The organism is Pseudomonas nitroreducens TX1 (genome assembly GCF_000313755.1).
Lineage (GTDB): Bacteria > Pseudomonadota > Gammaproteobacteria > Pseudomonadales > Pseudomonadaceae > Pseudomonas > Pseudomonas nitroreducens_A.
Genome location: NZ_AMZB01000128.1, coordinates 1 through 54,537, shown reverse-complemented (window position 1 = coordinate 54,537; position 54,537 = coordinate 1). Strand labels below are relative to the sequence as shown.

The 54,537-nt window shown below is 65.6% G+C and carries 55 protein-coding genes and 1 pseudogene (1 of these 56 only partly in view); 26 read left to right on the top strand and 30 right to left on the bottom strand.

Features of this window, described 5'->3' with window-relative positions; all coding sequences use genetic code 11:
• From C167_RS0123695 to desA, 14 genes are all read right to left on the bottom strand, one after another.
• Positions 1 to 979, bottom strand: partial view of a glycosyltransferase family 4 protein gene (locus C167_RS0123695; protein WP_017520793.1) — the 5' portion only. The gene continues 140 nt to the left of window position 1, outside the view; the window shows 979 of its 1,119 coding nt (coding positions 1-979); its start codon is at positions 977 to 979; the stop codon falls past the left edge of the window.
• 21 nt (positions 980 to 1,000) lie between these two features.
• The gene (locus tag C167_RS0123690) at positions 1,001 to 3,616 is read right to left on the bottom strand and encodes a GH39 family glycosyl hydrolase (RefSeq protein ID WP_017520792.1); all 2,616 of its coding nucleotides are present in this window, start codon (positions 3,614 to 3,616) and stop codon (positions 1,001 to 1,003) included.
• Positions 3,585 to 4,817, bottom strand: a complete 1,233-nt coding sequence (locus tag C167_RS0123685; protein ID WP_017520791.1) for a glycosyltransferase family 4 protein — start codon at positions 4,815 to 4,817, stop codon at positions 3,585 to 3,587. The genes C167_RS0123690 and C167_RS0123685 overlap by 32 nt, the downstream gene beginning before the upstream one ends.
• Entirely contained in the window at positions 4,814 to 5,812 is a 999-nt protein-coding gene (locus C167_RS0123680; RefSeq protein ID WP_017520790.1) for a glycosyltransferase, read from the bottom strand. Before C167_RS0123680 ends, C167_RS0123685 begins: the two co-directional genes overlap by 4 nt.
• A gap of 44 nt (positions 5,813 to 5,856) precedes the next feature.
• Positions 5,857 to 6,378, bottom strand: a complete 522-nt coding sequence (rfaH, locus tag C167_RS0123675) for a transcription/translation regulatory transformer protein RfaH (protein ID WP_017520789.1) — start codon at positions 6,376 to 6,378, stop codon at positions 5,857 to 5,859.
• Positions 6,375 to 7,124, bottom strand: a complete 750-nt coding sequence (locus C167_RS0123670; RefSeq protein WP_017520788.1) for a WbqC family protein — start codon at positions 7,122 to 7,124, stop codon at positions 6,375 to 6,377. Before C167_RS0123670 ends, rfaH begins: the two co-directional genes overlap by 4 nt.
• A 28-nt stretch (positions 7,125 to 7,152) precedes the next feature.
• Positions 7,153 to 9,366, bottom strand: a complete 2,214-nt coding sequence (locus C167_RS0123665; protein WP_017520787.1) for a polysaccharide biosynthesis tyrosine autokinase — start codon at positions 9,364 to 9,366, stop codon at positions 7,153 to 7,155.
• Between the two features lie 31 nt (positions 9,367 to 9,397).
• Positions 9,398 to 10,327, bottom strand: a complete 930-nt coding sequence (locus tag C167_RS0123660) for a glycosyltransferase family 2 protein (protein WP_017520786.1) — start codon at positions 10,325 to 10,327, stop codon at positions 9,398 to 9,400.
• Between the two features lie 2 nt (positions 10,328 to 10,329).
• Positions 10,330 to 11,850, bottom strand: a complete 1,521-nt coding sequence (locus C167_RS0123655) for a lipopolysaccharide biosynthesis protein (protein ID WP_017520785.1) — start codon at positions 11,848 to 11,850, stop codon at positions 10,330 to 10,332.
• A 10-nt stretch (positions 11,851 to 11,860) separates the two neighbouring features.
• Positions 11,861 to 12,955, bottom strand: a complete 1,095-nt coding sequence (locus C167_RS0123650) for a DegT/DnrJ/EryC1/StrS family aminotransferase (RefSeq protein ID WP_017520784.1) — start codon at positions 12,953 to 12,955, stop codon at positions 11,861 to 11,863.
• Between the two features lie 61 nt (positions 12,956 to 13,016).
• Positions 13,017 to 14,426: a hypothetical protein gene (locus C167_RS0123645; RefSeq protein ID WP_017520783.1), complete on the bottom strand. Its 1,410-nt coding sequence runs from the start codon at positions 14,424 to 14,426 to the stop codon at positions 13,017 to 13,019.
• Positions 14,426 to 14,905, bottom strand: coding sequence for a hypothetical protein (locus C167_RS34630; RefSeq protein ID WP_157791870.1), 480 nt, complete (start codon positions 14,903 to 14,905; stop codon positions 14,426 to 14,428). Before C167_RS34630 ends, C167_RS0123645 begins: the two co-directional genes overlap by 1 nt.
• A gap of 574 nt (positions 14,906 to 15,479) precedes the next feature.
• The gene (locus C167_RS0123640; protein ID WP_017520782.1) at positions 15,480 to 16,448 is read right to left on the bottom strand and encodes a GGDEF domain-containing protein; all 969 of its coding nucleotides are present in this window, start codon (positions 16,446 to 16,448) and stop codon (positions 15,480 to 15,482) included.
• Between the two features lie 137 nt (positions 16,449 to 16,585).
• Positions 16,586 to 17,767 (bottom strand): delta-9 fatty acid desaturase DesA, encoded by a 1,182-nt coding sequence (desA, locus tag C167_RS0123635; protein WP_017520781.1) that lies wholly within the window; start codon positions 17,765 to 17,767, stop codon positions 16,586 to 16,588.
• 179 nt (positions 17,768 to 17,946) lie between these two features.
• Here desA and C167_RS0123630 point away from each other — a divergent pair, with 179 nt between their 5' ends.
• The 7 genes from C167_RS0123630 (at position 17,947) to C167_RS0123600 (ending at position 25,489) form a co-directional block, all read left to right on the top strand.
• Positions 17,947 to 20,220: a putative bifunctional diguanylate cyclase/phosphodiesterase gene (locus C167_RS0123630; protein WP_026079238.1), complete on the top strand. Its 2,274-nt coding sequence runs from the start codon at positions 17,947 to 17,949 to the stop codon at positions 20,218 to 20,220.
• Between the two features lie 140 nt (positions 20,221 to 20,360).
• Positions 20,361 to 20,543, top strand: a complete 183-nt coding sequence (gene oscA / locus C167_RS0123625) for a sulfur starvation response protein OscA (RefSeq protein ID WP_017520779.1) — start codon at positions 20,361 to 20,363, stop codon at positions 20,541 to 20,543.
• 155 nt (positions 20,544 to 20,698) lie between these two features.
• Positions 20,699 to 21,697, top strand: a complete 999-nt coding sequence (locus C167_RS0123620; protein ID WP_017520778.1) for a sulfate ABC transporter substrate-binding protein — start codon at positions 20,699 to 20,701, stop codon at positions 21,695 to 21,697.
• A gap of 119 nt (positions 21,698 to 21,816) precedes the next feature.
• Complete coding sequence (gene cysT / locus C167_RS0123615) at positions 21,817 to 22,635, top strand: sulfate ABC transporter permease subunit CysT (RefSeq protein WP_017520777.1); 819 nt, start codon at positions 21,817 to 21,819, stop codon at positions 22,633 to 22,635.
• Positions 22,636 to 22,645: 10 nt separating this feature from the next.
• Positions 22,646 to 23,518 (top strand): sulfate ABC transporter permease subunit CysW, encoded by an 873-nt coding sequence (cysW, locus tag C167_RS0123610; RefSeq protein WP_017520776.1) that lies wholly within the window; start codon positions 22,646 to 22,648, stop codon positions 23,516 to 23,518.
• A gap of 10 nt (positions 23,519 to 23,528) precedes the next feature.
• A complete protein-coding gene (locus C167_RS0123605; protein WP_017520775.1) occupies positions 23,529 to 24,518 on the top strand; it encodes a sulfate/molybdate ABC transporter ATP-binding protein in 990 nt (329 codons plus the stop codon).
• A 221-nt stretch (positions 24,519 to 24,739) separates the two neighbouring features.
• The gene (locus C167_RS0123600) at positions 24,740 to 25,489 is read left to right on the top strand and encodes a sulfite exporter TauE/SafE family protein (RefSeq protein WP_017520774.1); all 750 of its coding nucleotides are present in this window, start codon (positions 24,740 to 24,742) and stop codon (positions 25,487 to 25,489) included.
• 94 nt (positions 25,490 to 25,583) lie between these two features.
• On the opposite strand, the gene C167_RS0123595 is transcribed toward C167_RS0123600, so the two are convergent.
• Positions 25,584 to 26,147, bottom strand: a complete 564-nt coding sequence (locus C167_RS0123595) for a TetR/AcrR family transcriptional regulator (RefSeq protein WP_017520773.1) — start codon at positions 26,145 to 26,147, stop codon at positions 25,584 to 25,586.
• Between the two features lie 106 nt (positions 26,148 to 26,253).
• Here C167_RS0123595 and C167_RS0123590 point away from each other — a divergent pair, with 106 nt between their 5' ends.
• Positions 26,254 to 26,982: an SDR family oxidoreductase gene (locus C167_RS0123590; RefSeq protein ID WP_017520772.1), complete on the top strand. Its 729-nt coding sequence runs from the start codon at positions 26,254 to 26,256 to the stop codon at positions 26,980 to 26,982.
• A gap of 35 nt (positions 26,983 to 27,017) precedes the next feature.
• A complete protein-coding gene (locus tag C167_RS0123585; RefSeq protein ID WP_017520771.1) occupies positions 27,018 to 27,608 on the top strand; it encodes a 2-hydroxychromene-2-carboxylate isomerase in 591 nt (196 codons plus the stop codon).
• 135 nt (positions 27,609 to 27,743) lie between these two features.
• Here C167_RS0123585 and C167_RS0123580 read toward each other — a convergent pair whose 3' ends face one another.
• Positions 27,744 to 28,145 carry a hypothetical protein gene (locus C167_RS0123580; RefSeq protein ID WP_017520770.1) on the bottom strand — a complete coding sequence of 134 codons (402 nt, stop codon included), beginning with the start codon at positions 28,143 to 28,145 and terminating at the stop codon, positions 27,744 to 27,746.
• Between the two features lie 128 nt (positions 28,146 to 28,273).
• Between C167_RS0123580 and C167_RS0123575 the strand changes: the two genes are divergently transcribed.
• Complete coding sequence (locus tag C167_RS0123575) at positions 28,274 to 29,077, top strand: helix-turn-helix domain-containing protein (protein WP_017520769.1); 804 nt, start codon at positions 28,274 to 28,276, stop codon at positions 29,075 to 29,077.
• Between the two features lie 6 nt (positions 29,078 to 29,083).
• Here C167_RS0123575 and C167_RS0123570 read toward each other — a convergent pair whose 3' ends face one another.
• Positions 29,084 to 29,608 (bottom strand): DUF962 domain-containing protein, encoded by a 525-nt coding sequence (locus C167_RS0123570; RefSeq protein WP_017520768.1) that lies wholly within the window; start codon positions 29,606 to 29,608, stop codon positions 29,084 to 29,086.
• A gap of 74 nt (positions 29,609 to 29,682) precedes the next feature.
• On the opposite strand from C167_RS0123570, the gene C167_RS0123565 reads away from it, so the two are divergent.
• From C167_RS0123565 to C167_RS0123555, 3 genes are all read left to right on the top strand, one after another.
• Positions 29,683 to 30,372, top strand: coding sequence for a Crp/Fnr family transcriptional regulator (locus C167_RS0123565; RefSeq protein WP_017520767.1), 690 nt, complete (start codon positions 29,683 to 29,685; stop codon positions 30,370 to 30,372).
• 190 nt (positions 30,373 to 30,562) lie between these two features.
• Positions 30,563 to 31,060 carry an outer membrane beta-barrel protein gene (locus C167_RS0123560; protein ID WP_017520766.1) on the top strand — a complete coding sequence of 166 codons (498 nt, stop codon included), beginning with the start codon at positions 30,563 to 30,565 and terminating at the stop codon, positions 31,058 to 31,060.
• A gap of 236 nt (positions 31,061 to 31,296) precedes the next feature.
• The gene (locus C167_RS0123555) at positions 31,297 to 32,055 is read left to right on the top strand and encodes a hypothetical protein (RefSeq protein ID WP_017520765.1); all 759 of its coding nucleotides are present in this window, start codon (positions 31,297 to 31,299) and stop codon (positions 32,053 to 32,055) included.
• Between the two features lie 4 nt (positions 32,056 to 32,059).
• Here C167_RS0123555 and ppk2 read toward each other — a convergent pair whose 3' ends face one another.
• The gene (gene ppk2 / locus C167_RS32905) at positions 32,060 to 32,947 is read right to left on the bottom strand and encodes a polyphosphate kinase 2 (protein WP_235154354.1); all 888 of its coding nucleotides are present in this window, start codon (positions 32,945 to 32,947) and stop codon (positions 32,060 to 32,062) included.
• 197 nt (positions 32,948 to 33,144) lie between these two features.
• Entirely contained in the window at positions 33,145 to 34,110 is a 966-nt protein-coding gene (locus C167_RS0123545) for a magnesium transporter CorA family protein (protein WP_017520763.1), read from the bottom strand.
• 89 nt (positions 34,111 to 34,199) lie between these two features.
• Here C167_RS0123545 and C167_RS0123540 point away from each other — a divergent pair, with 89 nt between their 5' ends.
• The 3 genes from C167_RS0123540 (at position 34,200) to C167_RS0123530 (ending at position 37,738) form a co-directional block, all read left to right on the top strand.
• A complete protein-coding gene (locus C167_RS0123540) occupies positions 34,200 to 34,481 on the top strand; it encodes a hypothetical protein (protein ID WP_017520762.1) in 282 nt (93 codons plus the stop codon).
• Between the two features lie 81 nt (positions 34,482 to 34,562).
• On the top strand, positions 34,563 to 34,796 hold the full coding sequence (locus C167_RS0123535; RefSeq protein ID WP_017520761.1) for a TIGR02647 family protein: 234 nt from the start codon (positions 34,563 to 34,565) through the stop codon (positions 34,794 to 34,796).
• A gap of 92 nt (positions 34,797 to 34,888) precedes the next feature.
• Entirely contained in the window at positions 34,889 to 37,738 is a 2,850-nt protein-coding gene (locus tag C167_RS0123530) for a class I adenylate cyclase (protein ID WP_017520760.1), read from the top strand.
• 47 nt (positions 37,739 to 37,785) lie between these two features.
• On the opposite strand, the gene rnk is transcribed toward C167_RS0123530, so the two are convergent.
• The 4 genes from rnk to C167_RS0123515 form a co-directional block, all read right to left on the bottom strand.
• Positions 37,786 to 38,190 carry a nucleoside diphosphate kinase regulator gene (gene rnk, locus C167_RS0123525; protein ID WP_017520759.1) on the bottom strand — a complete coding sequence of 135 codons (405 nt, stop codon included), beginning with the start codon at positions 38,188 to 38,190 and terminating at the stop codon, positions 37,786 to 37,788.
• Positions 38,191 to 38,373: 183 nt separating this feature from the next.
• A complete protein-coding gene (locus C167_RS33940; RefSeq protein WP_081596713.1) occupies positions 38,374 to 38,580 on the bottom strand; it encodes a DUF1289 domain-containing protein in 207 nt (68 codons plus the stop codon).
• Entirely contained in the window at positions 38,558 to 38,893 is a 336-nt protein-coding gene (gene cyaY, locus C167_RS0123520) for an iron donor protein CyaY (RefSeq protein ID WP_015479506.1), read from the bottom strand. The genes C167_RS33940 and cyaY overlap by 23 nt, the downstream gene beginning before the upstream one ends.
• Complete coding sequence (locus tag C167_RS0123515; protein ID WP_017520758.1) at positions 38,890 to 39,951, bottom strand: AraC family transcriptional regulator; 1,062 nt, start codon at positions 39,949 to 39,951, stop codon at positions 38,890 to 38,892. The genes cyaY and C167_RS0123515 overlap by 4 nt, the downstream gene beginning before the upstream one ends.
• 152 nt (positions 39,952 to 40,103) lie before the next feature.
• Here C167_RS0123515 and lptM point away from each other — a divergent pair, with 152 nt between their 5' ends.
• From lptM to C167_RS0123485, 6 genes and pseudogenes are all read left to right on the top strand, one after another.
• The gene (gene lptM / locus C167_RS0123510; RefSeq protein WP_017520757.1) at positions 40,104 to 40,244 is read left to right on the top strand and encodes an LPS translocon maturation chaperone LptM; all 141 of its coding nucleotides are present in this window, start codon (positions 40,104 to 40,106) and stop codon (positions 40,242 to 40,244) included.
• A 92-nt stretch (positions 40,245 to 40,336) separates the two neighbouring features.
• A pseudogene (locus C167_RS34790) lies at positions 40,337 to 40,567 on the top strand (diaminopimelate decarboxylase); the annotation flags it as partial.
• A gap of 13 nt (positions 40,568 to 40,580) precedes the next feature.
• Complete coding sequence (gene dapF / locus C167_RS0123500) at positions 40,581 to 41,411, top strand: diaminopimelate epimerase (protein WP_017520755.1); 831 nt, start codon at positions 40,581 to 40,583, stop codon at positions 41,409 to 41,411.
• A gap of 156 nt (positions 41,412 to 41,567) precedes the next feature.
• Complete coding sequence (locus C167_RS0123495) at positions 41,568 to 42,269, top strand: DUF484 family protein (RefSeq protein WP_017520754.1); 702 nt, start codon at positions 41,568 to 41,570, stop codon at positions 42,267 to 42,269.
• Positions 42,270 to 42,303: 34 nt separating this feature from the next.
• A complete protein-coding gene (gene xerC, locus C167_RS0123490) occupies positions 42,304 to 43,209 on the top strand; it encodes a tyrosine recombinase XerC (protein ID WP_017520753.1) in 906 nt (301 codons plus the stop codon).
• Positions 43,206 to 43,898 (top strand): HAD family hydrolase, encoded by a 693-nt coding sequence (locus C167_RS0123485; RefSeq protein WP_017520752.1) that lies wholly within the window; start codon positions 43,206 to 43,208, stop codon positions 43,896 to 43,898. The genes xerC and C167_RS0123485 overlap by 4 nt, the downstream gene beginning before the upstream one ends.
• Before the next feature lie 186 nt (positions 43,899 to 44,084).
• Here C167_RS0123485 and sutA read toward each other — a convergent pair whose 3' ends face one another.
• The 4 genes from sutA to glnK form a co-directional block, all read right to left on the bottom strand.
• Positions 44,085 to 44,417: a transcriptional regulator SutA gene (sutA, locus tag C167_RS0123480; RefSeq protein ID WP_017520751.1), complete on the bottom strand. Its 333-nt coding sequence runs from the start codon at positions 44,415 to 44,417 to the stop codon at positions 44,085 to 44,087.
• A 78-nt stretch (positions 44,418 to 44,495) separates the two neighbouring features.
• Positions 44,496 to 44,921 (bottom strand): secondary thiamine-phosphate synthase enzyme YjbQ, encoded by a 426-nt coding sequence (locus tag C167_RS0123475; protein ID WP_017520750.1) that lies wholly within the window; start codon positions 44,919 to 44,921, stop codon positions 44,496 to 44,498.
• 105 nt (positions 44,922 to 45,026) lie between these two features.
• On the bottom strand, positions 45,027 to 46,361 hold the full coding sequence (locus C167_RS0123470) for an ammonium transporter (protein WP_026079237.1): 1,335 nt from the start codon (positions 46,359 to 46,361) through the stop codon (positions 45,027 to 45,029).
• A gap of 41 nt (positions 46,362 to 46,402) precedes the next feature.
• Complete coding sequence (glnK, locus tag C167_RS0123465; RefSeq protein ID WP_003457590.1) at positions 46,403 to 46,741, bottom strand: P-II family nitrogen regulator; 339 nt, start codon at positions 46,739 to 46,741, stop codon at positions 46,403 to 46,405.
• A gap of 403 nt (positions 46,742 to 47,144) precedes the next feature.
• Between glnK and C167_RS0123460 the strand changes: the two genes are divergently transcribed.
• Positions 47,145 to 47,426: an accessory factor UbiK family protein gene (locus C167_RS0123460; RefSeq protein WP_017520748.1), complete on the top strand. Its 282-nt coding sequence runs from the start codon at positions 47,145 to 47,147 to the stop codon at positions 47,424 to 47,426.
• 39 nt (positions 47,427 to 47,465) lie between these two features.
• Positions 47,466 to 48,956, top strand: coding sequence for a YifB family Mg chelatase-like AAA ATPase (locus C167_RS0123455; protein ID WP_017520747.1), 1,491 nt, complete (start codon positions 47,466 to 47,468; stop codon positions 48,954 to 48,956).
• Here C167_RS0123455 and C167_RS0123450 read toward each other — a convergent pair.
• Complete coding sequence (locus C167_RS0123450) at positions 48,953 to 49,441, bottom strand: RidA family protein (RefSeq protein WP_017520746.1); 489 nt, start codon at positions 49,439 to 49,441, stop codon at positions 48,953 to 48,955. The genes C167_RS0123455 and C167_RS0123450 overlap by 4 nt on opposite strands.
• 29 nt (positions 49,442 to 49,470) lie before the next feature.
• Positions 49,471 to 49,701, bottom strand: coding sequence for a DUF1127 domain-containing protein (locus tag C167_RS0123445; protein ID WP_017520745.1), 231 nt, complete (start codon positions 49,699 to 49,701; stop codon positions 49,471 to 49,473).
• Positions 49,702 to 49,885: 184 nt separating this feature from the next.
• On the opposite strand from C167_RS0123445, the gene C167_RS0123440 reads away from it, so the two are divergent.
• Positions 49,886 to 51,334 (top strand): PLP-dependent aminotransferase family protein, encoded by a 1,449-nt coding sequence (locus C167_RS0123440; protein WP_017520744.1) that lies wholly within the window; start codon positions 49,886 to 49,888, stop codon positions 51,332 to 51,334.
• Positions 51,335 to 51,416: 82 nt separating this feature from the next.
• Positions 51,417 to 52,220, top strand: coding sequence for a TlpA disulfide reductase family protein (locus C167_RS0123435; protein ID WP_017520743.1), 804 nt, complete (start codon positions 51,417 to 51,419; stop codon positions 52,218 to 52,220).
• A gap of 13 nt (positions 52,221 to 52,233) precedes the next feature.
• Here the strand turns inward: C167_RS0123435 and C167_RS0123430 are convergent, their stop codons facing one another.
• The gene (locus tag C167_RS0123430; RefSeq protein WP_017520742.1) at positions 52,234 to 54,210 is read right to left on the bottom strand and encodes a methyl-accepting chemotaxis protein; all 1,977 of its coding nucleotides are present in this window, start codon (positions 54,208 to 54,210) and stop codon (positions 52,234 to 52,236) included.
• Between the last annotated feature and the right edge of the window lie 327 nt (positions 54,211 to 54,537).

The window sequence follows — 54,537 nt, the reverse complement described above, 5'->3', positions numbered from 1 at the left end:
GCCCCAGCCGGCGCAGGTCGGCGCGCAACTTGTGGTCGAGCAGCACGCGGCGCAGGGCCTTGGCCATGCCCGGCGGATCCAGCGGGTCGAAATACAGCACCGAGTTGCCCAGCACCTCGGGGATAGAGGCGCTGCTGGCGGCCACCACCGGGCAGCCACAGGCCTGCGCTTCCAGCGGCGGAATGCCGAAGCCTTCGTACAGTGACGGGAAGGCAAAAACGGCGGCGTTGCGGTACTGCTCGATCAGTTGGTCATCGTCCAGCCGGCCCAGCCAGCGCACGCGGTCGCCCTGCCCGCTCTGCTGCAATTGCGCGTCGACGAAGCTGCGGTTGGCGGCGCCAACGATGCGCAGTTCCACATCGAGGTCGTCGAGCAGGCGGAAGGCTTCGATCAGCCGGGCGAAGTTCTTGTGCGCGGCTGGCGAGGACACCGCCAGCACGTAGGGACGCTCGAGCAACGTCGGCTCCAGGCCGGTGCAGAACTCGGCGGACACCGCATTGGCGATCACGTGGATGCCCTGGGGGTCGATGCCATAGTGCGTGGCGATCTCCTGGCGGGAGAACTCGCTGACCGTGACCTGCGCCAGCGAGCGGCGCAGCATCAGCGGGATCATCACGCGGTACAGCGCGCGGAACTTCCAGGAGAAACTTTGCGGATGGCGCACGTAGGTGATGTCGTGGTGCGTCACCAGTTGTTTCGAATAGGCCAGCGGCGCCGTGCTGCACAGCGAAACCAGCAGCGGCCGGCCGTGACGGGCCAGCCACAGCGGCAGGTCGACCTGCTCCCAGAGGTGCCCGCGGCGCTGGCCGACCTGCTCGACGTTCAGCTGGTGGGCGATGTCCGGGCGGAGGATTTCACCGGGCGGTGCGACGAAACGCAGGTCGCTGCGCAGCCGTGCCAGCGACAGCGAGATCTGCTCGGCGAAGCGCTGGACACCGCTCACCTGCTGGGTGAGGAAACGCGCATTGATGATGATCATGACGGGTTCTCCGCGCAGGGGTCAGCGCAACGACAGTTGCGGGGCCGACGCACTACGCACCAGGGTGGGCGAGGCGTCGATGCGGATATCGGCCTGGCAGTCACCACCGCCTGCGGGGCACTGCCAGGGCACCGGCCGGCCGTCGCGGCGGGCTATTCCCTCGACGGCGTCCAGGCGCCAGAGGGTGTCGCTGCTGCCGGGCTTGCTGGTGATGTTCAGGGTCTGCTCGTGGCCCAGGGTCCAGGCCACCAGGATTTCCTCGCTGGCCTTGGCGAAGCGCAGCAGGTAGACGTTCGGGTCCTCGTTCGGCACGCGGCCGACGAAGCGGTAGCGACCGATGATGTCGGCGATGCTGGCCATGGCGTGGTAAGCGGGCTTGGGCTGGCCACTGGCGGTGAGCAGGCCGAAGTTGTGCTCCATGTCCGTGCGGTCGATGCCGTCATCCACCAGGTCGTACCACCAGGCACCCTTCACGTTCGGCAGGCTGCGCACCAGCACATAGGCGCGAGCCAGGTAGGCGGCCTGGCGTTCGCGGCTGATGCCGCAATCGCCTTCGTGGGCCGGCCAGCTGAACTCGGTGAAGTACAGCGGGACCGGTTTGCCGGCAGCGGTTTCCAGCTTCCGGTTCACGCCCTGGAACCAGTTCAGCCAGCCTTCGGGAGTGGACATCTCGCCCTCGCAGTACACCGAGGGGTGTAGCGAGATACCGTCGACGACATCCAGCGCGCCACCGGCGACGATGCGCTCGGCGAAGCCCTGGCGAATGCCCTTGAGGGTGACGGCTCCAGCGAGCACCTTGGCCTGCGGGTCTTCCTCGCGGATCACCTTGGCGGCCGCGCGCACCAGGGTCAGGTAGTCGTCGCTGAAGTCCTTGTCGGTGGCGTTTTCCGAGTCCCACTCGTTCCACACTTCGTAGAAGGCGACCTGCCCCTTGAAGCTGCGCACCACGTAGCGCACGTAACGCAGGTAGCCCTCGCGGGAGGCGTCGTCGCGCGGCTTGGCGTTGCCGTAGAACTGGTTCTCGTTGCCCAGGATCAGCAGCGTATCGATCCCCAGGCTGCGGGTGCTGCGCAGTTGTGCACGCCAGGCGGCGTCGATGGACAGGACGCCGCGCTCGCGTTCGACGCTGGACCAGTAGGCATCGTCGCGGAACGACAGGATGCCGGCCTCGCGGGCCAGGCGATTGATGCCGTCGCGGTTGCCCGCGCGGATATTCTGGTGGGTGCTGGCGCCGACGATGAATTCCGCCGGGCCGAGGCTTTCCACCGGCGCTTCCTTGGCCATGCCGGGCGGCGATTGCAACACGCCGCCGAGCAGTAGCGCACAGGCCAGCAGGCTGAGCATGCCGCCTTGCAGGCGCAGGGTGCGCGGCGCCGGTTGCGGCGCGGTCTCGCCCGGCAGGCGCAGGGCGCGGCCGATGGCCAGGCCGAGGAACAGGCTGGGGATCGGCGACTCGAGCACGTCGCTGGTCCAGCCGATGAGCAGGATGCAGTAGGCGATGCCGAGCAGCGCGCGGGCTTCGCGGCCAGGTTGGCGCTGCAGGCGCATCAGCATCGGCACCGCCAGCAGGTAGAGCGCGATCCCGGCCACGCCGAACAGGCACCAGAGGTAGAGCAGCGAGTTGTCCGCCACCGCCAGTTGCTCGACGCCGAAGATCGGGAAGGCTGCGTAGGCGCTGCCGGTCATGCCCAGCCCGGCGCCGGTGTAGATCCAGCCGTTGTAGTCCATCACCTTGATCAGGTTCGGCCAGGTGTTGACCAGGCGATCCACCATCGAACCCATCAAATTATCCCCGGTGGCGCTGGCCAGGTATGGGTCGACATGCGAATACAGGCCGTACAGCGGCAGCAGCAACGCACCGAGCACCACCAGCAGCGAGGCGATCAGGAACAGCAGGCGCTGGCGGCTGATGCTCATCACCATCAGGGCGAAGAAGAAGGCGCCGGCGGAGGACTTGTTGGTGGTGAGCACTATGCCCACCAGCGCGATCAGGTAGATCAGCCCGCGCACCGGCAACGCCAGGCGGAACGAGCCCAGGTACAGGCTGAAGATCGCCAGCATCATCGCCAGGCTCGAGGACATCCGCGAGAAACCGGCGATGCGGTCCAGGCCGTAGGCGCTCCAGGAGCGGTTGCCGCTGATCTCGACGCCGCCCATGGAGTAGGTGTAGCCCTTCCACGGCACGTTGATGGTCAGGTCCAGGGCGATGCCCAGCAGGGATGCGATCAGGCAGAAGAAGATGAACCAGCCCAGCGCCTTGCGGTGCATTTCCAGGTAGGGGCCGCAGAGCAGGCCGAACAGCAGTGGCGCGTAGATGAAAACCGAGAAGAAGCCACTCTTGAACTCGGCGCCATGCAGCCGGCCGAGCAGCAGCGAGGCCGCTGCGAGGATCAGCAGCAACCACAGGCCACGTTGCTGCGGGCGGGTGAACAATTCCCAGGCCACCGCGACGACGCAGGCCACCTTGGGCAGGTAGACGATGGCCGACAGGCCGGCCTGGTCGGTATAGAAGCGCAACGCGCCGTTGAAGGTTTCCACCAACAGCAACGCCACCAGCACCCCGAGCGCCAGCAGGGAGCGATCGAAGGTCACCCGGCGGTCGAGCTCAAAGCGTGGATACGGGGATTGCATTTCCATGCTGGACTCCGCGGCTAAGCAGGGTGTGGCGAAGGATGGTTTCGTACTCGTCGAGCATCCGTTGCACGCTGAGCATCGGCGCCACGACGTCATGGGCGCGCCCGGCCAGGCGCAGGCGCAGCGCCGGGTCCTGCACCAGGCGGGCAATGGCATCGCCCAGCGAGGCGCTCTGCTCCGGCGAGCAGAGCAGGCCATTGATTTCGTCCTGGACGATTTCGCTCAGGCCGCCCATGCCCGAAGCGATTACCGGCAGGTGATGCGCGCAGGCTTCCAGCGCCACCAGGCCAAAGGATTCCGGCGACAGGCTGGGCACCACCGCGACGTCGATCTCGCCGAAGAACTCGGCCGCCTGGCGGTAGCCGACAAAGTGCACGCGCTGCGGGTCGGCAAGGCTCTTGAGCTGGTTCACGTAGTCCGGGTCGCCACGGCCGGCGATCAGTAGCGAGGCATCCTCGCCGCGCGCCTGGAACTGCTCGATCAACCATTCCACGCCCTTGTTCGGCGTCAGCGCGCCGATGAAGCCGAAGCGCAGCGGACGATGCCCGGCGGCTGACGGTGCAACGGGCGCATCCACCATCGGAGTGCCGTTGTAGACGACATGGGCTTGGCTGCCGGCGAAATACCCGGCTTCGAGCAGCGCATTGAGCTGGTAGCGACTGACACCGACTACTGCATCGACCTCGCGCGAGGCCGCCGCATGGGATCGCCGCAGCAGCGCGCAGGGGGCGCATTGCTGCTCGCAGTGGCGGCCTTTGTGGAAGCGCACGCCGCGCGGGCAGGTCAGGTACTGGTCATGGAGGATCTGCACGATAGGCAGGCCGGCGGCGCGGATCGCATCCCACGCGGAGATCGACCAGCCCGACAAGTTGTGGCAGACCACCACGTCCGGCTCGACCTCACGCAGCACCTTGGCCAGCACGTTGCGCATGCCGGCGTTGTAGCGGTCCAGCGCATGCCAGGCGAGGCGCTTCAGCGCGCCGTAGCGCTTGCCGTCGAATGGCCAATAAAGGTTGCGCACGCCAGCGCGCAGCACCGCAATACCGTCCAGCGTCTCACATTGCAAACCGGCCTCCGGCCCGGTGCAGAGCACCCGGACCTCATGGCCGCGAGCGCGCAGGCCCTCGGCCATGTGCTGCAGCATGACTTCCGTCCCGCCCCCGATGTGCGGGGCGTAGAGGGTGTTGAGCAGCAGCACTCTCATAGTGGGTAGGTCCGGTTCATGCCCAGTGCGCCGGCCTCGCCATCGCGGATCGCCTGCAGCAGCAGGGCCAGGCGGCTTTCGCGCTGATGGCGGCGGGCGAAGAAGTGCAGCAGGCGGAGGAAAACCCAGCGGTTGAAGCGGTACATCAGCGGCGAGGTAACCCACAGGTTCTTGTCGAACCAGGCCTGGTTGCGCGCGGCGTAGTAGGCACGCAGGTCGGAACTGCCGAGCAGGTAGGTCTCGTAGATGTTGGAAGTGCGCGCCTTGATGTTCCAGGAGTTCTCCAGGTCGTCCAGTCCCGCCTCGGGCACCAGGTAGAGGTGGCCACCCAGGGCGCCGATGCGGAAGGTGTACTCGGTGTCGTCGGCGTAGAGCACCAGGTCGCGGCGTGGCAGGCCGATGCGGCGGAACAGGTCGGCATGCCCGAGCAGGCCGCCGTAATAGGCGAACGGCAGTTCCAGCAGCGGCTGCACGGGGCGCGGCTTCGGTCTGCCCCAGGGCGTGCGTCGCCAGAGCTTGTAGGGCAGTTGGCGGACGTGGAATCCGAAATAGCTGGAGCGCGGCGGCGCGATGAAACGGGTCGGCACGCCGGAGGCGACATCGGCCTGGTGGGTGGGGCGAAAGCCCAGCACGGCAGTGTTGTCGGAGCCGTGGCGCAAGGCGCAATCGATCAGGCGCTGCTTGAGCAGCGGGAACGATCCCGGCGTCGGCGCGTTGTCGTCATCCATCAGCCAGATGAAGTCGCAGCCGGTATTCAGCGCAGCTTCGATGCCCACCGCATAGCCATTGGCCGAGCCGGTGTTGCTGTCCAGTTCGATGACCTGCACGCGGTTGGGCCAGAGTCGGAACAACTGGTCCAGCTCCGCCACCGAGGCATTGCTGACGACGATGGCGCGGGTGATCTCCGGCTCGCGGAAGGCGCGGGCCAGCAGTTCTTCCAGGTATTGCAGGCGATCGCCATAGGTCAGCGTCACCAGCACGGTCGATCCAGTCATCTCGCCACTCCTCCTTGTACTTGGCCCTGTGAACGCCTGGTGCCTCAGGCGCGCCAGCCTTCATTGCCGCCCACCGCCGAGAGCTGGCTGAGCGGGACCCGGATGCGTTGTTCGCGTTGCAGCAGGTTGAGCAGGATCAGCGCGCGCTCGGCGCCGTCGTCGCAGAGGAAGATGGCCTCCACCTCGCATTCGCCGGCGCACTTCACGCGCACCACCTGGCCCTGGTGGAAGCCACTGGATGGCCGTTCGGGCATCGCCGCCAGGCGCAGGCGGATGCCCTCCACCAGCTCGTCACCCACCGCCAGCGGCTGCGCGCCGAAGCTGACGATGCGCGCCACGCCGCGGGTGGAGCGGATCGGGAACCAGTTGTCGTGCTGCTGATCGAGGCGGATGAACAGGTAGCCGGGGAACAGCGGTTGCGACCGGCTGCCTTGCTTGACCATCGGGCGATAGCAGGAGAAGCCCTGGCGGCCGAGGTTCTGCTCGGCACGCAGTTCCTGGTGCGGCTTGGTCTGGATCAGGTACCAGCGGTACTGCGCGGCATTGACGGCGGAAACGGCACTCATGACTCGTACTCCCCAAGCAGATCCGACGAGGGAGCGGGCCGCTCCAGCGTGTAGCGGCCCAGCAGCCGCTGCATCTCGTCCGGTGGGTTGAACATCAGCACGTCGATGATCGACAGGCGGGGGACGAAATCCGGGCTGAACTGCGGGTAGCTCAGCTCGTCCATGCGCAGGAACTGCAGGTCCAGCCCGTGGGCCTGGAACACCGCGGGCGAGTACAGGTGACGGCCGCCTTCGGGATTGAGATAGACGTCTCCGCCCGCCTGCTTCACCGCTTCGATCAGGCGCTGGTCGCGGCCGATATCCTCGGCCAGGTCCAGCTCGGAGACCCGCGCCATGGGCGTGTCGATGCCCAGGTAGTGGCAGATGCGGCGGATCGAATGCTCGGCGAAGTGCGACAGGTTGCGCTCGGGGTGTTCGAGAATCTCCTCCAGCAGCGGCATCACCTGCCCGTAGCAGGGGGCGCGGTGGTACGCATGGCGGATGGTGTGCAGCAGGCGCTGGTTGCTCCGGCGCAACTCCGCGCTCAGCCTTCGCTCGTTGATCGCCTGGGTCTGCGAACCCTGTTCCAGCGGAAAGCTGAATTGCCAGATCTTCCCGCCGACCAGCAGGCGATTGCGATTGATCCAGCCACGCCGGGTGTACTGCAGGCTGTCGCCGAGAATGAACAGACTGCTCGCGGCGATCAGCTGGAAGTACCCCAGGTAGGGGAACAAGTACGGCTGCATGAGGCTGACGATATGAACCATGGCGGCATCCCTTCCCTAGATTCCCTGCTCAGTCCTTGGCGTCGTAGCGGTAGGCGTACGCGCCGTAGTCGTACGCCGCGGTCGAGGCCTTGCGCTTCACGCCATTGAGGATCGCGCCCTGCAGGTGGATGCCGCTCTGCCCCAGACGGCGGCGGGCGGTGTCGATCTCGCTCGCCGGGCTCTGGCCGAAACGCGTCACCAGCAGGCTGATGCCGCACAGCCGGCCGACCAGGGCGGCGTCGGTCACCGCCAGCACCGGCGGGGTGTCGACTATCACCAGGTCGTACATCGCTGAGGCATCGCGCAGCAGCTGGGCGAAGTTGTCGTGCATCAGCAGCTCGGACGGGTTGGGCGCGGCGAAGCCGCAGGAGATGAAGTCCAGCTCCGGCACCTCGGTGGGCAGGATCACTTCGCTGAGCGGGCGGTGCGAACTCAGCGCATCGGACAGGCCATGGCGCGGCGTCAGCCCGAACACGCGGTGCAGGTAGCCCTTGCGCATGTCGGCGTCGATCAGCAGGGTCCGCAGGCCCGTTTGCGCGACGATGGCTGCCAGGTTGCTGGAGATGAACGACTTGCCGGCGCCCGGCGCCGGGCTGGTGAGCATCACCACGTTGTTGCGCGCTTCGAGCAGGGCGAAATGCAGGTTGGTGCGCAGGCTGCGGATCGCCTCGTTGGCCAGGTCGCCCGGGGCGGACGCGGCCAGCAACTTGGGCGTGTGGCCGAGGATGTCGCCCTTGCGCTCCTTCTCCAGGCGCTCCTGTTGCCGTGAATAGGGAACCGCGGCAAGCACCGAGAGGCCGAGCTGTTCGATCGCCTCGGGGTTCTCCACGCCACGGTAGAAGGCCTGGCGCAGGAACAGGATGCCCAGCGCGACGCAGAAGCCGAGCAGGGTGGCGAGCAGCACGATGACCTTGCGCATGGGCTTGGCCGGTTGCTCGACGTTGGCCTGGGCGGTGTCGATCACCCGCACGTTGCCGATGGTGCCGGCGCGGATGATGTCCTGCTCCTGGGCCTTGTTCAGCAGGCTGGTGTAGGTCTGCCGGGTGACCTGCATGTCACGGGACAGGCGCAGCAGCTCCTGCTGGGTGGCCGGCAGGGTCTGGATGCGTTTCTGCAGTTGCGCCTTGCGGTCCTCCAGGCTGCCCATCTGCTTGTTCAGCGCCTGGTACAGCGGGTGCGAGGGCGTGTAGAGGCGGTCGTACTCGGCGCGCTTGAGCCTGAGTTCGGAGAGCTGGTTGTCGATCCCCACCACCTGGTCCAGCACGCCGCGCGTCTCGACGCTGATGTCGGCGGACTTGGCGGTGGTCTGGTAGGCGTTGTAGGCGGCCTCGGCCTTCTCCAGGTCCATGCGCACCACCGGCAGTTGCGAGCGGAGGAACTGCAGGCGCTGCGAAGCTTCGGCGGAACTGCGCTCGACGTTCTGCAGCACATAGAGATGGCTGATCTTGTCGAGAATGCGGTCGGCCTGTTGCGGGTTGGGGTCCTCCAGGGTCATGTAGATAATCCCCGAGTCCTTGCCGGCCTCGGCCACCTTGAGCAGCTTCTGGTAGTTCAGGGTGGTGGTCAGCAGGCGGTTCTTCGCCACGATGAACTCGGTGCCAGGGCGCGCCACCAGCTCGTCGACCTCGATGCTGAAGCCTTTTTCCATCACCGGCTTCTTCAGCTCGCCACGCAGGATCAACTGGTCGTCGGCGTTGAGCAGGTGATAGGCGTCACCGCCATCGGCCACCAGGGTCAGCGGCTCGCCCAGGTATTCCTCCGGCACGTCGAGGGAAAACACCTTGATCTGCTCGCCACCCCAGCCGTAGGCGCCCATGCCCAGCCAGGGCGCGGCCAACGTCTGCCCGGCCTCGGGCTTGTAGTGCCGCGCCAGGTAGTCACCGATCAGCGGCATGCGCCTGGGCTTGGCGATGATGTCGAGCTTCAGCAGCTCGACCGCCCTGCCCAGCACGGCGCGGGATTTCAGCAGCTCGATCTCGGTGGCGGCGATCGACACTGAGTCGGGGCGATTGATCACCTCCGGCGTGCCGTTCAGGCCGTTCTTCTTCTGCTCGATCTGGATCATCGCGCCGGAGACGTAGATCGGCGTGGCGACCACCGCGTAGAAGAGCCCGAGCGCCGCGAACAGGCCGGTGACGGCGATGATCATCTTCTTGTGATCGAACAGCAGGCGCAGCAGGCCGGCAACGTCGATGCGGGTGTCCTGGAGCGTTTCCAGGGACGAGCGGGGCATGACACTCATGGACTTCCATCCTCCATTGAGGTGGCGCGGCTCAGCGCGCCTGAATCGGGTTCAGCCGCTTGAGCAGGTTGGCGCCGTGGTTGCCGATCAACAGCAGGAAGGCCTGCACCTTGCGCATGGGCGAGACGGCCGCCATGGACAGCCGGCAGACCTGCATCAGGAAGTACTCGTTGAGCTCCTGGTTACCCAGGCGCTGGTAGTAGCGCGACAGGCAGTAGTAGGTGTGCAGGGTCATCTGCTGCTGCACGCGATCGGCCTGCATGGAGAAGATCCCGCCCTGGTGCACGCGGTAGGCGGCGGGGCGGATTTCCTCGATGAACTTGCCCTTGCCGAAGGCACCGAGCAGCGACCACCAGCACAGGTCGACCATGCGCGTGGTGCGCAGCTCCTCGGGCATTTCGGTGAGGACGTTGCGGAAGCAGGTGGTCAGCGTGGAGATCGGCCGGGCCTTCTGCAGGTCCAGGCGGCTGGCGTCGCGGCGATACTTGCCGGTGAGCTGCCGGGGCCTGATCACGCCGTCCTCGTTATAGGTGTAGGCGTCGTGGTAGGTGATCACGTAGTCCGGGTTGTTCTCCAGGAAGTCGACCTGGATCTGCAGCTTGCGCGGGTCGGTCCAGAAGTCGTCGCCCTCGCAGTAGGCGATGTAGCGTCCCCGGCACTTGCGGAACACCGGCAGGCCATGGGAGACGCCCTTGGAGTACTGGTTTTCCTTGTGGAAGATCGGCTTGATGATGTGCGGGTAGCGCGCGGCGTAGTCGGCGATCAGCTCGCTGGTGCCGTCGTTGGAGGCGTCGTCGTTGACCAGCACTTCGAAGCGGAAATCGGTGACCTGCTCGAGGAAGCTGTCCAGCGTGCGGCCGATGTAGTTCACCTGGTTGTAGGCCAGGCAGACGATGCTCAGCAGGGGCTTCGGGTCTTCCGGCCAGTTGGAAAGGATCTGCAGCTCGGAGCGGATATCCATGTCTAGACACTCGGCTTGTGGGACGGTTTGAACAGGCGCAGCAAAGCCGGGGCAGAGCCCGCGCCCACGAGGGACAGGGTGATCAGGCCGCAGACGGCCAGCGCGGCCAGCAGCCACAGGCGCTCGCCGGAGCGGGCCAGCAGCGCATAGAAGGGTTCGCTGAGCAGCAGTCCGGCGGCGCTGAGCGCGGCGATCTGCAGGGTGTCGCGCAACCAGATAGCGTGCAGGCCGGGAGCGAACGCGTGGTGCACGATCGCCGGCCAGACCAGGAACGACAGCAGGCGCAGGCCGAACCAGCACAGCGCCACGCCGAGCACGCCATGGAGGTAGGCGCTGGCGATCACCAGCGGCACGGTCACCAGCGTGGAGACGACGCTGTACCAGACGTGCATGCGCAACTGGCCATGGGCGTACTGCAGGTAGAACTGGAAGCTGGCCACCGCCAGCAGGCCGGAGCCGAGTACGTACCAGGCCAGGATCGGCCGGCACCAACTGGCGGCCACGGTATCGCCGCTCCAGGCCAGGACCAGGTCGTGACCATGAGCGGCGATCACCGCGACCATCGGGAACAGCAGCACACAGACGAAACGGTTCGCCTTGAGGTAGAGCTGCTGCATGTCTTCGTGGCGTTGTTCGGCGACCAGCACGGTCATGCGCGGCAGCAGCGATTGCGCCAGCGGATTGACCAGCGTGAGGATGCCGCCGGAAATCAGCGCCACCAGGGAGAAGTAGCCGTACTGCTCAAGCGGCAGCAGGTTCGACAGCAGGACCTTGTCCAGCTGGGTGAGCACGATCCACAGGCAGGAGGTGAAGGACATGCCCAGGGCGAAGGGCAGCACCGGGCGCACCGTGTTCCAGCAGAAGCGCGTCAGCAGGCGTACGTCCATCCACAGGTAGGCCTTGCCGCCCAGCAGCAGCGCCTCGATCAGTGACACCGCGACCTGGAACTGGAAGAACACCAGAGGGTCCTGGCTGACCTGCGCCACCAGCAGCAGGCCGCCGAAGTAGCGCAGGGTGGTGATGAACACGTTCACCGCGTTGATGAAGCCGTGCAGCTCCTGGCCCTGCAGCGCACTGCGGTACAGGGTGGCGTACAGCCGCAGCGCCACCAGCAGGCCCATCAGGCTGATGCAGTGCGCCACCAGCTGGGGCGAGAGTTGCTGCACGTTGAGCCACTGCCCGGCGATCCAGGTGCTGGCACCCCACACCGCGACGCTGCTGAGTAGGGTCAGCGGCAGCATGATCAGTTCGAAGGAGCGCAGCAGGCGCGCCTGGCCCTGAGCTTCACCGTCGGCGCCACGGCCATGGGCGACCTGGCGCACCAGCGCGGGCGACAGGCCGACATCCAGCAGCAGCAACCAGCTCTGCAGCACCGCGAAGAAGCCGATCAGGCCGTAGGCCTCGGCCCCGAGGTGACCGAGGTAGAACGGCTGGATCAGGATGCCGATGACGATGGCGTACGCCTGCCCTGCGTAATTGAGCAGGGTATTGCGGACCATCGACAGCGAGCGTGCGGTGCGCATGGTCGTCCCCTTACACCGCGACGGCGACGCGGCCGCTTTCCAGCAGCAGCACTTCGATCACCGCGCGCTGGATCTCCTGGGGCAGGCCCGGATACAGCGGCAGGCAGAGGATGCGCTGGCTCAGCTCGCGGGACAGCACTTGAGGCACCTGGGGAGCGAGGTAATCCAGGGTGTCCAGCGACGGGTAGAAGTATCGCCGCGGGTTGACCCCGATCTCGTTCAGCGCGGTGCGCACGCGCAACACCTGGGCTTCGTCGCGCAGGCCGATGGGGTAGTAGCTGTAGTTCAGCCGCGCGTAGCTTTCGCTGGCCTGCAGGTCGTAGTAGCCGCTGAGCGCGGCGGTATAGCGGGCGGCGATCTCCTCGCGCTGGGCGAGGATGCTGTCGATATCGTCGAGCACGCACAGCCCCATGGCCGCGGAGAACTCGTTGAGCTTGGCGTTGATCCCCAGGCCGACGATCTGGTCGACGCCGGCGATGCCGAAGTTGCACATCAGGCGGATCTGCCTGGCCAGCTCGTCATCGGAGGTGACGATGGCGCCGCCCTCGATGGTGTGGAACAGCTTGGTGGCGTGGAAGCTCAGGGTGGTGGCGTCTCCCCAGGCCAGCACCGAACGGTCGCGGTAGCGCGAACCGAAGGCGTGCGCGCCGTCGTAGATCACTTTCAACCGGTTGCGCTGGGCCACCGCCTGAATCTCCTCCACCGCACAGGGATTACCAAACACGTGGGTGGCGACGATGGCGGTGGTATCCGGCGCAAGGCTGGCTTCGATGCGCGCAGGGTCGAGGTTCCAGGTCCGCGCATCGATGTCGGCGAAGCGCGGGCGGATGCTCTCCCACTGCAGCGTGCTGCTGGTGGCAACGAAGCTGAAGGGGGTGGTGACGGCACTGCCGGTGACGCCCAGGGCCCGGTAGGCCACCTGCAGGGCAATGGTGCCGTTGTTGGTGAGAATCACATGGCGAACGCCGAAGTAGTCCTGCAGGCGCTCTTCCAACTCCGTGACGAAAGGGCCGTGGTTGGTGATCCAGCCGGAGGCATAGATCTGTTCCACGTAGGCCTTGAACTTGTCCAGGTTGCCCAGGTAGGTCTTGGTCACATTGATCACGGTCGCATCCCTCTGTTGGATGGAAAGTCCGTCTATGGATTCAGGTCCGGCGCGGCGCCGCTCAGCCCAGCGCCGATAGCGCGAAGGGCGCGTCGTCGGTGCCGATGTCCAGGGGTTGAGCGGGCTGCGCCGCACGGTTCGCCAGGTGCTCCTGGAGGGCCTCGATGACCCGGCCGCTGGCGTCGTGGTGGAACTGCCAGACGCCATAGATGCGGCTGTCGAACGAGCGCTCGCTGCCCAGCATCGGGTTGGCCGCAAGGCCGGAGCCCAGGCCGAAGCTGTAGAGGCCGGGGATCGGCCGGCCGATGTGGTCGCGCAGGCAGCCGGCTGCATCGGAATCCAGCCCGCCCTTGCTCTCGCGCACCTGCAGCGGCTCCCCATTGGAGCGACGCAGGGCCGGCAGGCACGGCTGGTAACCGATGGCCTGGACCATCACGCCGTCCTCGCTGCAACACTGCTCCAGACGCTCGCGCACAGCGGGCGAGCGGTCTTCCAGGCAGAGCAACTCGACCTTCACCCGCGTGCCGCTGACGAGCCCTTTGGACAGCACGTCGGTGCCGACCTGGTGGGCGCGGTAGCGCAGGCCGCCGGAGCGGTTCACCCGGCCGGAAACCGGGCAGACGTCCATGCCTTCGTCCACCCCATAACCGGCCGCGCGGGCTTCCTCGACGCTTTCGAAGAACAGCCGGATCGGCGCGCGGTGCAGCAGGGTGATCTGTTCCAGGCCCAGGCAATCCAGGGCGCAGGCGAGGTTGTCGAGGATCGAGAAGGCACTGTGGGAACCGCCGACCACGGTGAAGCGGCAGCCCGGCGTGACCCGGTCGCCGAACAGCTCCACCAACTCGGCGGGGTTCAGGCTCAGCAGCGCGTCGGAGGAGTAGACCGTGGGGCCGTCGTGGGAGAGGTGCAGGTCCTGTTCGGCCAGGCTCCAGTTGAGGTATTCGCGGTTCTGCCGGCCACCCAGGTTCATCACCAGAGTCCCCGCATCGATCTGCACGCCATGGGAACCGCTGCGCAACGCCAGCTGGAAGCTGCCGTCGTCCTGTGCGGTGATCTTCTCGATGCGCGTCCCCAGCGCCACTTCGACACCCAGGTGCTCGGTGACGTAGCGCATGAACAGCGTCGAAGCGTGCGCCAGCAGTTCACCCACCTGGGTCAGCATCGGCGCGCCGTGAGGGTCGTTCTGCAGGGCGCGGAACGCCGAGGAGTGCGCCAGGGGCGCGAAGATCGGAAGCAACGCCGGATCGCGCAGGCAATCGAGGAACACATCGCCCACCGAATTGGCCGTGATGTGATAGTCCCCCAGCCGGCCACGACCGACCGCCAGTGCCGCGTCCACGACCAACAGGCCGTCGCGCGCGAGGCTCGCCAGAGCACCGGTCTTGTAGGCGTTGAACAGGAAGCCCATGCCTGCGGGGCCGGCGCCGCCGACCACACAGGCATAGTTCGAACGAAGTGATTGCTCGGCCATCAGCCTTGACTCCCAGCGCGGCGCGGCGCGCGGCTCTCGTGATACCGGCGCAGTCGACCGGCAGGGCGGCAGCGTTCGCGCCGGGATTCCGTCACTCGCGGGGACGCCGCGCTCGCACGGTCCTTCCTTGGGAAGATCGTGAGAGTCAGTTCGGAAGGGAGCGCGAACGCCTGCAGATGAACTTCCGCAGCAGGTGGAAGTTGCTGTTTCAGCGATGAAACAAACAGCGTCTGACACAGGTTAAATTCGTTGAAAAGTTCAGTTTTGTTACACATTGCTCTATAGCTTGAAGCACTGGCATAACAAATTTTCGAACTAACAGCGGCAATTAAACTAAGCTTTTTATTAACACCTCGGGGATTAGCGTCACGCTTCCACAGTCTCACCGGCGAAACACTTCCCAGCCGGGAAGCGCTGCTCTTTTGGCTTCTTTCGACGGCATGCGAAGTTCCGTCGTTTTCCATCAATCCAGCGGCCATCGTCACTCACTCCAGTCCAGGAGATGCTCTGCACCGGGCCGTTGGCGATTTTCGAAGACAAGGCTACCGCCCGAGTTCGAACTGACCCGATTCAATTAACGACAATCAACTGTTCGTCCCTGGAGTGGCCGTTACTTTTCGCTGGGCAAAGCTACCGCCCTTCGGCCAAGTTCCGAAAATCTGGAAAAACAAAAAGCAAAAATCCATCGCGCTCCCGCAGCGAGATGCTGACGGAAGTTGTCAGGCAGCGATAGGAAAGTGACAGGAAGAAGAGGTGGCAGAATCTTCCGTGACACACTGCTCGTGCGACTGCTCCCTGAGGTGTCTCATCCAGACACCACACGATATTGCTATGTGAATAGTAATAGTGGGGGGGACAAAGGCATGTCAACGTAGGAAGCGCTCCTACGTCAGGATTCCGACAGAAGGCAATTCAAGGAATTTAAGTCATTGATTTACAACGCGTCATAATCCCGACACGAGCCTTTTGACAGCAGAACAGACCGCCACGCGTCTGTGCCAAAGGTATTAATCAGAAAGGATTAATGATGCCGCTGACGTCCAGCCGAGTGTTTCATCCCTGGACAATGCGGTCCTTGCCGGTGCGCTTTGCCTGATACAGCGCGGCGTCGGCCCGGCTGTAGAGTGCGGAGAGATTCTGGTCATCCGGCTGTAGCAACGTCAGCCCCTGGCTGATGGTGACGCTGAAGAAATGCTCGGCCTCGTTGAAGCGCAGACGTTGCACTTCCCGCTGCAGACGCTCGCCGATCTGCCGCGCCATGTTCTCGTCGCAGCCGGGCAACAGCACGGCAAATTCCTCGCCGCCGATACGGCCGAACAGATCGCCGCGACGCAGCGCACCGGCGCCGCTCTGGGCGATGCGCTGCAGCACCACGTCACCGACCTGGTGGCCGTAGAGGTCGTTGATCTTCTTGAAGTCGTCGACGTCCAGCAGCAGGAAGGCCAGCGGCGTGGAGGTGGCCTTGCAGTCGCGGAAGGCCTGCTCAGCGCTGTCAAAGAAGTAGCGGCGGTTGCTGCTCTGGGTCAGCACGTCGGTGGTGGCCAGGCGATGCAGCTCGGTTTCCAGATGCTTCTTGTCGGTGATGTCCTCGGCGATGCCAACGACCATCAGCGGCAGGCCGGCGTCGCTGTGCTGGCTGACGAAGCACTTGTCGCTGAGCCAGCGCACTTCTCCGTCGGCCCGCAGGATGCGGTATTCGCGCTGCTCGATGGCGCCGCGCTCGAGCACTTCCTGCAGGGTGCTCTGGGCGTAGTCCAGATCATCGGGGTAGATGCAGTTGCGCCACTCGTTGTAGTCCGCCAGCAGCAGCGCGGCGGAGCGGCCGAAGATGCGCTCGTACGCCGGGCTGACGTAGACCATGCGCTGGGACTGCCAGTCAAAGGCCCAGAGCACTGCGTTCACGCTGGCCAGCAGTGCGCTGAAAAGCTGTTCGCGTTCCTTCAGGCGCGTGACTTCGGCACGACTGTGCAGCAGCGCCAGCAAGGCCTCTTCCTGATCGGCCGGCAATTTATTCTCATCCATGTATCAGCGTCCTCCCGCTCATTGACCGGGGCTATGACCGCAAACTTCGCTTGCCTGCTGCAAATTAAACGAAAAGCCCGCCGAACGGCGGGCTTTTCTGAGACACATCTCTCAACGTCCTAGGACATTTCCGTCGTTTAGACGGCCGGACGCAGGGAGTAGGTCTTCAGTTGCTCGGCGAACTCGCGCAGGGACTGGATGCCGCTGGCTTCCGCCTCGTGTACCCACTGCTTGATCGCGGCAAGCATGTCGTGGCCGTTGGCGCTGGTTTTTACCCAGATCTGCTGCAGGGCCAGACGCTTCTCGTAGATCACCTGCAACGACTGGCTCTGCGCGAGCAGGTCCTGGATGCGCGCATGATGGCGCTCTTCCAGCAGGCTGGTTTCACGCGACAGCAGGCGCTTGGCGCGGCGGAACAGATGGCGCACCGACTCGTCGGCCTTGGCCACCTCCTGCTTCACCAGCGGGCCGATCACCAGCTTGCGGTACTGGGCCATGATCTGGAAACGGTTGTTGAGGATGGCCATGGCGGTATCCATGTCCAGGCTGCCCTTGCCTTCCACGCGGTGCGCGATAGGCGCGACGCGGGCAACCTTGGCCAGACGCAGGAAGCTGAACACCTTGATCCAGGCCCAGCCGAGGTCGAACTCCCACTTCTTCACCGACAGCTTCGCCGAGTTCGGGTAGGTGTGGTGGTTGTTGTGCAGTTCCTCGCCGCCGATCAGGATGCCCCAGGGCACGAGATTGGTCGCGGCGTCGCGGCACTCGAAGTTGCGGTAGCCGACAGCGTGGCCCAGACCGTTGATGACGCCGGCGGCCCAAACGGGGATCCACATCATCTGCACAGCCCAGACGGTCATGCCGAGCACGCCGAACAGAGCGAGGTCGATGATCGCCATCAGCACGATGCCGCCGATGGGGTAGCGCGAATAGACGTTGCGCTCGATCCAGTCTTCCGGGCAGTTCTTGCCGTAGATACGCAGGGTGTCGGGGTTCTCCGCCTCCTTGCGATACAGCTCGGCACCGGTGCGCAGCACGGTGCCCAGGCCCTTGAACACCGGGCTGTGCGGATCTTCGGCGGTCTCGCATTTGGCGTGGTGCTTGCGGTGGATGGCGGTCCACTCGCGGGTGTTCATGGCGGTGGTCATCCACAGCCAGAAGCGGAAGAAGTGCTGCAGCGCCGGGTGCAGATCGAGTGCCCGGTGCGCCGAGTAGCGGTGCAGATAGACTGTGACGCTGACGATGGTGATATGGGTCAGGACCAGGGTGACCGCCACCAATTGCCACGGCGACAGGTCAAGGAAACCGTTGTACCACATAGACGATACTGTACCTCGGAAGGGGTGGAGGACTACGCCCGGCTGGGCGTGCCTTACCGGGAAAGGACTGCCGCATTATCACCAAGCGGGTCCGGATTACCATCCGGTCTTTTAGATACGAACGAGGCCAGTTGGCCATTTTTTATACAGCGCAGCCAATAAATACAATTCACTACCGCATGAATCCACGCCACAGCGCCTTGCGCATCAGTCTTGTTTACCTGGTTGCCGCCTCCCTGTGGGTCTGGCTGAGTGACCAATGGTTACAAAATGTCCTGCACGACCCCGCTTCGCTGGCGCGGGCCATGGAACTGAAGAAGTATGGGTTCCTCGGGGTCACCTTCGTCGTCCTGTTCATCCTGCTCTGGCGGCACTTCCGCCAGCAGCGCGCCGCCTTCGCCGCGCTGGCCGATAAAGAGCAGCGCTTGAGCCGTGCTTTCGCGGTTGTGGAAGATGGGATCTGGGATTGGGACCTGGAAACCCAGCGTGTGCATTACTCCCCCGGTTACGCCGACCTGCTCGGCCTGCCCCTGGAGCACCTGAGCGATGACCTGCTGCTGTGGGAAAACCGCCTGCATCCGGAAGACCGCGCGCGGGTCCTCGCCCTGCACCAGGACTGCATCCAGGGCCTGCGCACCCGCCTGGAATGCGTCTACCGCATTCGCCATGGCGATGGCGGCTACCGCTGGGTCCGCAGCAGCGGCCGGCTGACCCGCGCCGAAGACGGTCAGCCGTTGCGCCTGACCGGCGTCAACCGCGACATCACCCACCAGCGCAGCAATGAAGACCATCTGCGCCAAGCCGCCGCCGTGTTCGAGGCCACCCAGGAAGGCCTGCTGGTGACCGACGCGCAGGGCATCATCGTGCACACCAACCCGTCCTTCTCGCGCATCACCGGCTACAGCGCCCAGGAGGTGCTGGGCGGGCAGCCGTCGCTGCTCAAGTCCGGCCGCCAGGACGATGCCTTCTATCAACGCATGTGGGTCGCCTTGCACGAGAACGGCGTGTGGAGCGGCGAGATTTGGAACCGCCGCAAGAGCGGCGAGGTGTACCCGCAATGGCAGCACATCCGCGCCGTGCGTAATGACGAGGGTGAACTGACCCACTACGTCGCGGTGTTTTCCGACCTCAGCAGCCTCAAGCGTTCGCAGCACGAACTGGATTTTCTCGCGCACCACGACCCGCTGACCGGCCTGCCCAACCGCCTGTTGCTGCGCGAGCGCATCGAACAGGCCCTGGCCCGCGCCGAGCGCGAGCAGGGCGGCGGTGCGCTGCTGAGCATCGATCTCGACCACTTCAAGCACATCAACGACAGCCTCGGCCACACCATCGGCGACCTGCTGATCCGCGCCGTGGCCGAACGCCTGCAAGGTTGCCTGGACGAACGCTGTTCCCTGGCGCGGCTGGGCGGGGACGAGTTCGCCGTGGTTCTCGAAAGCCATCAACCGCACCACGCCAGCAGTCTCGCCCAGCGCCTGCTGGAAGCGATGAGCGCGCCCTTCGAGGTCAACGAGCAGACCATCTACATGTCGGTGAGCCTGGGCGTCAGCCTGTTCCCCGAGGATGCGCGCAACGTCGACCACCTGATGCAGCACGCCGACGCTGCGCTGTTCCAGGCCAAGGCCAGCGGCCGCAACCTGTACGCCTTCTATACCCCCGAGCTGACCGCCCGCGCGCGCTCCCACGTGGAAGTGGAGTCGGCCTTGCGCCACGCCCTGGACCACGACGAACTGCGCCTCTACTTCCAGCCCGTGCACGACCTGGCCTCAGGCCGCATGGTCGGCGTCGAGTCACTGGTGCGCTGGCAGCATCCGCAGAGAGGGCTGATCGCGCCCGGCGAGTTCATCCCGGTCGCCGAGCAAAGCGGCCTGATCACCGCCATCGACGCCTGGGTGCTGGAACAGGCCTGTCGACAGATGCGCCAGTGGCTGGACGCAGGCGTCACCCTCGACTTCATCGCGGTGAACGTCTCCAGTCGCCTCTTCGGCCGCGGCGGATTGGAGGAGCGTGTCGCCCTGGCCCTGGAGCAGAGCGGCCTGGAACCGCATCATCTGGAGCTGGAAGTCACCGAAAGCGCGGTGATGGAAAACTTCGACCAGGCCCTGGAGCTGCTTTGCCAGCTGCGCCTGCTGGGCGTACACCTGTCCATCGACGACTTCGGCACCGGCTATTCCTCGCTGATGCGCCTGAAGCGCATGCCGGTGCACAAGCTGAAGATCGACCAGGGCTTCGTCGCCGGCCTGCCGGACGAATCCGACGATGCCGCCATCGCCTGCGCGGTGATCGCCCTGGGCCAGAGCATGGGCCTGCAGGTGGTCGCCGAGGGCATCGAACGGCCCGACCAGGCGGCCTTCCTCCTCACCCACGCCTGCGACTTTGGCCAGGGTTACTGGTACGGCATGCCGCAGCCGGCGGAGGTTCTGCTGGCGCAATTGCCGCGCGGCACCGCTTGAAATCGCGCTAAAAACTTTCGGGTATATAAAAATTCTTAAACAGTATTTTTAAGAATATCCAGCTCCTGCCTAAGATGCGCTCACACCGCACGTGCCGTTGGTGAATCGGCCGGTGGTCAACCCCTTAGGAGCAGATACCCATGAGCGCAACCCTCCGTAGCCTGGACGGCCAGGACGAAGCCAACATCCTGCGCGAAGTGCAGAGCGCCCTGCGTGGCCTGCGTTTCGGCGCCGTCGAGATCACCGTGCACAACGGCCAGGTGGTGCAGATCGAGCGCAAGGAAAAATTCCGCCTGCAGCAGAGCCCCGGCAAACCCGCCTGAGCCCTGAGGCCACCGACTGGACATCCGGAGCGTCGCCATGATCGCCCTGCCCCACCGGTACTGCAGCAGCCAGCCACGAATGCGTGGCTGACATAGCCCTCCGAAAGACCCTGCCAAACAAACACTAAGAACTGCATTTTTTTCAGGAGCTGCACATGTCCATCCGCCGTTTCGCCCTGGCCGCACTGGCCAGCGCCTTGATCGCAGGCCCCGTCTCCGCCGCGACCCAACTGCTGAACGTTTCCTACGACCCGACCCGCGAGTTGTACCAGGCCTACAACGCCGCCTTCATCAAGCACTGGAAGGCCCAGGGCGGCGACGACCTGACCGTGCAGCAATCCCACGGTGGCTCGGGCAAACAGGCCCGCGCCGTGATCGACGGCCTGAAGGCCGACGTGGTGACCCTGGCCCTGGCCGGCGACATCGACGAACTGAACAAGCTGGGCAAGCTGCTACCCGCCGACTGGCAAGCGCGCCTGCCCGACAACAGCACCCCCTACACCTCGACCATCGTGTTCCTGGTGCGCAAGGGCAATCCCAAGGGCATCAAGGACTGGGGCGACCTGACCAAGCAGGGCGTGGAAGTCATCACCCCGAACCCGAAGACCTCCGGCGGCGCCCGCTGGAACTTCCTGGCCGCCTGGGCCTGGGCGAAGAAGCAGTACGGTAGCGACGAGAAAGCCCAGGAATACGTGCAGAACCTGTACAAGCACGTTCCGGTTCTGGACACTGGCGCCCGCGGTTCGACCATCACCTTCGTCAACAACAACATCGGCGACGTGCTGCTGGCCTGGGAGAACGAAGCTTTCCTGGCCAAGAAGGAACAGGGCGGCGAGAACTTCGAGATCGTCGTCCCGTCCGTGTCCATCCTCGCCGAGCCGCCGGTGGCGGTGGTCGACAAGACCGTCGACAAGAAAGGCACCCGCAAGGTCGCCGAGGAATACCTGAAGTACCTGTACAGCGAAGAAGGCCAGCGCATCGCTGCGCAGAACTTCTATCGCCCACGTGATGCCAAGGTCGCTGCCGAGTTCGCCAACCAGTTCCCGAAACTGAACCTGGTGACCATCGACAAGGACTTCGGCGGCTGGAAAGTCGCGCAGCCCAAGTTCTTCAACGACGGCGGCATCTTCGACAAGATCTACCAGGCGCAGTGATGCGCCACCCGCCCGGCACGCGCCGGGCGCTCCGATCCGGCTGGCGGTGCACAGCCAGCCGGAACGAAAACCCCCGCCCCATGGCGGGGGCTTAACGCGTTCACGAGAAAGGACAGACAATGTCGCGACGCATCTCCCCGGTCATACCCGGCTTCGGGCTGACTCTGGGCTACACCCTGGTGTATCTCAGCCTATTGGTGCTGATTCCGCTGGGGGCCATGTTCCTCAAGACGACCCAACTCTCCTGGGATCAGTTCTGGACCATCATCACCGCGCCGCGCGTCATCGCCGCGCTCAAGCTGAGCTTCGGCACCGCGCTGATCGCCGCCCTGATCAACGGCGTGATCGGCACCCTGCTGGCCTGGGTGCTGGTGCGCTACCGCTTCCCGGGGCGCAAGATCATCGACGCGATGATCGACCTGCCCTTCGCCCTCCCCACCGCCGTGGCCGGTATCGCACTCACCGCGCTGTACGCGCCCAACGGCCTGGTCGGCCGCTTCGCCACCGAGATCGGCCTGAAGATCGCCTACACCCCGCTGGGCATCACCCTGGCGCTGACCTTCGTGGTCCTGCCCTTCGTCGTGCGCACGGTGCAGCCGGTGCTGGCGGACATCCCGCGTGAAGTGGAAGAAGCCGCCGCCTGCCTGGGCGCCAAGCCGCTGCAGGTTTTCCGCCATGTACTCCTGCCGGCATTGCTCCCCGCCTGGCTGACCGGTTTCGCCCTGGCCTTCGCCCGCGGCGTCGGCGAGTACGGCTCGGTGATCTTCATCGCCGGCAACATGCCGATGAAGACCGAGATCCTGCCGCTGCTGATCATGGTCAAGCTGGACCAGTACGACTACACCGGCGCCACCGCCATCGGCGTGCTGATGCTGGTCGTCGCCTTCGTCCTGCTGCTCTTGATCAACCTGCTGCAACGCCGCATCGAAACGCCTTGAGGAGCGCGCCATGAGTACCGCAAGCCTTTCCGCCGCGGCCGCTGCCAATGCTGCTCGCCGGGGTAATGTCTGGGGCCGCCGCGCCCTGATCGCGCTGGCCTGGCTGGCCTTCGCCGTGTTCTTGCTGCTGCCGCTGTTCGTGGTGCTGAGCGAGGCGCTGAAGCAGGGCTTTGGCACCTTCTTCGAGGCCATCCTGGAGCCCGACGCACTGTCCGCGCTGAAGCTGACGCTGATCGCCGTGGGCATCTCGGTGCCGCTGAACCTGGTGTTCGGCGTCGCCGCCGCCTGGTGCGTCACCAAGTTCGAGTTCCCCGGCAAGAGCATCCTGGTGACCCTGATCGACCTGCCGTTCTCGGTCTCGCCGGTGATCGCCGGCCTGATCTACGTGCTGCTGTTCGGCGCCCAGGGCTACTTCGGGCAATGGCTGAGCGACCACGACATCCAGATCGTCTTCGCCGTGCCCGGCATCGTCCTGGCCACCATTTTCGTCACCTTCCCCTTCGTCGCCCGCGAACTGATCCCGCTGATGCAGGAACAGGGCACCCAGGAGGAAGAAGCCGCGCGCCTGCTCGGCGCCAACGGCTGGCAGATGTTCTGGCACGTCACCCTGCCGAACATCAAATGGGGCCTGATCTACGGCGTGGTGCTGTGCACCGCGCGGGCCATGGGCGAGTTCGGCGCGGTGTCGGTGGTCTCCGGACACATCCGCGGCGTCACCAACACCCTGCCGCTGCACGTCGAAATCCTCTACAACGAATACAACCACGTCGCTGCTTTCAGCGTCGCCACCCTGCTGCTGCTGATGGCCCTGGTCATCCTGCTGCTCAAGCAGTGGAGCGAATCGCGCCTGACCCGCGCCAAAGTCAAAGCTGACGAAGAGTGAGAGCCACGCCATGAGCATCGAAATCCGTAACGTCAGCAAGAACTTCAACGCCTTCAAGGCGCTGAACGACATCAACCTCGACATCCACAGCGGCGAGCTGGTCGCCCTGCTCGGCCCGTCCGGCTGCGGCAAGACCACCCTGCTGCGCATCATCGCCGGCCTGGAAACCCCGGACGCCGGCAACATCGTGTTCCACGGCGAAGACGTCTCGCAGCACGACGTGCGTGATCGCAACGTCGGCTTCGTGTTCCAGCACTACGCGCTGTTCCGCCACATGACAGTGTTCGACAACGTCGCCTTCGGCCTGCGCATGAAGCCGAAAAAGGAGCGTCCGAGCGAAGCGCGCATCGCCGAGAAGGTCCACGAGCTGCTGAACATGGTGCAGCTGGACTGGCTCGCCGACCGCTATCCGGAACAGCTCTCCGGCGGCCAGCGCCAGCGTATCGCCCTAGCCCGCGCCCTGGCGGTGGAACCGAAGATCCTGCTGCTCGACGAACCCTTCGGCGCCCTCGACGCCAAGGTGCGCAAAGAACTGCGCCGCTGGCTGGCGCGCCTGCACGAGGAGATCAACCTGACCTCCGTGTTCGTCACCCATGACCAGGAAGAAGCGATGGAAGTCGCCGACCGCATCGTGGTGATGAACAAGGGCGTGATCGAGCAGATCGGCTCGCCGGGCGAGGTCTACGAGAACCCGGCCAGCGACTTCGTCTACCACTTCCTCGGCGACTCGAACCGTCTGCACATCGGCGGAGACGAGCACGTGCTGTTCCGCCCGCACGAGGTCTCGCTGTCACGCTCCGAAGTGGCCGAGCACCGCGCCGCCGAAGTCCGCGACATCCGGCCCTTGGGCGCGATCACCCGGGTGACGCTGAAAGTGGAAGGCCAGGACGAGCTGATCGAGGCCGAAGTGGTGAAGGACCACGACAGCCTGACCGGCCTTGCCCGTGGCGAGACGCTGTACTTCAAGCCGAAGGCTTATCAGCCAGTGGCGAATATCTGACCCGACGTTCGGCCCATCCGCCCCCGGTCGGAACTCTGCGCAGCAACTTGCCCTCTCCCCCGCCCTCTCCCTGAAGGGAGAGGGGCTATCCGTGCCGGCTGATACCGAAGTTTTCTCCTGCACCGAATGGTCCACTCTCCCTTCAGGGAGAGGGGCCGCGCTTCCCCATGGCTTTCAAACCCTCGTATCCTGCCAGCCTTGCTTTTCAACAAGGCCCGCCCATGTTCGACGCCCTCCCCCAGCACCTCGAACTGATCGTCCTCACCTTCCTCCTCGCCGGCCTGGTGAAGGGCGTGGTGGGGCTCGGCCTGCCCACGGTGGCCGTCGGGCTGCTCGGGCTGGTGATGCCGCCGATGCAGGCGGCTGCCATTCTCGTCGTGCCCTCCACCGTCACCAACGTCTGGCAGCTGGCTGCCGGCCCGCGCTTCCTCGGGCTGCTCACGCGCCTGTGGGGGATGCTCGTCGGCATCGTTGTCGGCACACTTCTGGTGGGCTGGCTGCTGGCAGGGCGGAACTGGCCGGCGGCCACGCCGCTGCTGGGCGTCGCGCTGATCCTCTATGCACTGCTGGGGCTGTCGAACCAGCGCTTCAGCGTGACGCCGCGGCATGAGCGCTGGCTGTCGCCGCTGGTCGGGATGATCACCGGCGGCGTCACCGCCGTGACCGGCGTCTTCGTGATTCCCGCCGTGCCTTTCCTGCAGGCCCTGGGGCTGGAGAAGGATGACCTGGTGCAGGCGCTGGGACTGTCCTTCACCGTCTCGACGCTGGCCCTGGCGATCACCCTCAGTCAGCACGGCTCGCTGCTGCAGGCGGACGTGCTGGGCCTGTCGCTGCTGGCGCTTCTGCCAGCACTGGCGGGCATGTACCTGGGCACCTGGCTGCGTTCGCGGATCAGCCCGCTGGCGTTCCGCCGCTGCTTCTTCGGCGGGTTGTCATTGCTCGGTGCAGATTTGGCGATACGGGGCCTGTAACCATTTTTGTAGGAGCGCGGATAACCCGTGGCAGGTTATCCGCCCTACGTGTGAAGGTGAACAACGCCGAGATCGCACCCCGAAGGGAAGTCGCTCACTTTTCGTCCAGGTGGCGGATCAGGAAGTCCCGGCTCGACTCGACGATTGCCTTCTGCGTTTTCTCACTGGCAACCATCCGCGCCAGCACCAGCGCGCCGACGCATTGCGCCAGCAACGCCCAGGCATCTTCCTGCGAGCCCAGCACCTCGGCCCAGGCCTGCTGCAACTCCACCAGCGCCTCCTCCGCGCTCTGCCGGACGGACTCGTCGGCGCGAGCGATCTCCGCACCCAGTGCCGGAATCGCGCAACCGGCGCCGGCATCCTGAACATGGGTGATGTTCAGGTAGCGCTTCAGGGCGCGCTCCAGGCGCGCGCGGTCAAGCACCTTGCCCTTGGCGGCGAGGCGTTCGACGCTCTGCTGCAATTCGCGCTCGACGATGGCGGCGAACAACTCGTCCTTCGAGCCGAAGTGGTTGTAGAACGCCCCGCCGGACAAGCCCACCGCCTTCATCAACCCGTCCACACCAGAGTTGGCGAAGCCGCCCTGCTTGGCGAGCGCGCTGCTGCTGTCGAGCAGGCGCTGACGGGTTTCTTCCTTGTGGGTGGCTGAGTAGCGCATCGGGGCGACTCCGGTGAAGCGGTTGACGATGACGCCAAGAGTAACATAACGTTCGTTTACCTAACGACCGTTTACCAAATTTAGCGCCCCCGCAGAGGAAACGAGAATGTCGAACAAGAAAGTCGTCCTGGTCATCGGCGCCGGCGATGCCACCGGCGGCGCCATCGCTCGCCGCTTCGCCCGTGAAGGCTACGTCGCCTGCGTCACCCGGCGCTCGGCGGACAAGCTGCAGCCGCTGGTGGAACAGATCCGCGCCGAAGGCGGCGAGGCCTATGGCTACGCCTCGGATGCGCGCAAGGAAGAGGCAGTGGTCGAGCTGGTGGAAACCATCGAGCGCGACATCGGCCCTATCGAAGCCTTCGTTTTCAATATCGGCGCCAACGTACCCTGCAGCATCCTCGAGGAGACCGCGCGCAAGTACTTCAAGATCTGGGAGATGGCCTGTTTCTCCGGGTTCCTCACCGGCCGCGAGGTGGCCAAGCGCATGGTCACGCGCCAGCGCGGCACTCTCCTGTTCACCGGTGCCACTGCCGGCCTGCGCGGCGCCTCGGGCTTCGCTGCCTTCGCCGGAGCCAAGCACGGCATCCGTGCGCTGGCGCAGAGCATGGCCCGCGAGCTGGGACCGATGGGCCTGCACGTCGCCCACGTGGTGGTGGACGGTGCCATCGACACCGAGTTCATCCGCGAGAACTTCCCGCAGAAGTACGCGCAGAAGGACCAGGACGGCATCCTCGACCCCGAACATATCGCCGACAGCTACTGGTATTTGCATAGCCAGCCGCGCGATGCATGGACCTTCGAACTCGATTTGCGCCCGTGGATCGAACGCTGGTAATCGCCCCATAACGACAACAAGAAAGAGAGCCACTCATGAGCAAATCCGTCGAGTTCTACTTCGACTTCGGCAGCCCGACCTCCTACCTGGCCTATACGCAGTTGCCGAAGATCTGCGCCGACACCGGCGCCGCGCTGGTCTACCGTCCGGTCCTGCTGGGCGGCGTGTTCCAGGCCACCGGCAACGCCTCGCCCATCGCCGTGCCGGCCAAGGGGCGCTACACGCTGATCGACATGACCCGCTTCGCCCGCCGCTACGGCGTGCCAATGAAGATGAACCCGCACTTCCCGATCAATACCCTCACCCTGATGCGCGCCGCCACTGGCATCCAGATGCGCCAGCCGGAGCGCTTCGAGGCGCTGCTGGCCTGCGTGTTCAAGGGCATGTGGGTGGACGCGCTTAACCTGGGCGACCCGGCCGTGCTCGGGCCACTGCTGGCCGAGGCGGGCTTTGATCCGCAGGCGCTGCTGGCGCTGACGGCCGAGCAGGACGTGAAGGATGCGCTGAAGACCAATACCGAGGCGGCGATCAAGCGCGGGATGTTCGGCGCGCCGACCTTCTTCGTCGGCGACGAGATGTTCTTCGGCCAGGATCGTCTCGACTTCGTTCGCGAAGCCTTGGCTTAAGCCGGCACCGTAGGGCGCATAATCTGGAACAGGTTATGCGCCGGCAGGAAGCGGTTCGCGAGCAAGCTCGCTCCTACAGGTTGGCGCCGGAGCGCTCTTCGTAGGAGCGAGCTTGCTCGCGAACAACGGACCTCATCACAGTGCCAGGAAAGCCGACCGACGCAGGCCGAAGAACTCCAGTTCGGCGAGCAGCAGGACCACCAGCGCCTGACCGATGACGAAGGCGTAACCCAGGGCGGTCGGCTGTACGTAACCGGTCACCAGCAGGGCTACGCTTTCCACCACCCACAGCGCATTCAGCGCAATCACCGCCCAGACTCCAATACGCGACAGCGCCGGTTGCTGGCTCATCCAGTAGAGCACCAGCGCAAGCGGTAACAGCACGATGCCGGCCACCAGCAGCAGGACGAAGGGCAAACCGAACAGTTCGCCCAGCGGTTGCGCGGCCAGCGCCATCAGCAGGCCCATGGCGCCACCGGCGATGGCATCGACTTTCAGGGTCAGGCGAAGCAGCGGGGAGGATTGCAGCAGAGTCATGGCGAAGCTCCTTCAGGGGGCGCCACCGGTTGGCGGCGTGTGGCTGAAGAATCCGCCGACGACGTAGGTGCGTCGATTACCTGCCAGGTAATGGCCGTACCGCCTAAGCAGGTCTATCGTTCGAACCCATGAACAGTCCAGCCCAGAACAACCCAGCCCAGCCGGTCGGCGCCCTGCTCCGTCAATGGCGCCAGCGCCGGCGGCTCAGCCAGCTCGACCTCGCCTGCGACGCGGAGATTTCCACGCGCCACCTGAGCTTCGTCGAAACCGGCCGCGCCCTGCCCAGCCGCGAGATGCTGTTGCATCTGGCCGAACAGCTGGACATTCCCCTGCGCGAACGCAACCGCCTGCTCAGTGCCGCCGGCTACGCCCCGGTGTATTCGGAAAAAGGCCTGGACGACCCGGCGCTGACCGTGGCGAAACAGGCCATCGACCAGTTGCTCAAGGCCCACGAACCGAACCCGGCGATGGTGGTGGACCGGCACTGGAACCTGCTGGCGTCCAACCGCACGGTGGATATCTTCCTGATCGGCGTCGACCCGGAGCTGCTGCAGCCGCCGATCAACGTGCTGCGCATGAGCCTGCATCCCAAGGGGCTGGCGCCGCGCATCCTCAATCTCGGGCCATGGAAGGCGCATGTGCTGGAACGCTTGCAACGCGACTTCGAGGCCAGCGGCGATCCCGCTCTGGCGGCGTTGCGCGACGAGGTGGCGACGTACCCGGCACCGCCCTATGACGAGGCGGCCAACGGCGACATGGTGCTGATTCCGGTGCAATTGCAGACCGAACTGGGCGTGTGCAGCCTGATCGGCACCATCACGGTGTTCGGCACCCCGGTGGACGTGACGCTGTCGGAGCTGGCCCTGGAAACCTTCTTCCCGGCCGACCCCGACAGCGCGCGTATTCTCCGACAGCTCAGCGGGTCAGACTGAAACGAGTCAGGCGGTCGCCTTCTTCTCGCGGATGCAGGTGGGACCGGCGCGCTCTTCCACGGCGTGGCGCACTTCATCGCGCAGGCCGAGCAGGAAGGCCGCCTCGGCAGCGACGAACAGCGGGCCGACGATCAGCCCGGTGAGGTCATCGACGAACGCCGGCTTGCGCCCTTCGTACCAGTGACCGACGAACTGGATGATCCAGCCCACCACGAACAGGCCGATGCCCCAGGTCAGCCAAAAGGCAGTCGTGCCGGCAGCCAGCGCCGCGCCGATCCACAGCGACAGCGCCAGCAACGCGGTCATCAGCAGGCCGAAGCGCAGGTCCAGGCGCAGGTAGAACACCACCGAAGCCAGCGCCAGCAGCGTGGCAGGCGAGACCAGCAGGCCGGCCAGCTCGAAGCCGGGGCGCGACAGCAGGGTGGCGATGGCCAGCACGATCATCGGGATACCGATGAAGTGGCTGACGATGTTCCGCCGGTCACGGTGGTAGGCGGCATATTGGGCAAGGTGATCGACCAGAGTTTTCATTGTTGTTCTCCCGCAAGGTACTGGCATGATGGCGATCTGTGCCCTACCACTCTGTCAGCTAGCCGACATTGCCCATGACCGACGCCAAGCCCTACCTCGCCTGCCTGCAAGAAGGCCGCTGGTTCCAGACCCTTCCGGACCGTCTGCGCCAGGCCTTGCGCGACGCCGCCGTGGTGCGCCGCCTGCCTGCCGGCCAGCGCCTGTTCGCCCGCGGCGACGCGCCGTGTGGCCTGTATTGCGTGGTGGAAGGCGCGATGCGCGTCAGCGTGGTCGGGGAAAGTGGCAAGGAAGCATTGCTGGCGCTGGTGGAGGCGCCCAACTGGTTCGGCGAGATCTGCCTGTTCGACGGCCAGCCGCGCACCCACGACGCCTACGCCGAGGGTGCCACCGTCCTTCTCCAGGTTCCCCTCGCGCCGCTGCAGGCGCTGCTGGCACAGCACCCGGAATACTGGCGCGACTTCGCCCTGCTGATGAGCCACAAGCTGCGCATCACCTTCGCCGTTCTGGAGGAGTTGTCACTGCTGCCGGCCGCGCCGCGACTGGCCCGGCGCCTGCTGATGATCGCCGAGGGCTACGGCGAGTCGGCCACCGCCAAGCGCGAGTTGCACCTGCCCCAGGAACAGCTCGCGGCCATGTTGTCGTTGTCGCGGCAGACCACCAACCAGATCCTCAAGGAGCTGGAGGCCCAGGGCATCGTGCGGCTGAGCTATGGCGGCATCGAGATTCTCGACCGCGAACGCCTGCGCCTGGCCGCCCACGTTTGACCCGCACCCGCTGCGTCTAGAAAAAAAGCCAGGCGACTCTCGACAAGCTTCGATGGTCGCGCACGCTACCGCCCCGCTCTAATGCACCCGCCGCTGCGCTGGCGCAGAAAAGCCCGCGCCAGGGCGGCATCCAAATCCTCCGCAAGACAGCAAGGCGGCCGGTACATCCCACCGGCCGCAAGGGAATCCTATGCGCCTTTCGAAACTCCTCTGCGCTCTCGCGCTGACCGCTCCGGCACTGGTGATGGCCGACGACCGCGGCCTCTACGTCGGCGGCGGTGTTACTCGCCTCGAGATCGACGACCGCTCCTTCGACGACCAGGACGACAGCTACAAGCTCTACGCCGGCTACCGCCTGAACAACTACCTGTCCTTCGAAGGCGCAGTGGTCGATTTCGGCGAGATGAGCGACGACCGCAGGCACTTCGACGGCCAGTCCGTACAGGCCAACGTCCACCTGGGCTTCCCCATCGGCCAGCGTATCCGCCTGTACGGCATCGCCGGCGTGCACGCCTGGCATGCCGACGATGACGTCGCGGGCAAGTCCGATGACGTGGACCCGCTCTACGGCTTCGGTGGCGAAGTGGACGTGCTGGGCGGCCTGGGCCTGCGCCTGGAACAGGAATACCTGGACGTCGGCGACATCGACCTCGACCAGACCACCCTCTCCGCCTACTGGCGATTCTGACGCCAGCAGGCCCCTCAAGCCCGGTGGAGGTCCGGCTCCCTCCCCAGAGCACTCCCCCCTCCCGACCTCCGCCGGCACCTCCTCCCTGAGCAGGCAGCGCCTGCGCAAATCACTCTTTCGGTCGGTTGCAGCGTCCGCTTTCGCGGCTAGCCTAGGGATAGCTGCGTTTCTGGCGCCAAAAAGACACACTCCCGGCGAATCGCGCGGCACACAATAACAATAAGGACGCCTCCGCCATGTTCGACGTCGTTCGTGGGTTCATGCTGTGCTGTTTCGGACTCTTCGCCCTCGCCGCCCAGGCCAACCTCCCCAGCGAGGAACTGCAGTTGCAGACCCTGCAGGTCTACACCTGTCGCTCGATCAACAGCCTGTTGCTACTGCGCGGCGAAGGCTTCCAGGAAACCCATGCCGCCCAGTTGGAGAAGGACTTGGCCACGCTGGACGGTGCCGTCAAGGCCTACGCCAAGGCCGATGACGCGCTGCGCAAGGCCCACACCGAGTTCGTTACGCAGATTCGCAATGGCGTTTCCTACGGCCCCAGGGAAGAAGACCTGCCCTGGCGCTACAACCAGGAGCTCAGCCGGTCACTGCGCGAGCTGCTCAACCAGATCGAGCGCTTCGTTCCGGCCAGCGCCGATGCCAGCCAGATTCCGCTGTGGGAATTGCCGGTGCGCGTCGAATACCTGGCCACCCAGTACCTGGGCCGCGCCTACATCAGCGGCCTGGAACTGGCCCGCGAACAGCCGCAGGAATACCTCGGCCAGGACGAAAGCGTGCTGGTGCCGTTGCTCAGCCAGCGCATCGGCCAGTTGCCCGACAGCGACGCCACCAAGAAGCTGCGCACCCGCTGGGAATACCTGAGCAAGGCGTTGCTGGACATGAACAGCAAGAGCAACAGCGGTGTCAGCGCTTCGGGCCGGCCCTGGGCGCCGATCATCGTCGATCGCAACGCCCGTGCGGTCTCCGGCCAGCTCATGCTGATCAGCCAGCAGTAACGCCTCAGGCCGGGATGGACTCCGGTTCAGGTGCCGGCGCCTGCACCGGCACCACTGCCTGGGCCGGGCGTTCCAGCTCATCGCGGTCCATCAATGCGGCGCGGCCCGTCAGCAACGCATCCGGAACGCGGGCGATCTTCGGATTCTTGTCCGGGTAATCCAGGCTGTGCAGGAAGTGCCGCAGGCAGTTGAGCCGCGCGCGCTTCTTGTCGTCGGACTTGACCACCACCCAGGGCGCGTCGGCGGTGTCGGTGTGGAAGAACATCGCTTCCTTGGCCTGGGTGTAGTCGTCCCAACGGTCCAGCGACTGGATGTCGATGGGCGACAGCTTCCAGTGCTTGAGCGGGTCGTCGCGGCGCGAGACGAAGCGGCGCAGCTGCTCCTCGCGGCTCACCGAGAACCAGAACTTGAACAGGTGGATGCCGTTGCGCACCAGCATGCGCTCCAGCTCCGGCGTCTGCTGCATGAACTCAAGGTACTGGCGCGGCGAGCAGAAGCCCATCACCCGCTCCACCCCGGCGCGGTTGTACCAGGAGCGGTCGAAGAAGACGATCTCACCGGCCGTGGGCAGGTGCTGGATGTAGCGCTGGAAATACCACTGGCCGCGCTCGGCGTCGCTGGGTTTCTCCAGCGCCACCACGCGGGCGCCGCGCGGATTGAGATGCTCGGTGAAGCGCTTGATGGTGCCGCCCTTGCCGGCGGCATCGCGGCCCTCGAACAGCAGGACGATGCGCTGGCCGGTCTCCTTCACCCAGTTCTGCACTTTCAGCAACTCGATCTGCAGCTCGGCCTTGGCCTTCTCGTACTCCCTGCGCTGCAGGCGCTTGCGGTAGGGATAGCTGGCGGGCAACTGGGCGGAGCTGGAATCCTCGTTGCTGCCGCGCGGGGCCATGGCAACAGTCAGTGCGACCGGGCCCTGGCTCTGCGCCTGGATCTGTGCGCCGCCCTCGGAAGGAGCTTCGGGCAGCGCCGCGATGGCGGGCTTGTTGGCTTCGGATTGCGGCATGGTCTGCTCCTGTGAGACGTGGGGGACGGCCTTCCACTGTGCAACCCGCGCGGCGAGCCTTTCTTGACCCGCATCAACCCCGTCTAGAGCCAGCCTTTGTACTTGAACCAGTAGTAGGGAATGATCGCCGAGACCACCATCGCCACCAGCGCCATGGGATAGCCGGCCAGCCATTGCAACTCGGGCATGTGCGCGAAGTTCATGCCGTATACCGTGCCCACCAGGGTGGGCGGCAGGAACAGCACGGCAGCGATGGAAAACACCTTGATGATGCTGTTCTGCTCGATGTTGATCAGTCCCAGGGTGGCGTCCAGCAGGAAGGTGATCTCCCCGGCCATCTTGGTCTGGTATTCGCTGAGCGAGCGCACGTCGCGCTCCACCGATTTCATGCCCAGCTTCACTTCGTCGCTGATCCAGCCGTTGCTGCCCTGGCGGAAATAGGACAGCGGCCGACTGATGCTGAGCAGGCTCTCGTTGAGCTTGGACAGCAGGGAGTTCTTGCGCCCCAGTTGCTTGACCACTTCCTGCAGATCAGCCTTCTCGTTGGCCGGACCCTCGCGGAAGATGCCGGTGCCCAGGCTGTCGAGCTGCTTCTGTACGTTCTCCAGCACGTCGGCGATGCGGTCCACCACGCTGTCCATCAGGGTGACGAACAACTGGTCGCTACGCCCCTCGCAGCCGCCGCGCTGGGTCCGCGTCTCGAAGGTGCGGAAGGCCAGCAGGTCGGTGTAGCGCACCGTCACCAGCCAGTGCGGCGTCAACACGCAGGTGACTTCCGACGTGCTCGGCTTGTGCTCGCGGATGCCGCCCACCACGGTGGTGGTCATGTACAGCGCGCCCTTGCTCTCGTAGAAGCGCGAGGAGTCCTCGATCTCGGCCATCTCCTCGCGGGTCGGCACATCCACTTCGATGATCGACTCGAGCAGCTGTTCTTCTTCCGCGGTGGGCTGGAACAGGTCGATCCACAGCGTGTCCTTGGGCATGCCGTGGCACTCGTTGCCGTTGTGGCGCACCAGGCGGTCGCCGACGAGGGTGTAATAGGTGATCATGTCGCCCGACAATCCTTTTACGCACCTGAAGTTGACCCGCAGGTTGGCCAACTTCGGGCGGCTTCACAAGTCCGCGAGAGAGCAATGTGATGACTGACCAAGACGATGGCGAAGAGTCCTTCGCCGAAGACACGCTGATCCAGGCCATCGAGAATCAGATCGACAGCGAGAACCCGCCGGCAGCCCGCGCGGTATTCAACAAGCTGACCCTGGTCGGCTACGAGCGCGAGGACGCCCTGCACCTGATGGCCCTGGTGCTCGCCCACGAGATCGAGGCGATGCTGGCCGACGACCGCCCGTTCAACGGCGAATGGTACGAACAGGCCCTGCGCGCACTGCCGACCCTGCCCGACGGCACTGTTGCCGAATGAGACAGCGGCATAACAGCGCTTGCCGAACCGGTCGGACTTGAGACTACACTGAAGCCTCATTGACCATCGGGAGTTAGGCGAATGGCTTTCACGAAAGAAATGGTTGAGGAACTGGACCTGCTGGCGCTGTATGACCTGGAGAACAGCCAGGCGGGATTGAAAGTCCACCATGACGCCTCCGCCGAGGCCGTGGCGGCAGCAGGCCGGCTCCATGCCAAGGGCCTGATCGACCAGCAGGACGGCGGCTATCTCACCAGCCTGGGTCTCGACGCCGCCGAGCACGCCCAGGTCCTGCTCGGCATCCTGCGCGGCTGACCTCAAGTTCCCCCGCGAGCGGGCGATAAACTGGCACACTTCCGAGCGCCGCATTCCCTGATGCGGCGCCGCTGGCCAGGCAGCAGTACGCCATGACGCTCACCCACGAAATTCGCCCGGACATCGACGACGGCATCGACCGAAAGGTGCTGGCGCAATTGCGTCAGCGTTTCCTCAAGGTCAATGCCGCGCGCCTGCAACGGGCCAGCGAAGCGCTTTCCACGCGCCAGCAGCTTGTTCTCAAGCTGTTGCCGCTGCTGCTGGACGTGAACCACCCGCTGCTGCCCGGCTATGTCTCGGCCGGCACGCCCGCCGGGCTGTCGAATTTCGTCCCCGACGACGAAATCCTCGCCGAAGCCCAGCGCCTGACCCGCTCCTTCAGCTACAAGACCCGTCGCGGCAGTCCGCCGCTACCGATCCACGGGCTGTTCCTGATGGGCAGCCTGGGCACGGTCGCCCAGGCCGAGCAGAGCGATCTGGACCTGTGGGTCTGCCACGCTTCCGACCTCGGCGAACGCGAACTGGCGGAGCTGCGCCGCAAGTGCGAGCTGCTCGAACAGTGGGCCGCCACCCAGGGTGCCGAGGTGCACTGCTTCCTCGTCGACCCGCAGCACTACACCCTGGGCGCCCGGGAGGCGCGGCTGACTTCCGACGACTGCGGCACCAGCCAGCACTACCTGCTGCTGGACGAGTTCTACCGCACCGCCATCTGGCTCGGCGGCCGCACGCCACTGTGGTGGCTGGTGCCGGTCTATGAAGAAAACCGTTACGCCGAGTACTGCCAGACCCTGCTGAGCAAACGCTTCATTCGTGCCGAAGACGTCCTCGACCTTGGCCATCTGGCGCACATCCCGCCGGGCGAATTCATCGGCGCCGGCATGTGGCAGCTGTTCAAGGGCATCGAGTCGCCCTACAAGTCAGTGCTCAAGCTGCTGCTCACTGAGGTCTACGCCAGCGAGCACCCGCAGGTCTCCTGCCTGAGCCTGCGCTACAAGCAGGCCATCTACGCCGGGCGCCTGGACGTGGAGGAGCTCGACCCCTACGTGATGCTCTACCGCCGCCTGGAGGAGTACCTCCAGGCGCGCGGTGAAAGCGAACGCCTGGAGCTGATCCGCCGCTGCCTCTACCTGAAGGTCGGCAAGAAGCTCAGCCGGCCGCCGCGCCAGGGTCACAAGAGCTGGCAGCGCAAGGTGATGGAGCGCGTCTCGGCGCCCTGGAAATGGGACAGCCGCGCCTTCGCCCAACTCGACAGCCGCAGCCAGTGGAAGGTCCGCCAGGTACTGCTGGAGCGTCGTGCGCTGGTCAACGAACTGACCCACAGCTACCGCTTCCTGTCGCAGTTCGCCCGCCTGCAGCAGGCGGCCAGCGGCATCAACCCGCGGGACATGGGCATCCTCGGCCGGCGCCTATATGCCGCCTTCGAACGCAAGGCCGGCAAGGTCGAATTCATCAATCCGGGCATCGCTCCGGACATGGCCGAGGACATCCTCACCCTTGCCCAGCTGCCCGCCGGCGAGGCCGGCAAGTCGCCGTACTGGGCACTGTTCAGCGGCAACCTGTCGCTTGCAGAGATAGCCGACTTCGCCCCGCTGCGCCGCGCCCGCGACCTCATGGAGCTGCTCGCCTGGAGCCACCGCAACGGCGTGATCGACGCCACCACGCGGCTGTCCCTGCAACCGGGCAGCAGCGACCTGACCGAGTTCGAACTGCAGAACCTGCTGGGCTGCCTGCAGCAGACCGTGCCGCTGCCACTGAATGAAGTGTCGGAAAGCGCCTTGCTGCGCAGCACCGTGCCTTCGCACGTGTTGCTGCTGGTGAACGTCGGTCTCGATCCGCTGCGCCAGCACAGCCAGATGAACGTACACATGACCACCGAGCGTACCGACTCGCTCGGCTATTCCGGCGTGCGCGACAACCTGGTGCTGACCCTCGACCAGATCACCCTCAACAGCTGGAACGAACTGCTGGTCAGCCGCTACGCCGGCCCCCACGCGCTGCTCGACTGCCTGCGCGATTTCCTCAATACGCTGCCTACCGACGCTCCGCCACCGCGCCTGCTGGTGCGCTGCTTCTGCCGCAACCGTGCCACGGCCATCGCCCAGCGCGTGGAAGACCTGTTCCGCGATGCCCACGGCCAGCTTGCCAGCGGCAAGGGCGGGCGCTATCTGCTGCAGGTGCGCCAGCATTTCCACCTGCTGCACCTGGTGCCCGGCAGCGTCAGTCACCGGGTGATCGAAGGCTTGCCGGCACTGGTCGAGCACCTGGGCGACACCCAGGACGACAGCGGCTTCCTGCAATTGGACCGGCACGCGCTGGAGGGCGACGACCTCGCGGTGATCCTGCCGCTGGGCCGGGCCAATACCGTGCAGGTGTTCTACCGCCTGGATGAAGGCAGCGCGGAAATCACCATCCTCGACGAGCGCAACGCCCTCTGGCGGCGCCGCCAGGAATACGACACGGAGGAGGGCCTGCTGCTGCCGCTGCAACGCTTCCTGCAATCGGTGCAGTACCGCCGCAACGCCGTGATTCCGCTACTGGAAGCCCAGGGACCGGTGGGCGCCGACATTCTCTTCTACGAGGTGATGACCGAAGGTCACCAGCGCGCACAGCGCATCGAGCGACGCAATACGCCGCAGCCGCTGGAGGCCCTGCCGTTCTACAACGTTCAGGCCATCGTCGAGCCGGGCGAAGGGCAGCGCGCGCGCACCACGCTGTTCTGCAACCACCGCGAGTTCTCGGAGCTGGAATTCGGCAACGAGTTGTTCCAGGCCGTGGCCCGGCATATTCTCGACCGCCGGCGCGGACAGGAACGCTATCCCTGCTACATCACCGACCTGGACCTGTCGGCCATGCGCGAAGGCGGGGAGCTGCAGACGGTGCATTTCCTGCGCTACAAGCAGAGCCTGGAGCAGGCTCTGAACCGGGCGCTGGCCGAGGCCTGAGCGGCTGCGGCGGGCGCCCGGGAGGGACGCTCTCGTCAGGCGAGAACTCAGCGATCGAAATCGCCGGCCGCTTCGGGCTGGTATTCCACTTCCAGCAGGGTCAGCTTCAGCGTCTTGCCGCTGGGTGCCGGCCAATCGATGCTCTGGCCGGTGGTCAGGCCCAGCAGCGCGGTGCCCACCGGGGCGAGGATCGAGACCTTGCCCTCGCCCTTCACGTCAGCCGGGTAGACCAGGGTCAGGTGGTACTCCTTGCCGCTCCCCTCTTCGCGGCAACGCACGGTCGAGTTCATCGTGACCACGCCCGGCGGAATCTCGTTGTGGCCGACCACCGTGGCGCGGGCCAGCTCGGCCTCCAGTGCCTCGGCCGCGGGACCGTACTCATCCAGGCTGTCGAGCAGGCGCTCCAGACGTTGCAGGTCGAGTCGAGTAACGGTGATGGGTGTCGTGGTCATGATGGTTGGCAGTCTCCTTACAGGAGAGCCCCGGACGCTCGCGCGTTCGGGGCCCTGGGTGTTCTGGCAGTAAAGTCGTTCGCCAGGCGAACGCGCAACGAAATCCGAAAAAAGAAAAACCCCGCCCAAGGCGGGGTTTTCCCGGACACTAACACAGCACGGAAAATAAGCAACACCGACCAGTCACCACTTCGGCCGCGGGTTGTTTCGGCGCTTTTCGCAGTCCGCCAGGATCGCCAGGCGTCGCTCGCCATCGGCCTCGTTCCACTCCAGGATTTCGCCCAGGGTGCGCCCGCAGCCGACACAGACATCCGCGTCGTCCAGGCAACAGCGCCGGCAGCAGGGCGAGGCAACGCTCGCCTGCGGCTCAGATGCCGGGGAAGTCGACATCCTCGCCTGCCTGCTCCAGCGTGGCGCGGTTGAGCAGCGCGCCCAGCGGCTCGCGGGTGCTGTCGCTGATCCACAGCGAGCCGGATTCGTCGTAGTCGAAGTGGAAGCCGCCGGAGCGCGCCGCCACCCACAGCTGGCGCAGCGCCGGCTGGCGGCTGAGGATCAGCTGGGTGCCATTCTCGAAGCGCACGGTCAGCACGCCGCTGGAATTCTCCAGGTCCACGTCCAGGTCGCTGTCGTCGAAGGCATCCTCCACCGTTACCTGTACGGCGTCCACCAGGTCATGGAAGCGGGCCTCGCTCAAAGTGCTCATGCATCGTCCTCGGGATCAGTCAAAGGCATCAGTTTACGCCGGTATTGGCCCAGACTCTGCCCCGTCCAGCGCCGGAATGCGCGGGCGAGCGAGCCGGCTTCGCTGAAGCCCAGCAGGTAGGCGAGGTCGGCGCTGTCCAGTGCCGGGTCGCGCAGGTAGTGCAGCACCAGTTGCTGGCGGGTTTCGTCCACCAAACGGCTGAACGACAGGCCGCTGTCGCGCAGGCGCCGCTGCAAGGTCCGCGGGCTCAGCGCCAACGTCTGTGACAGACGCTCCAGGTCTGCGCCCTGCTCCGGCAACTGGCGCGCCAGCTCCAGGCGCGCGCGGTCGAGCACGCTGTCGCCCTTATTGATCTCCACCAGCAGGCGTTCCGCGTAGGCATCCAGGGTGCGCTGCACCTGGGCATCGGCCTGGCCGAGTGGCAGCGCCAACAGGCGCTTGGGGAAAATCAGGGCATTGTCCGGCTGATCGAACAGCACCGGGCAGCGGAAAATGCGCTCATGCTCGCTGATATCTGCCGGGGCACTGTGCCTGAAACGCACCTCGAACGGGGCCTCGTCCACGCCGCTGACCCAGTGGCCGAAGCTGACCCAGCCGGCCAGGGTTTCCTCGCTCATCTGCCGCTGCTGTTGCGGCAGCAGCGGCTCCCAGCTGTGCCGGACCAGCGGCTCGCACCCCCCGCGCGGCGGCTCGTCGGCCAGTTCGACACGCCCCAGGTTGCCCACCAGCGAGGCGTAGCGCGCCTGGCGGTGCAGGGCGTCGGAAAGCGTCGCGCAGCTCATGATCAGGTAGCCGAGCACGCCGTAGTAGCCGGGGCGCACCGCTTCGCCAAGATGCAGGCCGAGGTTGTCGTCGCCGCTCAGGAGCACGCCGGCGCCAACCAGCTCCAGATAGGCACTGGCGGCGATGCGCTGGTCACGCTGGGCGAGGATCGACGGCTCCAGGTGCACCGTCGCCAGCAGCTGTGCCGGCTTCACGCCCTGGCGCTGCAGGTGCTCCACGAGGCCCTGCAGGTAGGCCACCGACACCGAGCTGGGCAGAGGATCGCGATAGTCCATCGGGCATTCCATTTTTGCCCGCCATCATAGGGCCACCGGCCCCTTCGGCGCGAGCCGCAAGCCCCGCCGGGCGGGAGTCCGCTCGAATAGGCAAGCCGGCGGGGGGTCGGTATACTCCGGTGCAATTGACGCTTTACTACAAGGATTCCGCCATGAAGCGACTGCTGCTTCCCTTCGTCGCGATCGCCCTGCTGACCGCCGCCATCGCTGGCTGCGGTCAGAAAGGCCCGCTGTACCTGCCGGACGACGAAAAGGCCAAGAACGAACACAGCAAGGACCGCTACGGTCTCTGAGGGCGTTTCCCATGGACGCCTTCGCCGTCCGCGACGGGCAACCGTTCGCGGCAGATGTGTCGTCGCCGGCGTTCGCCGAGCGCGTCGACAAGCCGATTCGGCAAGCCGGCAGCCTCCAGGTCCGGCTCCGCAATTCCGTGCGGCAAGAAGGTGACCTGCTGGCCGTCCGTTCGGTCGGCGCCTATGGTTTCGTCATGAATTCCAACGACAACACCCGGGGCCGCGCCGCCGAGGTGCTGGCAAACAGCTCGGCGGCGCATTCGCTGCGTCGCCACGCAACACGACCAGAGCTGTTCGCCGGCGAAAGCCTGCTGCCGGACTGAGGCCGAGACGACGATGCTTCTGCGCTTTACCAAGATGCATGGGCTGGGCAATGACTTCATGGTCCTGGACCTGGTCAGCCAGCACGCCCATGTGCAACCGCGCCACGTGAAACAATGGGGCGACCGCAATTTCGGGGTCGGTTTCGATCAACTGCTGATCGTCGAGCCGCCGAGCACCCCGGACGCCGACTTCCGCTACCGCATCTTCAACTGCGACGGCACCGAGGTCGAACAGTGCGGCAACGGTGCGCGCTGCTTCGCCCGCTTCGTGGTGGACAAACGCCTGACCGCGAAGAAGACCATCCGCGTGGAGACCAAGGGCGGCATGATCGAGCTGACCCTCACCAACGATGGCCAGGTCACCGTCGACATGGGTCCGCCGCGCCTGCTGCCCGAGCAGGTGCCGTTCCAGGCCAGCGCCGAAGCGCTGAGCTACGCCGTCGAAGTGGACGGCCAGCGGTACGAACTGGCAGCGATCTCCATGGGCAACCCGCACGGCGTGCTGCGCGTGGATGACGTAGACAGCGCCCCGGTGCGCACCCTGGGGCCGAAACTCGAAATCCACGAGAGCTTCCCGCAGAAGGCCAACATCGGCTTCCTGCAGATCGTCAATCCGCACCAGGCGCGTCTGCGCGTCTGGGAACGCGGCGCCGGCGAGACGCTGGCCTGCGGCACGGGCGCCTGCGCCGCCGCGGTTGCCGGCATCCGCCAGGGCTGGCTGCAATCGCCGGTACAGATCGACCTTCCCGGCGGACGGTTGTCCATCGAGTGGGCAGGACCGGGGCAGCCCGTTATGATGACCGGGCCCGCCGTGCGGGTGTTCGAAGGCCAGGTACGTCTATAAAGTCTGTTCAAGGTCTTGCCGAGCGCAGCTCAGACAAGGCGGAAACAGGCGAGAAAGCGCAGTTTACGAAGAGTAAATGAGCATTTTGAGCCTGTTTCCAACGCCGTATGAGCAAAGCGCCGGCAGACGTTGGACAGGCGCTGAACCGGGACGCTTATGACCGATATTCCGCAGGACCCCACCGTTACGCTCGAAGCCGAACAGGTTGCCGACTATCTTCGCCGGCACCCTGAATTCTTCGTCGATCATGACGAGCTGATCCCGGAGATGCGCATTCCGCACCAGCCGGGCGACGCCGTGTCGCTGGTGGAACGCCAGGTCCGCCTGCTGCGCGAGCGCAACATCGAGATGCGCCATCGGCTCTCGCAGTTGATGGACGTCGCACGCGACAACGACCGCCTGTTCGACAAGACCCGCCGCCTGGTGCTCGACCTGCTCGACGCCACCAGCCTGGAGGAAATCGTCAGCACGGTGGAAGACAGCCTGCGCCACGAGTTCCTGGTGCCCTACGTCAGCCTGATCCTGTTCAGCGACAACAACCTGCCGGTCGGCCGCTCGGTGAGCAGCGCCGAGGCGCACCAGGCGATTGGCGGCCTGCTGTCGGGCGGCAAGACCGTCTGCGGCGTGCTGCGCCCCCACGAGCTGGCCTTCCTGTTCTGCGAAAGCGAACGCGAGCAGGTCGGTTCCGCCGCCGTGGTGCCGCTGACCTTCCAGGGCCTGCACGGCGTGCTGGCGATCGGCAGCCCCGACCCGCAACACTACAAGAGCTCGTTGGGCACCCTGTTCCTGGGCTACGTCGCCGAAGTCCTCGCGCGGACCCTGCCGCGCTTCGCCACGCCACTGCGCTCGGTACGCTGATCCCGCCGGGCCTTCACCGCTGGGAGCTGATCGCTTGTCGCTCGAAGCCGATCTGGATGCCTACCTGGAACACCTGCGCAGCGAGCGCCAGGTGTCCGTCCATACCCTCGAGGGTTACCGCCGCGACCTGTTGCGGCTCGCCGCGCTCTGCGAAAAGTCCTCGCTGAACGAATGGCCCGCGCTGCAGGTGCGCGACCTGCGGATGTTCGTCGCCCGCCTGCACCAGCAGGGTCTCGCCAGCCGCAGCCTAGCGCGCCTGTTGTCAGCCACCAGAGGGCTGTACCAATACCTGATCCGCGAAGGGCGCTGCCGCCACAACCCCGCCGACGGCCTGGCCGCGCCCAAAGGCGCGCGCAAGCTGCCACGCACATTGGATACCGACCGCACAGCGCAACTGCTCGACGGCGGCGTCGAGGACGACTTCATCGCCCGCCGCGACCAGGCGCTGCTTGAGCTGTTCTATTCCTCGGGCCTGCGCCTGTCCGAACTGGTCGGCCTCGATCTGGAATGGCTGGATCTCAAGGATGGGCTGGTGCGCGTGCACGGCAAGGGCAACAAGGTGCGCGAGTTGCCGGTTGGCCGCGCCGCACGGCAGGCCATCGAGAACTGGCTGCCGCTGCGCGCCCTCGCCTCGCCCCAGGACAACGCCGTGTTCATCGGCCGCAGCGGCAAGCGCCTGACACCCCGAGCCATCCAGCTGCGCGTGCGCGAAGCCGGCGTGCGCGAACTGGGCCAGCACCTGCATCCACACATGCTGCGGCACTCCTTCGCCAGCCATATGCTGGAGTCGTCCCAGGACCTGCGCGCGGTACAGGAGCTGCTCGGCCACGCCGACATCGCCACCACGCAGATCTACACCCACCTGGATTTCCAGCATCTCGCCACGGTCTATGACCAGGCACACCCGCGGGCACGCCGTAAACCCGGAGCAGAAGAATGAGTATCCGTCTGGTCACCTTCGACCTCGATGACACGCTGTGGGACGTCGCCCCGGTGATGAACAGTGCGGAGGCCACCCTGCGCGACTGGCTGGCGGTGAATGCCAAGCAGCTGGGCCCGGTGCCCATCGAACACCTGTGGGCGATCCGTTCGCGACTGATGGAGCAGGACCCGATGCTCAAGCATCGCCTCAGCGAACTGCGCCGACGAATCCTGTTCCACGCCCTGCTCGACGCGGGTTATCCACAGTCCGAAGCCAGTGAACTGGCCGAGGCCGGGTTTCAGACCTTCCTCCATGCGCGGCACCAGGTGGCGCTGTTCCCCGAGGTGCACCCGACACTGGAGCAACTGGCCAACCGTTTCATCCTCGGCGTGCTCACCAACGGCAACGCCGACGTGCGCCGCCTGGGCCTGGCCGACTACTTCCAGTTCGCCCTGTGCGCAGAAGAGCTCGGCGTCGGCAAACCCGATCCGCACCCGTTCCAGGAAGCACTCAAGCGCGGCGGCGTGCGGCCCGAGGAAGGCGTGCATATCGGCGACCACCCCAGCGATGACATCGCCGGCGCGCGCCGCGCCGGCATGAAGGCCATCTGGTTCAACCCGATGCGCAAGCCGTGGGACGGCGAAGAGGCGCCCAGCGCGATCATCCACAACCTTGCCGAGCTGCCAGGAGTTCTGGCGAGACTCTGATGCTCCTGCTTCCCGGATAACACTGGCGCTCGGGCATCCACCCTCTCCCTGAAGGGAGAGGGCTGGGGAGAGGGTCCGAACGAGCGCAGAGGTATCCGCAGGAGCGAAACCCTCGTTACCAACGGACATGAAAAAGCCCCGCCGCTCCGAGGGAGCGACGGGGCTGTTTTCATGAAACCTCAGATATCAGATAGGGCGGCTGCCGTATTTGCTATCCGGCTTCTTGGGCGGGTCGGCCACGACGTTCGGCTCGATCTCCTGCACCTTGCCGCCGCGATTGAGGAACTCCTCCATCGCACGGGCCAGCGCGTCACGATCCTTCTGCTTGGCCTCGACCGAGGGCAGTTCCTCTTCTTCCGCAGCGGCCTTGGCTTTCTTGCCACCGCCCTTGGAAGCAGGGGCTTCATCCCCGTCGCCGCTGTCGGCGTCGACTTCGCTGTCGTCAGCTGCGGCGAGCTCCTCGCCGTCGTCCTCGTCAGCGCCGTCCAGTTCGTCCTGTTCCAGTTCTTCGTCGCTCATTATTCAACCTCTGTGGTGCTGCAAAGCACGTTAGTTATAGCCCAGCTGCGCGCTTTGACGAACGCAGCCGGAAAAAATTCATACAAGCTCGCCTTGCCAGGTCGCCATGATCTTTCGCGGCCCGCCGTGGTCGCGGTGCTCGCCCAGATAGATACCTTGCCAGGTGCCCATTGCCAAGCCTCCTTCCTGTATCGGCAGCGTCAGCTGACAGCCCAGCAGGCTCGACTTGAAATGCGCCGGAAGGTCGTCCGGACCTTCGTAATCATGTTCATAGCCGCTCTCGCCCTGGGGCACCAGGCGATTGAAGAATCGCTCGAAATCGCGGCGCACCGAGGGGTCGGCATTTTCATTCACCGTCAGCGAGGCGGAGGTGTGCTGCAGCAGCAGATGCAGCAGGCCCACCCGACATTTCGACAGCTCCGGCAGCGCGGCCAGTATCTCGTCGGTGACCAGGTGAAAGCCCCGCGGACGAGGGCGCAGGGTGATGGATTTCTGCTGCCACATGGCGGGCCTCCTCTGTCAGCTACGGTGATGCGCGCGCATTCTAGCGTGATGAACGAAAAAACAAAGGGCGCCCGAGGGCGCCCTTCGTCGAACGTGCGCGAACCCTTACAGGTTGTAGCCGCGTTCGTTGTGCAGGGAGAGGTCCAGACCCACGGTTTCCTCTTCCTCGGTGACGCGCAGACCCATGACCAGGTCCAGGACCTTGAGAATCACGAAGCTGACGATACCGGTGTAGACGATGGTGAAGGCCACGCCCTTGAACTGGGTGAACAGTTGGGCGCCGATGTCGGTCACGGTGCCGAAGCCGCCCAGGGCCGGTGCGGCGAACACACCGGTGAGCAGGGCGCCGACGATACCGCCGACAGCATGCACACCGAAGGCATCCAGGGAGTCGTCGTAGCCGACGGCGCGCTTGAGGCTGGTGGCGGCGAAGAAGCAGATCACGCCGGCAGCCAGGCCGATCACGATGGCCCCCATCGGGCCGCAGGTACCGGCAGCCGGGGTGATGGCCACCAGACCGGCAACCACACCCGAAGCGATGCCCAGGGCACTCGGCTTACCGTGGGTGATCCACTCGGCGAACATCCAGCCCAGGGCGGCAGCGGCGGTGGCGATCTGGGTGACCAGCATGGCCATGCCGGCAGTGCCGTTGGCGGCAGCAGCGGAACCGGCGTTGAAGCCGAACCAGCCTACCCACAGCAATGCAGCGCCGATCAGGGTGTAGCCCAGGTTGTGCGGAGCCATGGCAGCGGTCGGGTAGCCTTTGCGCTTGCCCAGCACGATGCACGCCACCAGGCCGGCGATACCGGCGTTGATGTGCACCACGGTGCCGCCAGCGAAGTCCAGCACGCCCCAGTCCCACAGCAGGCCGCCGTCACCGCTCCAGACCATGTGGGCGATCGGTGCGTAGACCAGGGTGAACCAGAGTGCGGTGAAGATCAGCATGGCCGAGAACTTCATGCGCTCGGCGAAGGCGCCGACGATCAGGGCCGGGGTGATGATCGCGAAGGTCATCTGGAACATCACGAAGACGCTCTCAGGGAACAGCGCGGCGGCGGAAGTCAGGCCGCTGGTGGTCAGGCCGCTGAGGAAGGCCTTGTCCAGGCCGCCGACGAAGGAAGCGAAATTGACCACGCCCTTCTCCATACCGACGGTATCGAAGGCCAGGCTGTAGCCGTAGACGACCCAGAGGATGCTGATCAGCGCAGTGATCGCGAAGCACTGCATCATGATCGACAGGACGTTCTTGGCGCGCACCATGCCGCCGTAGAAGAGCGCCAGGCCGGGGATGGTCATCAGCAGCACCAGGGCGCTGGAAATCAGCATCCAGGCGGTATCACCGCTGTTCAGGACGGGGGCCGCGGCCTCGTCGGCCAAGGCCAGACCGGGCATTGCGAGGGGCAATAGGGCGCCTAGCCCTGCGTATTTGCGCAGAGTCATTGTTGTTTCTCCTGGGGCGTGGGGTTCGGTGTGGGCTTGGCTTAGATCGCGTCGGTGCCGGTTTCGCCGGTACGGATACGAATGGCCTGTTCCAGATTTACGACAAAGATCTTGCCGTCACCGATCTTCCCGGTGTTGGCGGCCTTGGTGATGGCTTCGATAACACGATCCAGCTGGTCATCGGCAATGGCGACGTCGATCTTCACCTTCGGCAGGAAATCGACAACGTATTCCGCGCCACGGTACAGCTCGGTGTGACCCTTCTGCCGGCCGAAGCCTTTGACTTCGGTCACAGTGATGCCCTGCACGCCGATCTCGGACAGCGACTCACGAACGTCGTCCAGCTTGAACGGCTTGATGATGGCTGTGACTAGCTTCATGTAACTCTCTCCCGTGTTTTGGTGGACCCGCCCCAGGAAGAACGAACCCGGAGACAAGTCTAAGCGCAGTGTCTGGCTTTTGTAATGCGCCGGCCGCCCTACCTCAGCACTCCGACTGCCTTGATCGAAGCGATCCACCGCCTCTCCTGCCGCACCGGAACTGCATCGGTGCACGCCATATATGCCCCAAAGCATGAAGCTTGCCAGTTCGTGATAATGCCCGTGGCATCAGGTACTTGGCGCAAAATCGGGGTTTCTGGCGAATCGCCAGCGCCGCTTCTGCGCACCGAAAGCGCGCACGCCGAGCGGGCACACTGCTCAAAAAGCGTGCAACCCTGCCGGCCGCAGCCGGCGCCGGCTGCGTGATAGACTGCGCTCTGATTCAATCCGGAACCCATGAACCATGCTGCCGCCCAAAGCCTTCCTCGATGCCATCAGCCAACAAGCCGGACGCCTGTTCGGTGGCGAATCGCCCCTGCCGAAGGCCGAGCTGGAAGCCCAGTTCAAGGTCCTGATGCAGAGCGCCTTCAGCAAGCTCGACCTGGTCAGCCGCGACGAATTCGACAGCCAGATGGTCGTTCTCGCGCGCACCCGCGCCCGTCTCGAAGCGCTGGAAGCCAAGGTGGCGGAGATGGAAGCCAAGCTCTCGCCGCCCACCGATACCGCCGCACCCGCCTCCGAATAGCTCCCGCCTGGCGGGCGGAATGCGATCCAGGAGTGATCCATGTCCCTCGCCATCGTCCATAGCCGCGCCCAGGTCGGCGTGGAAGCGCCCGGCGTGACCGTCGAGGCGCACCTCGCCAACGGCCTGCCGTCACTGACCCTGGTCGGCCTGCCCGAAGGCGCGGTGAAGGAAAGCAAGGACCGCGTCCGCAGCGCCCTGCTCAACTCAGGCTTTGACTTCCCCAACCGCAGGATCACCCTCAACCTCGCCCCGGCAGACCTGCCGAAGGACGGCGGCCGTTTCGATCTAGCCATCGCCCTGGGCATCCTCGCCGCCAGCGGCCAGTTGGCCGATGCCGCCGGCCTGGAGGAACTGGAATGCCTGGGCGAGCTGGCGCTTTCCGGCACGCTGCGCCCGGTGCCTGGTGTGCTGCCCGCTGCCCTCGCCGCCCGCGCCGCGGGTCGCACGCTGGTGGTCCCGCGGGAAAACGCAGAGGAAGCCAGCCTCGCCAGCGGCCTGACCGTCTACGCGGTCGGTCACCTGCTGGAGCTGGCCGCGCACTTCAATGGCCAGGAACGCCTGCGCCCTTACGAGGCCAACGGCCTGCTGCGGGTGATGCCGCCGTATCCCGACCTGTCGGAAGTGCAAGGCCAGGCCGCGGCCAAGCGTGCGCTGCTGGTCGCCGCTGCAGGCGCGCACAACCTGTTGTTCAGCGGGCCGCCCGGTACCGGCAAGACGCTGCTCGCCAGCCGCCTGCCCGGCCTGATGCCGCCGCTGGACGAAGACGAGGCGCTTCAGGTAGCGGCCATCCACTCAGTCGCCGGGCGCGGGCCGCTGACCCACTGGCCGCAGCGCCCGTTCCGCCAGCCGCACCACACCGCCTCCGCGCCGGCGCTGGTCGGTGGCGGCAGTCGCCCGCAGCCGGGGGAAATCACCCTGGCGCACGAAGGCGTGCTGTTTCTCGATGAGTTGCCCGAGTTCGACAGGAAGGTGCTGGAGGTGCTGCGCGAGCCGCTGGAAGGGGGCGAAATCGTCATCGCCCGCGCCAACGGCCGTGTGCGCTTCCCCGCGCGCTTCCAACTGGTGGCGGCGATGAACCCCTGCCCCTGCGGCTACCTCGGCGACCCCAGCGGCCGTTGCCGCTGCTCGCCGGAACAGGTCCAGCGCTACCGCGCCAAGCTGTCCGGGCCGCTGCTCGACCGCATCGACCTGCACCTCACCGTCAGCCGCGAAAGTACCAGCCTGGCGCCCAGCGGGCCGAGCACCAGCAGCGCCGAGCTGGCCGTTCAGGTTGCCGCCGCGCGCCAGCGCCAGCTCGCCCGGCAAGGTTGCGCGAACGCCTTCCTTACCCTGAAAAAGATGCACCAATACTGTGCATTAAGCTCGGACGACCAGGCATGGCTGGAAAAGGCCGGCGAGCGCCTCAACCTGTCGCTGCGCGCGCTGCACCGCATTCTCAAGGTCGCCCGCACCCTGGCCGACCTGCAGCAGGCGGATGACATTGGCCGTCCGCATCTGGCCGAAGCGCTGCAGTACCGCGCGGGGCACTAGTTCGGCAGGTCCTGTGCGACGGCGAGGAGATTCAGCTCGACCGTGGCATTCTTCGGCAACTGGTAGACGCCAACCGAAGTGCGTGTGTGCACGCCGGCCGCACCCAGGACCTCATACAGCACCGCCGATGCGCCGTCGGCCACCTCGCTCTGCTGCGTGAAGTGCTCCGCCGACTGTACGAAGATATTGAGCTGGAGCACCTTGCGCACCCGGTCAAGATCGCCCAGCGCCTGGCGCAGCAGCGCCAGCGCCCGCATGACGCAGACCTGGGCAGCCCGCCGGGCGTCGGTCAGCGACACCTCGCTGCCCGCCCGGCCGGTGACGACGACCTCATCACCCACCCGTGGAATCTGCCCACTGAGGTGTACCTGGTTGCCTTCGATGAGGAAAGGCACGTAGTTGCCGCCAATCTTGATTTCACCGCTGAAGTCGTAGCCGAGTTCAGCCGCGACCCGTTCAAACGCTGCAGTGCGCGTCTCGCTCATGGGAACTCCCCTGACGTAACCGTTGCTGATCAGCAGCGCCAGAACGGTCGCATCGCTTCCAGCTTCGCCTGCTCGCGGCTGATGCCGATGTCGCGCAGTTGCGCGTCGGACAGCTCCAGCAGTTGCTTGCGGGTGCGCACGCGGCGCCAGAACTGCTGCCAGCGACTCTCCTGCGGGCCACGCGAGGCCATTCGGGCGCCGGGGATTTCCAGCAGTTCCTGTTGGTAAAGGGTCAGCCGCACATCGCTCAGGCCGCTCATGTCGTCACTCCTCCAGTCGGTTGCTCCGGACGTGGAACTAGAGTGGCGAAGCGAGGAAAATCATTACAGATTCAACAAAGCTATATTTTTTCCATACAGAAAGCGGCGAAAACCTTCTGAATGGCCTATTTTTTCTCGATCTGTACTGTATCCAGCTAAAGCCCCCCGGCACGGGAGATCTGTCATGAAACGCTATGCGCAGCTGGCCACCACCCTGGGCGAACGCATCGAGCAGGGCCTCTACCGCCCCGGCGACCGCCTGCCCTCGGTGCGCGCCCTGAGCGAGGAGCACGGCGTCAGCATCAGCACTGTGCAACAGGCCTACCGCGTACTGGAGGACTCCGGACTGGTTGAGCCGCGTCCCAAATCCGGCTACTTCGTGCCCGAACGCCGCGAGCTGCCGCCGATGCCGGCGATGACCCGACCGGCGCAGCGGCCGGTGGACGTGTCGCAGTGGGACCAGGTGCTGGAACAGGTGCGTCGCGCGCCGGGCGGCGATTTCGTCCAGCTGGGGCGAGGCACGCCGGACATTGCCAGCCCATCGCTCAAGCCGCTACAGCGGGCGATGGTTCACGCGGCACGCCGCTCCGATCTACAGAGCCTTGGCTACGAAGGCATCCAGGGCTCGCTGCCGCTGCGCGAGCAGATCGCCCGGCTGATGCTGGACTCCGGCTGCCAGGTGCCGCCCAGCGAGATCGTCATCACCACCGGCTGCCAGGAAGCCCTGGCGATCACCCTTCGCGCCATCTGCGAGCCGGGGGACATCATCGCCATCGACTCGCCGAGCTTCCACGGCGCCATGCAGGCGCTCAAGGCGTATGGCCTCAAAGCACTGGAAATCCCCACCGACCCCACCAACGGCATCAGCCTGGAAGCGCTGGAGCTGGCCATGGAACAGTGGCCGGTGAAGCTGATCCTGCTTACCCCCAACTGCAACAACCCGCTGGGCTACATCATGCCCGACGCGCGCAAGCGGGCGCTGCTGACCCTGGCGGCGCGCTACGACGTGCCGATCCTCGAAGACGACGTCTACGGCGAACTGGCTTACGCCTACCCGCGCCCGCGCAGCATCAAGTCCTTCGACACCGACGACCGCGTGCTGCTGGCCAGCTCCTTCTCCAAGACCGTGGCGCCCGGCCTGCGCACCGGCTGGGTGGTGCCGGGGCGGTACCTGGACCGCATCCTTCACTTCAAGTACATCGCCAGCGGCACCTGCGCGCCGCAGCCGCAGATGGCCCTGGCCGAGTTCGTCGGCGGCGGCCACTACGAGCCGCATATCCGCCGCATGCGCGCGCAGTACCAGCGCCACCGCGACCTGATGACCGAGTGGGTCGGCCAGTCTTTCCCTGCTGGCAGCCTCGTCAGCCGGCCGCGCGGCGGCTTCATGCTCTGGGTCGAGCTGCACCCGCAGTTCGACAGCGTGCGGCTGAACCAGGAGTTGCGGCGGGACAATGTGCAAGTGGCAGCGGGCAACATCTTTTCCGCCTCGGGCAAGTACCGCAATTGCATCCGGCTGAACTACTCCAACCGCGACCTGCCGGTGATCGAGGCAGCCGTCCGCAAGGTCGGCGCCTGTGCCACGCGGCTGACTGCCGAGCTGCACGAGCACGCCGAGGAGCTGCTGCCGGCCTGAGGCGAAACATTTATCCACAGCCCGGCGCTGCCGCTTGGCAGCGCCCTGCTGTACCTTGGTTTCCTTTTGCCGGGCTCCTGCCTTGACCAGTCTGACCCTCGGCCCACTGGCCATTCCCCTGCCCCACGTGCTGCTCTACCTCGGCTTCTTCGGTGCGCTGCTGGCCGGCTGGCTGGCCGGGCGCAGGCGCGGGGCCAATCCCGAAGGTGCGCTGTTCGCCATGTTCCTCGGCGGCCTGCTGGTGGCACGGCTGGCATTCGTTGCGCGCTATGCCGAGCAGTACGCGGCAACGCCCCTGAGCATTGTGGACATCCGCGATGGCGGGTTTCTCGCGCTACCGGGCGTGATCGCCGCTGCGCTGATCGGCGCCGTGCTGGCCTGGCGCAGGGCCGCACTGCGCCGCCCGCTGGCCGTCGCCGCCGTGGTCGGTGTATGCCTGTGGGGCGGCGGCAAGGCCGTGACCTCGGCGCTGGATCGCAGCCAGCAGTTGCCCGAACTCACGGTGATGGACCTGCGCGGTGCCGCCGTGGACCTGCGCGCGCGCGATGGCCGGCCCATGGTGGTGAACCTCTGGGCCACCTGGTGCCCGCCGTGCAGGCGCGAGATGCCGGTGCTGGAAGCGGCGCAGAAGGAGCGCAGTGATGTGCGCTTCCTGCTGGTCAACCAGGGCGAGAACGCCGAGGCCGTGCAGCGCTTCCTGCGCGACCAGCGCCTGAGCGACGCGGCGGTGCTGCTCGACAGCGGCAACCGCCTGGGCCAGCTCACCGGCTCCTACGGCATGCCCACCACGCTGTTCTACGACGCCCAGGGGCGCCTGAAGCACAGCCAGATGGGCGAACTCTCCGCCGCCAGCCTGGCGTATGGGCTGGGACAGCTCAAGGACTGACCCGCCCGGCGTCTCAGCGGAAGCGTCCGACTTCGTCGCGCAGGCCGGCCGCCAGGCTGTCAAGCTCGCGCACGGTCTGGGCCAGGTCGGCTACCACCTGACGCTGTTCGCTGTTGGCCTGGGCGATACCCTGCAGGTTGCTGCTGAGCAGGGTCGCAGTGCGGCTCTGCTCCTGGGTCGCCGTGGTGATGGCGGCGAATTGTTCGCCAGCCGCGCTGCTCTGCCCGGAAATCTGCGCCAGTGCGGCGGCGACCTTCTCGTTCAGCGTCAGCCCTTGCTGCATCAGCTGGCTACCCTGCTCGATGGTCTCGATGGCACTGCCGGTGTCCTGCTGGATGGCGCCGATCATCTGCGAGATTTCCGTGGTAGCGGCCTGAGTGCGCGCCGCCAGGCTGCGAACCTCATCGGCAACCACCGCGAAACCGCGCCCCTGCTCCCCGGCACGGGCGGCCTCGATGGCAGCGTTGAGCGCGAGCAGGTTGGTCTGCTCGGCAATCGAAGTGATCACGCCGACGATACTGCCGATCTCCTGGGAGCGCGCGCCGAGTCGGTTCACCCGCTCCACGGTCTGCTCCAGTGCACCGGCAATCTGCGCCAGCGAGGCGGAGGCGTCGTCCATGGACTGCAGGCCGATATGCGTCTGGCGGGTGTTCTCGCTGGCCATGCGCTCGGTGCTGCGCATGTTGTCGGCGATATCCATCGAGGTGGCGCTGAACTCCTCCACCGCGCCGGCCATGCTGTTGATCTCGCCGGACTGCTGCTCCATACCGGCATAGGCGCCGCTGGAAAGGCCCGACAGCGAGCGCGAGCAATGCCCCACTTCCTCGGCCGCGCCGCGCACGCGCGCGACCATGCTGGAGAGCGCCTCACCCATCTGGTTGAAGCTGCGCGCCAGGTCGCCGATCTCGTCATGGCTGGCAACGGACAGGCGCGCCCCGAGGTCGCCGGCGCCCAGCGCATGAGCCTGGCGCACCAGGTCGCCCAGCGGTCGAAGACGACGCTGCAGCAGCCAGGTCGTGGCGATCACCGCCAGCAGCATGGCGATCAGGCTGCCCAAGGCCAGTTGCCCACCGACACGCCATGTCACCGCGCGTATCTCGTCCTTGGGCATGCTCGCCACGACGGTCCAGGGCCCGCCGGCGAAAGGCTGCGCCACACTGTAGAAATCCTCCTGGCCGTCGCTCCAGAAGCGGCCGCGTCCAGGGTTGTCCAGCAGGCTGGCAAGGCTGTCGGCAGCGCGCTCAGGGTTGCGCGCGCCGGCCGGCGACACCAGCCAATGGTGTTGTTCATCCAGCAACGCCAGCGAGCCGCCCTGGCCGAGGCGGAAGCGGCCAAGGTTGTCGAACTGGCGCTTTTGCGCATCGGTGTAATCGAAGCCGACGAACAGTACGGCGATCACTCGCCCGCCAGCGTCGCGCACCGGGGTGTACTGGGTCATGTAGAAACGGTCGAACAACAGCGCGCGGCCGACGTAGCTTTCGCCACGCATCAGCAGCGGGTAGGCCGGGCTGTTGTGGTCCAGCACGGTGCCCATGGCGCGGCTGCCGTCCTGCTTCATCAACGAGGTGGTGATGCGCACGAAATCGTCGCCATCGCGCACGAACACGGTGGCGACGCCGGCAGTGAGCCGGCGGAATTCGTCGACCAGGGTGAAGTCGCCATTCAGGCGGGTGTCACCCAGGTACAGCGCCGGCGCCTGCAACGCGGCGACCGGCACGCGCTCGTCAGAGTGCGCTTTCAGACCGGCGGCGAAGCGCTGCTCGAACAGCCCGGCGAGGCGCTGGGTGCTTTCGCGCAGGGTGCCGTGGAAGGTTTCCAGCTGGTCCGCCAACAAGCGCGCTTCGCTGGCGAGGTGTTCTTCGCGGGTGGTCAGGGTAGCGCTGTCTAGCGAGCGCAAGGCAAACAGCGTGCTGCCGCTGATCAACAGGATCAAGAGCACGGCCAGGGCCATCGCCAACTGCAGGGCAATGCGGGATCGAGGCTGGTTCATATTTCAGGTTCTGCACGCAACGACAGACTGCCGCCCGTGGTGGGGGAGCGGCCTGCTTCGGTTCGAGGGGAGTGCCGGCGTTGTGCGCCGGTCTGCACAGGCTATCGGCGGCCCGTGACAATACTTGAGTAACTCACCCGGAATAGGCGTGGGACGGGGGTTCCTGGCGATCCGACGGTACTTTCCGCAGGGGCGCGAACAGCGATGCCCGACAGCACAGGAGCTGGCAACAACGTAGGACAACCGTGGTGCAAGAACCGGAAATTGGCGTAGGAACGGACTTTGTCCGCGATAACGTCCGGCGCGATGCGAACCTATCGCGGACGA

What these genes read in the sequence shown, in the direction of transcription:
- C167_RS0123455 (WP_017520747.1), top strand. Translation starts at nt 47,466, where the DNA reads ATGTCCCTCGCCATCGTCCATAGCCGCGCCCAGGTCGGCGTGGAAGCG.
- sutA (WP_017520751.1), bottom strand. Translation starts at nt 44,417, where the DNA reads ATGAGCGACGAAGAACTGGAACAGGACGAACTGGACGGCGCTGACGAG.
- cysT (WP_017520777.1), top strand. Translation starts at nt 21,817, where the DNA reads ATGTCGCGACGCATCTCCCCGGTCATACCCGGCTTCGGGCTGACTCTG.
- C167_RS0123450 (WP_017520746.1), bottom strand. Translation starts at nt 49,441, where the DNA reads ATGAGCGAGACGCGCACTGCAGCGTTTGAACGGGTCGCGGCTGAACTC.
- C167_RS0123565 (WP_017520767.1), top strand. Translation starts at nt 29,683, where the DNA reads ATGACCGACGCCAAGCCCTACCTCGCCTGCCTGCAAGAAGGCCGCTGG.
- C167_RS0123670 (WP_017520788.1), bottom strand. Translation starts at nt 7,124, where the DNA reads ATGGTTCATATCGTCAGCCTCATGCAGCCGTACTTGTTCCCCTACCTG.
- C167_RS0123600 (WP_017520774.1), top strand. Translation starts at nt 24,740, where the DNA reads ATGTTCGACGCCCTCCCCCAGCACCTCGAACTGATCGTCCTCACCTTC.
- C167_RS0123545 (WP_017520763.1), bottom strand. Translation starts at nt 34,110, where the DNA reads ATGATCACCTATTACACCCTCGTCGGCGACCGCCTGGTGCGCCACAAC.
- C167_RS0123575 (WP_017520769.1), top strand. Translation starts at nt 28,274, where the DNA reads ATGAACAGTCCAGCCCAGAACAACCCAGCCCAGCCGGTCGGCGCCCTG.
- cyaY (WP_015479506.1), bottom strand. Translation starts at nt 38,893, where the DNA reads ATGAGCACTTTGAGCGAGGCCCGCTTCCATGACCTGGTGGACGCCGTA.
- C167_RS0123485 (WP_017520752.1), top strand. Translation starts at nt 43,206, where the DNA reads ATGAGTATCCGTCTGGTCACCTTCGACCTCGATGACACGCTGTGGGAC.
- C167_RS0123645 (WP_017520783.1), bottom strand. Translation starts at nt 14,426, where the DNA reads ATGGCCGAGCAATCACTTCGTTCGAACTATGCCTGTGTGGTCGGCGGC.
- C167_RS0123560 (WP_017520766.1), top strand. Translation starts at nt 30,563, where the DNA reads ATGCGCCTTTCGAAACTCCTCTGCGCTCTCGCGCTGACCGCTCCGGCA.
- C167_RS0123540 (WP_017520762.1), top strand. Translation starts at nt 34,200, where the DNA reads ATGACTGACCAAGACGATGGCGAAGAGTCCTTCGCCGAAGACACGCTG.
- C167_RS0123620 (WP_017520778.1), top strand. Translation starts at nt 20,699, where the DNA reads ATGTCCATCCGCCGTTTCGCCCTGGCCGCACTGGCCAGCGCCTTGATC.
- C167_RS0123530 (WP_017520760.1), top strand. Translation starts at nt 34,889, where the DNA reads ATGACGCTCACCCACGAAATTCGCCCGGACATCGACGACGGCATCGAC.
- C167_RS0123535 (WP_017520761.1), top strand. Translation starts at nt 34,563, where the DNA reads ATGGCTTTCACGAAAGAAATGGTTGAGGAACTGGACCTGCTGGCGCTG.
- lptM (WP_017520757.1), top strand. Translation starts at nt 40,104, where the DNA reads ATGAAGCGACTGCTGCTTCCCTTCGTCGCGATCGCCCTGCTGACCGCC.
- C167_RS0123605 (WP_017520775.1), top strand. Translation starts at nt 23,529, where the DNA reads ATGAGCATCGAAATCCGTAACGTCAGCAAGAACTTCAACGCCTTCAAG.
- C167_RS0123660 (WP_017520786.1), bottom strand. Translation starts at nt 10,327, where the DNA reads ATGGATATCCGCTCCGAGCTGCAGATCCTTTCCAACTGGCCGGAAGAC.
- C167_RS0123655 (WP_017520785.1), bottom strand. Translation starts at nt 11,850, where the DNA reads ATGCGCACCGCACGCTCGCTGTCGATGGTCCGCAATACCCTGCTCAAT.
- C167_RS0123515 (WP_017520758.1), bottom strand. Translation starts at nt 39,951, where the DNA reads ATGGACTATCGCGATCCTCTGCCCAGCTCGGTGTCGGTGGCCTACCTG.
- dapF (WP_017520755.1), top strand. Translation starts at nt 40,581, where the DNA reads ATGCTTCTGCGCTTTACCAAGATGCATGGGCTGGGCAATGACTTCATG.
- rfaH (WP_017520789.1), bottom strand. Translation starts at nt 6,378, where the DNA reads ATGAGTGCCGTTTCCGCCGTCAATGCCGCGCAGTACCGCTGGTACCTG.
- rnk (WP_017520759.1), bottom strand. Translation starts at nt 38,190, where the DNA reads ATGACCACGACACCCATCACCGTTACTCGACTCGACCTGCAACGTCTG.
- C167_RS0123440 (WP_017520744.1), top strand. Translation starts at nt 49,886, where the DNA reads ATGAAACGCTATGCGCAGCTGGCCACCACCCTGGGCGAACGCATCGAG.
- C167_RS0123630 (WP_026079238.1), top strand. Translation starts at nt 17,947, where the DNA reads ATGAATCCACGCCACAGCGCCTTGCGCATCAGTCTTGTTTACCTGGTT.
- C167_RS0123445 (WP_017520745.1), bottom strand. Translation starts at nt 49,701, where the DNA reads ATGAGCGGCCTGAGCGATGTGCGGCTGACCCTTTACCAACAGGAACTG.
- C167_RS0123475 (WP_017520750.1), bottom strand. Translation starts at nt 44,921, where the DNA reads ATGTGGCAGCAGAAATCCATCACCCTGCGCCCTCGTCCGCGGGGCTTT.
- C167_RS0123685 (WP_017520791.1), bottom strand. Translation starts at nt 4,817, where the DNA reads ATGAGAGTGCTGCTGCTCAACACCCTCTACGCCCCGCACATCGGGGGC.
- C167_RS0123470 (WP_026079237.1), bottom strand. Translation starts at nt 46,361, where the DNA reads ATGACTCTGCGCAAATACGCAGGGCTAGGCGCCCTATTGCCCCTCGCA.
- C167_RS0123665 (WP_017520787.1), bottom strand. Translation starts at nt 9,366, where the DNA reads ATGAGTGTCATGCCCCGCTCGTCCCTGGAAACGCTCCAGGACACCCGC.
- C167_RS0123460 (WP_017520748.1), top strand. Translation starts at nt 47,145, where the DNA reads ATGCTGCCGCCCAAAGCCTTCCTCGATGCCATCAGCCAACAAGCCGGA.
- C167_RS0123590 (WP_017520772.1), top strand. Translation starts at nt 26,254, where the DNA reads ATGTCGAACAAGAAAGTCGTCCTGGTCATCGGCGCCGGCGATGCCACC.
- C167_RS0123430 (WP_017520742.1), bottom strand. Translation starts at nt 54,210, where the DNA reads ATGAACCAGCCTCGATCCCGCATTGCCCTGCAGTTGGCGATGGCCCTG.
- glnK (WP_003457590.1), bottom strand. Translation starts at nt 46,741, where the DNA reads ATGAAGCTAGTCACAGCCATCATCAAGCCGTTCAAGCTGGACGACGTT.
- C167_RS0123570 (WP_017520768.1), bottom strand. Translation starts at nt 29,608, where the DNA reads ATGAAAACTCTGGTCGATCACCTTGCCCAATATGCCGCCTACCACCGT.
- C167_RS0123680 (WP_017520790.1), bottom strand. Translation starts at nt 5,812, where the DNA reads ATGACTGGATCGACCGTGCTGGTGACGCTGACCTATGGCGATCGCCTG.
- C167_RS0123640 (WP_017520782.1), bottom strand. Translation starts at nt 16,448, where the DNA reads ATGGATGAGAATAAATTGCCGGCCGATCAGGAAGAGGCCTTGCTGGCG.
- desA (WP_017520781.1), bottom strand. Translation starts at nt 17,767, where the DNA reads ATGTGGTACAACGGTTTCCTTGACCTGTCGCCGTGGCAATTGGTGGCG.
- C167_RS0123580 (WP_017520770.1), bottom strand. Translation starts at nt 28,145, where the DNA reads ATGACTCTGCTGCAATCCTCCCCGCTGCTTCGCCTGACCCTGAAAGTC.
- cysW (WP_017520776.1), top strand. Translation starts at nt 22,646, where the DNA reads ATGAGTACCGCAAGCCTTTCCGCCGCGGCCGCTGCCAATGCTGCTCGC.
- oscA (WP_017520779.1), top strand. Translation starts at nt 20,361, where the DNA reads ATGAGCGCAACCCTCCGTAGCCTGGACGGCCAGGACGAAGCCAACATC.
- C167_RS0123495 (WP_017520754.1), top strand. Translation starts at nt 41,568, where the DNA reads ATGACCGATATTCCGCAGGACCCCACCGTTACGCTCGAAGCCGAACAG.
- C167_RS0123595 (WP_017520773.1), bottom strand. Translation starts at nt 26,147, where the DNA reads ATGCGCTACTCAGCCACCCACAAGGAAGAAACCCGTCAGCGCCTGCTC.
- C167_RS34630 (WP_157791870.1), bottom strand. Translation starts at nt 14,905, where the DNA reads ATGGCCGCTGGATTGATGGAAAACGACGGAACTTCGCATGCCGTCGAA.
- C167_RS33940 (WP_081596713.1), bottom strand. Translation starts at nt 38,580, where the DNA reads ATGTCGACTTCCCCGGCATCTGAGCCGCAGGCGAGCGTTGCCTCGCCC.
- C167_RS0123585 (WP_017520771.1), top strand. Translation starts at nt 27,018, where the DNA reads ATGAGCAAATCCGTCGAGTTCTACTTCGACTTCGGCAGCCCGACCTCC.
- ppk2 (WP_235154354.1), bottom strand. Translation starts at nt 32,947, where the DNA reads ATGGCCCCGCGCGGCAGCAACGAGGATTCCAGCTCCGCCCAGTTGCCC.
- C167_RS0123555 (WP_017520765.1), top strand. Translation starts at nt 31,297, where the DNA reads ATGTTCGACGTCGTTCGTGGGTTCATGCTGTGCTGTTTCGGACTCTTC.
- C167_RS0123690 (WP_017520792.1), bottom strand. Translation starts at nt 3,616, where the DNA reads ATGGAAATGCAATCCCCGTATCCACGCTTTGAGCTCGACCGCCGGGTG.